This is a genomic window from Escherichia sp. UTM R2 (assembly GCF_048593455.1).
GTDB lineage: Bacteria > Pseudomonadota > Gammaproteobacteria > Enterobacterales > Enterobacteriaceae > Escherichia > Escherichia coli.
Genome location: NZ_JBFWDY010000002.1, coordinates 3,281,139 through 3,338,809, shown reverse-complemented (window position 1 = coordinate 3,338,809; position 57,671 = coordinate 3,281,139). Strand labels below are relative to the sequence as shown.

Genomic DNA, 57,671 nt, shown 5'->3' with positions numbered 1-57,671 from the left:
GTACAAAAAAGGTCGCGTAAGGCCAAAACATCGCTTCATCTCGTAGGCCGGATAAGGCGTTCACGCCGCATCCGGCATCCGAGCACCATTGCCTGATGCGACGCTTACCCGTCTTATCAGGCCTACAAACTTGTGCCTGAACCGTAGGCCGGATAAGGCGTTTACGCCGCATCCGGCATCCGAGCACCATTGCCTGATGCGACGCTTACGCGTCTTATCAGGCCTACAAACCTGTGCCTGAACCGTAGGCCGGATAAGGCGTTTACGCCGCATCCGGCATCCGAGCACCATTGCCTGATGCGACGCTTACGCGTCTTATCAGGCCTACAAACCTGTGCCTGAACCGTAGGCCGGATAAGGCGTTTACGCCGCATCCGGCAGTCATGCGTCGATGCCAAATGCGCCACCCTAAAGCAGCGCATCCGCAATGATGTACTTATTCCTTCGGTTTAAACCGCAGCAACCGGTTGGCGTTACTCACTACGGTAATCGACGAGAGCGCCATTGCCGCTCCGGCAACTACCGGGTTAAGCAGTGTTCCAGTGAACGGCCACAAAATACCGGCGGCGACCGGAATACCGATACTGTTGTAGATAAACGCACCGAGCAGGTTCTGCTTCATGTTGTGCAGCGTTGCGCGGGAAATAGCGAGCGCATCCGCAACGCCCATCAGGCTATGGCGCATCAGGGTAATCGCCGCGGTTTCAATGGCAACATCACTGCCGCCACCCATCGCAATGCCGACATCCGCCTGAGCCAGCGCTGGCGCGTCGTTAATGCCGTCGCCCACCATTGCCACCTGACGTCCTTCACTTTGCAGATGTTTGATCGCTTCGGCTTTACCGTCCGGCAGCACCCCGGCGATCACCTCATCAATCCCTGCTTCTTTGGCGATCGCATTGGCGGTGGTTGGGTTATCCCCGGTCAACATCACCAGACGATATCCCGCTTTATGCAGGCGTTGCAGCGCTGCCACGCTATCACTACGCAACGGATCGCGTACTGCCAGCAGGGCTACCGCTTTCCCGTCAACCGCCAGCAGCACAGGCGTTGCCCCTTGCGATGCCTGAGCAGTAATCTCCGCTTCGATAGCTTTGGTACCAACCTGTTGCTCATTTAACAGCGCCTGATTGCCCAGCAATAACGCATGACCTTCAGCTTCACCGCTCACGCCCAGCCCGCGCAATGTGCGGAAACCGTTGACCTGCGGTAGCTGCATATCACCTGCTTTATCGAGGATCGCTCGTGCCAGCGGATGGCTGGAACCTTGCTCCAGTGCCGCCGCCAGACGCAATGCCTGCGCTTCATCAACATCAGCAAATGTTTTCACTGCGACAACCTGCGGCTTCCCTTCAGTCAGCGTCCCGGTTTTATCGAACACTACAGTGTCGAGTGTACTGGCGCGTTGCAGCGCGTCAGCGTCCCGCACCAGCACGCCAAACTCAGCCGCCCGCCCGACGCCGGAAATAATCGACATCGGCGTCGCCAGCCCCAGCGCACACGGACAGGCAATAATCAGTACCGTGGTGGCAATCACCAGGGTATAGACAATCTGCGGTGCCGGACCAAAGAAATACCAGATTGCCGCACTGACAAGCGCAATAACCACCACTACCGGCACAAATACGGCTGAGATTTTATCCGCCAGCTGACCGATTTCTGGCTTGCTGCTCTGGGCCTGGCGCACCATGCGAATGATTCGTGACAGCGTAGTATGGCTGCCAACCGCACTGGCACGAAACAGCACACTGCCGTCCTGTACCACTGTCCCGGCATGGACGCTATCGCCTTCGCCTTTTTGCTGCGGGATTGGTTCGCCCGTCAGCATCGCTTCATCCAGCCATGCTTCGCCCTGGGTAATCTCGCCATCTACCGGCACGCGATCGCCGGTCGTCAGGCGCAGCAACATACCTGGCTGCACTTCTGCCAGAGGCACGCTTTTTTCACCTTCGTCAGTAACCAGGCGTGCCGTCGGCGGGGTTAAATCGAGTAACTTTTCCAGCGCCTTAGAAGAACGCTGGCGTGCGCGCGCTTCCAGCATATGGCCGAGATTGATCAGACCGATAATCATCGCGCTGGCTTCGTAATAAAGATGTCGCGCTTCCATCGGGAACCACTGCGGCCACAGGTTGACGCTCATCGAATAGAGCCACGCCACGCCAGTACCCAGCGCCACCAGCGTATCCATCGTCGCCGCACCGTTCAGCAGGCTTTTCCATGCACTGCGGTAAAAATGGCCGCCGGCGAAAACCATCACTGCCAGGGTTATCAGGCCGATAACCAACCACAGGCTGCGGTTGTCAGCGGTGACCATCATGTTATCGCCGATCATCCCCCAGACCATCACCGGGATACCCACCGCCAGTGCGACAATTGCCTGCCAGCGGAAGCGCTTCATCGTAGCGACGGCGGTTTCTTGCTGGCGCTCGCGGCGTTTAGCGTCATCTTCAATCGCTTCCGCGCCGTAGCCCGCTTTTTCCACCGCCTGCACTAAATCTTGTGGGGAGGCACTGCCCATCACCAGCGCAGTACGCTCCGCCAGGTTTACCCGTGCCTGAGTGACGCCCGGTACGCTTTGCAGCGCATTTTGCACGCGGGTGACACAGCTGGCGCAGCTCATGCCGCTCAGCAGCAACTGCTGGCTGTCATCGTCATCGGCGGTCGCTGCCGGAAGCGCCTCAGAAACCGCTGTCAGTGCTTCCGACGGGATTGATGACTCCGCCAGCGGTTTAGCCTTTGGGTGGCTTACAGATGCGTCATAACCCGCTTGTTTGATGGTTTCGATCAGCTGTTCTGCACTGGCAGTCCCGGTAACGTGCGCTTCAGTGATAGACACATCCGCCTGCTCAACATCCGGACGCTGTTCAAGACTTTCTTTCACGCGTTTAACGCAGTGACCGCAGGACAGGCCGTCCAGGGTCAGGTCGATAGTTTGTGACATAAAACACTCCTTTAAGACAGTTTTGACTGGCTGTGATAAAGGTTAAACCTTCCAGCAAGGGGAAGGTCAAGAAATTAATAAACCAGGCGGGTAAAAGTCCGTAAAGATTAAAAAATCGGCTCGATTTGCATCAGGATTAGACATTTATCTCTTTGTTTTCCTGTAGTTAAGTTGCGGGTGCTAAGTTAAATCAGGATGCCTGAAAATCGGCACCGGGGTGAGGAATTACCTCCCGCATCTATAAAAAGGAGTTAACAAAAGATGTTAGATGCAAACAAATTACAGCAGGCAGTGGATCAGGCTTACACCCAATTTCACTCACTTAACGGCGGACAAAATGCCGATTACATTCCCTTTCTGGCGAATGTACCAGGTCAACTGGCGGCAGTGGCTATCGTGACCTGCGATGGCAACGTCTATAGTGCGGGTGACAGTGATTACCGCTTTGCACTGGAATCCATCTCGAAAGTCTGTACGTTAGCCCTTGCGTTAGAAGATGTCGGCCCGCAGGCGGTACAGGACAAAATTGGCGCTGACCCGACCGGATTGCCCTTTAACTCAGTTATCGCCTTAGAGTTGCATGGCGGCAAACCGCTTTCGCCACTGGTAAATGCTGGCGCTATTGCCACCACCAGCCTGATTAACGCTGAAAATGTTGAACAACGCTGGCAGCGAATTTTACATATCCAACAGCAACTGGCTGGCGAGCAGGTAGCGCTCTCTGACGAAGTCAACCAGTCGGAACAAACAACCAACTTCCATAACCGGGCCATAGCCTGGCTGCTGTACTCCGCCGGATATCTCTATTGTGATGCAATGGAAGCCTGTGACGTGTATACCCGTCAGTGCTCCACGCTCCTCAATACTATTGAACTGGCAACGCTTGGCGCGACGCTGGCGGCAGGTGGTGTGAATCCGTTGACGCATAAACGCGTTCTTCAGGCCGACAACGTGCCGTACATTCTGGCCGAAATGATGATGGAAGGGCTGTATGGTCGCTCCGGTGACTGGGCGTATCGTGTTGGTTTACCGGGCAAAAGCGGTGTAGGTGGCGGTATTCTGGCGGTCGTCCCTGGCGTGATGGGAATTGCCGCGTTCTCACCACCGCTGGACGAAGATGGCAACAGTGTTCGCGGTCAAAAAATGGTGGCATCGGTCGCTAAGCAACTCGGCTATAACGTGTTTAAGGGCTGATCATGATGAACACGGAAGGTAATAACGGTAACAAACCTCTCGGTCTATGGAACGTCGTTTCCATCGGCATTGGGGCAATGGTGGGGGCGGGGATCTTCGCGCTGCTGGGGCAGGCTGCATTGCTAATGGAAGCCTCGACCTGGGTCGCCTTTGCTTTTGGCGGTATTGTGGCGATGTTTTCCGGTTATGCCTATGCGCGTCTGGGGGCGAGCTATCCCAGCAATGGCGGCATTATCGACTTCTTTCGTCGCGGATTAGGCAACGGCGTCTTTTCGCTGGCGCTCTCGTTACTGTACCTGTTGACGCTGGCGGTGAGCATCGCCATGGTCGCCCGTGCTTTTGGCGCTTATGCCGTGCAGTTTTTGCATGAAGGCAGCCAGGAGGAGCACCTTATTTTGCTCTACGCGTTGGGGATCATTGCGGTGATGACGCTTTTCAACTCCTTAAGCAACCATGCGGTAGGGCGGCTGGAAGTGATCCTCGTCGGCATTAAAATGATGATCCTGTTATTGCTGATTATTGCCGGTGTCTGGTCGCTGCAACCGGCGCATATTTCCGTCTCTGCGCCCCCCAGCTCCGGTGCGTTCTTCTCCTGTATTGGGATAACTTTCCTTGCCTATGCGGGCTTTGGCATGATGGCGAACGCGGCGGATAAAGTGAAAGATCCGCAGGTCATTATGCCACGGGCGTTTCTGGTGGCGATTGGCGTTACCACGTTGCTTTATATCTCGCTGGCACTGGTTTTGCTTAGCGATGTATCGGCATTAGAGTTAGAAAAATATGCCGATACCGCCGTAGCGCAGGCTGCTTCTCCGCTGCTCGGGCATGTGGGTTATGTGATCGTCGTCATCGGCGCTTTACTGGCGACGGCTTCAGCCATTAACGCGAACCTGTTCGCCGTGTTTAACATCATGGACAACATGGGCAGCGAACGCGAACTGCCGAAGCTAATGAATAAATCCCTGTGGCGGCAGAGTACCTGGGGCAACATTATTGTCGTGGTGTTGATTATGCTGATGACGGCGGCACTGAATTTAGGCTCACTCGCCAGCGTTGCCAGCGCCACCTTTTTGATTTGCTACCTGGCGGTGTTTGTGGTGGCGATCCGCCTGCGTCATGATATTCACGCCTCGTTGCCGATTCTTATCGTTGGTACGTTGGTGATGTTGTTGGTGATCGTTGGCTTTATCTACAGTCTGTGGTCCCAGGGTAGCCGTGCGTTGATATGGATTATTGGCTCACTCTTACTCAGCCTTATTGTGGCAATGGTCATGAAGCGCAATAAAACCGTATAACATCTCTCTGTGCGCAGTACTTCCTGTATTATTGTGGTGGCGGTCGATATTCGCACTGGCAAAAAAACGTGCTTGAATATCTGTTGAAACCCTTTAACAAAGCACAGGAGGCGTTGCGCGAACGATGAACATCAGCGATGTAGCAAAAATTACCGGCCTGACCAGCAAAGCCATTCGCTTCTATGAAGAGAAGGGGCTGGTGACGCCGCCGATGCGCAGCGAAAACGGTTATCGCACCTACACGCAGCAGCATCTCAACGAACTGACCTTACTGCGCCAGGCACGGCAGGTGGGCTTTAACCTGGAAGAGAGCGGCGAGCTGGTGAATCTGTTTAACGACCCGCAGCGGCACAGCGCCGACGTCAAACGGCGCACGCTGGAGAAGGTGGCGGAGATCGAACGACACATTGAGGAGCTGCAATCCATGCGCGACCAGCTGCTGGCACTGGCGAATGCCTGCCCTGGCGATGACAGCGCCGACTGCCCGATTATCGAAAATCTCTCCGGCTGCTGTCATCATCGGGCAGGGTGATTAAGACGAGACGGCTCGGATATGTAGGGTTATCCCTTCTATCGCAATGACTTCAACATGCGTACCTGCACCGAGATCCTCGCTGGCGCTGACAGGCCATGAACTGTCACCGACGCGCATATGACCGCGCCCGTTGACCAGCGGAGATTCCAGCACAAAACGTCGGCCAATCAGCTGCTGCCCGCGCTGGTTTAAATGACTATCGCTGTGCTTTTGTTCGCGCACCCGCCGCGACAACCATTTCCACCACAGCCAGGCGGCGAGCAGCGTCAGGATGGCAAACATTACCCCTTGCCACTCCCAACCCAGCGGCACCAGCCAGACCACCAGGCCGGTAATCACCGCTGCCACGCCGCTCCACAACAAATAACCATTTCCGCCCAGCATCTCGGCTGCCAGCAGCAAACCGCCGAGACTGAGCCAGAAAATATGTGGATGAACGACCATTAACTCCATCATGGCTGAGTCCGTTTGTTGGCGCTGTCTTTCACCAGCTCGGCAATCCCGGCAATCGACCCCATCAGGCTGCTGGCCTCTAATGGCATCATCACTACTTTGCTGTTACTGGAGGAACCGATCTGCTGTAACGCTTCGGTGTATTTCTGCGCTACGAAGTAGTTCACCGCCTGAATATCACCGGAGGCGATAGCTTCAGACACCATTTTGGTGGCGCGGGCTTCTGCTTCGGCGGAACGTTCACGCGCTTCAGCCTGTAAAAACGCCGACTGACGTTCGCCTTCCGCTTTCAGGATTTGCGACTGTTTTTCACCTTCGGCTTTGAGGATTTCCGCCTGACGGATCCCTTCCGCTTCAAGAATGTAAGCGCGTTTGGTACGTTCCGCTTTCATCTGCGCGTTCATTGAAGAGATAAGCTCTGCCGGTGGGCGCACGTCGCGAATTTCAATACGGGTGACTTTAATCCCCCACGGGTTGGTGGCTTCATCGACAATACGCAGCAGGCGTGAGTTGATGCTGTCGCGCTGAGAGAGCATTTCGTCAAGTTCCATTGAACCCAGCACGGTACGGATGTTAGTCATGGTCAGGTTGATGATCGCCAGCTCCAGATTGCTGACTTCATAAGCCGCGCGCGGCGCGTCAATCACCTGAATAAAGCACACGGCGTCGATGGTAACGTTGGCGTTATCTTTCGAGATAACTTCCTGGGAAGGGATATCGAGCACTTGCTCCATCATATTGATCTTGCGACCAATGCGATCCATAAACGGCACCACCAGACTGAGCCCCGGCTGTAACGTTTTGGTATAGCGACCAAAGCGTTCTACTGTCCACTGATAGCCCTGCGGTACGATTTTGACACCCGCGCCGACAATGACCAGCGCGACAAAAATGAGAATCGGGATAAAGATAAGCATCGGAAAAACCTCCTGTTGTACCGTCCATAATCAGCAAAATTGCTGCTTGATTAAACAAATTATACCTGATTACTGAAAGAGAGTTCCCCCTTATTCCTGCGAAGGATAAACTGTTTTTAGTAAAAATCAGAAAAAGGGAACAGCGATGCAGGAAAATAGTCCTTTGCTTCAGCTACAAAACGTAGGATATCTGGCGGGTGATGCGAAGATTCTTAATAACATCAATTTTTCGCTGCGTGCTGGCGAATTTAAGTTAATTACCGGTCCTTCTGGTTGTGGCAAAAGTACGCTGCTAAAAATAGTTGCTTCATTGATCAGCCCAACCAGCGGAACGTTACTGTTTGAAGGTGAGGATGTCAGCACACTAAAGCCAGAAATCTACCGCCAACAAGTCTCTTACTGCGCCCAGACACCGACGCTGTTTGGCGATACGGTATACGATAATCTGATCTTTCCCTGGCAGATCCGTAACCGGCAGCCTGACCCAGCCATTTTTCTCGATTTTCTCGAACGCTTCGCCTTGCCGGACAGCATTTTGACGAAGAATATCGCCGAGCTATCTGGTGGTGAAAAACAACGCATCTCATTGATTCGTAACCTGCAATTTATGCCGAAGGTTTTATTGCTGGATGAAATAACCAGTGCGCTGGATGAAAGTAATAAACATAACGTCAATGAGATGATCCATCGTTATGTGCGCGAGCAAAATATTGCCGTGCTGTGGGTGACACACGATAAAGACGAAATTAATCATGCGGATAAAGTGATTACACTGCAACCGCATGCCGGAGAAATGCAGGAAGCACGCTATGAACTCGCATAATATTACTAACGAATCATTAGCACTGGCATTAATGCTGGTGGTGGTGGCAATCTTAATTAGCCATAAAGAAAAACTGGCGCTGGAGAAAGATATTCTCTGGAGCGTCGGGCGAGCGATAATTCAGCTGATTATTGTCGGCTATGTGCTGAAGTATATTTTCAGCGTGGATGATGCCAGCCTGACATTATTGATGGTGTTATTTATCTGCTTTAATGCGGCGTGGAACGCGCAAAAACGCAGTAAATATATTGCTAAAGCTTTTATCTCATCGTTTATTGCCATTACGGTCGGGGCGGGAATTACCCTGGCGGTGCTGATTCTCTCAGGGTCGATTGAATTTATCCCGATGCAGGTGATCCCTATCGCCGGGATGATTGCCGGTAACGCCATGGTAGCGGTGGGGTTGTGTTACAACAATTTAGGGCAACGGGTCATTAGCGAACAGCAACAGATTCAGGAGAAACTGAGTCTTGGTGCGACGCCGAAGCAGGCTTCAGCGATATTGATTCGCGACAGTATTCGCGCGGCTTTAATTCCGACGGTCGATTCAGCAAAAACGGTTGGCTTAGTGAGTTTACCAGGAATGATGTCCGGGCTGATATTTGCCGGGATTGATCCGGTGAAGGCGATTAAATATCAGATTATGGTGACCTTTATGCTGCTCTCAACCGCCAGCTTGTCGACCATTATTGCCTGCTATTTAACCTATCGTAAGTTTTATAATTCGCGCCACCAGTTGGTGGTGACGCAATTGAAGAAGAAATGATGCGATGCCGGATGCGCAGCATCGCATCCGGCGTTGTGGTTCATGTGCCGATCAACGGAATATCAATACAACAATGCATACAGCTGGCGGCGATACTTCGACGCCAGTGCATCACCCGTACCCAGCGCAGCGAGGATCTCCTGGAACGTTTTACGCGTCTGACCGTCTGCGGCGGTGAGATCTTTACGCAGATGCCCGAACAGCAACTCCAGCGCCTCTTCATTGCGCCCAACCTGATGCAGTTGCAGCGCCAGTTGCGTCGCCAGTGCGGCATCTTCTGGATTCTCCGCCACCTGCTGTTGCAACTGTTGAATTTCCGGCGTATCAGCCGCCTGCTTCAGCAGTTCGATTTGCGCCACCAGCCCCTGGTAGCGGGTGTCCTGATCCTGCAACGGAATGGTTTTCAGCACCGCTTCCGCATCTTCAGAACGGTTCAGCGCAATCAGCGTTTCTGCCAGCAGCAGGCCGATCTCCCCGTTCTGATTCGACAACTGCCAGGCGTCTTTCAGCAATGGCAGGGCATCGGTGTAATTGCTTTCCTGCATCAGTTGCATCGCCTGCTGCGCTTTCAGCTCTTCTTCGCGCGGCAGCACTTTATCCAGCAGGGCGCGGATCGCCTCTTCCGGTTGCGGCCCCTGGAAGCCATCTACCGGTTGCCCGTTCTGGAACAGATACACGGTCGGAATCGCACGCAGACCAAACTGCGCGGCAATCATCTGCTCCGCGTCGCAGTCCAGCTTCGCCAGAATAAATTGCCCGTTGTACTGCGCCGCGAGGCTTTCCAGAATTGGGGTTAACTGCAAACAGTGCTGGCTACGTTCAGACCAAAAATAGAACAGCACCGGAGTGGTCATCGACTGTTCAAGAACCTGTTGCAGGTTAGATTCGTTAATGTTGACAATATTTTCTACGGACATGGAGTCGCTCTCTGTTGTCGATATTTTCTTTGACATGGGGGCTTAAGCGCGCGCTTCAACTCACCCCTGCAATATTTTGTCCATCACGCGCCCCGGCAGCAGGCGCTTAAGCACCATTACCGCCCAGGTCACCAGCGTCACCGGATAGCGCATCTTCGGCTTCTCGCTAATAAAAGCATGGCGTACTTTGTCCACCACCGCTTCCGGTCCCAACGTAAAGCGGGCGGCGATGCCGGGATTTTCGACTGGTTTATCACTTTGCGTCTGGTTGACGTTGTCGGTGAAGCGAGTACGAATGGGACCGGGTTCGATCAGGCTGACTTTAATTCCGCTGTGGCGCAGCTCCATGCGCAGTGCGTCTGACCACGCCTCCAGCGCATATTTACTGGCCGCGTAAGCGCCACGACCCGGCGTGGAGATTAATCCCATCACCGATGATGTCATCACAATACGCCCTTCACCGTGCGGTAACATCGCGGGTAACAGGCGCATGGTGAGCTGGTGTGCGCCGAAAAAGTTGGCGGAAAACTGCTGTTCCATCTGCGCACGGCTGATGGTGGAAAGGGGGCCATACATGCCGAATCCGGCATTGTTAAAGATCCCATACAGACAATTATCGGTCAGGGCGATCACCTCGTCGGCTGCGCGATCAACACTTTCTGGTGAATCCAGATCGATCAACACGCCGGTAAATCCCATGCTGTTCATGCGCTCAACATCATCCGGTTTCCGGCAACCTGCCAGCACATGAAAACCCTGGCGTTTTAATTCGAGCGCGCTTTCCAGGCCAATTCCACTGGAACATCCGGTAATTAAGACCGATTTTTGCATAACTTTACCTGTCAGGATCTCCGTTGCTTTATGAGTCATGATTTACTAAAGGCTGCAACTGCTTCGCCATCCAGTCGGCAATAAACGGCTGGGCGTCGCGGTTGGGATGAATACCGTCATCCTGCATCCATTGTGGCTTGAGGTAGACCTCTTCCATAAAAAAGGGCAGCAGCGGAACATCAAACTCTTTGGCGAGTTTGGGGTAAATGGCGCTAAAGGCTTCATTATAACGGCGACCATAGTTTGCAGGCAGACGTATTTGCATTAACAATGGTTCAGCGTTGGCGGCTTTGACATCCTGCAAAATCTGGCGCAGCGTTTGCTCGGTTTGCTGTGGCTGAAAACCACGCAAACCGTCATTGCCGCCCAGTTCAACCAGCACCCAACGCGGCTGATGCTGTTTCAGCAGAGCCGGAAGGCGCGCCAGTCCTTGTTGCGAGGTGTCGCCGCTGATGCTGGCATTAACTACCGACGTTTTACTCTGCCACTTATCATTCAACAAGGCAGGCCAGGCCGCGCTGGCAGACATTCGATACCCGGCGCTCAGGCTATCACCCAGAATCAATAACGTGTCCGCTGCGGCGGCACGGAAGGTTAACAGGACCAGGAACAGGAAGGGCAAATGCCAGCGGAAAACATTGTTGAAGTTCATCATCTTAAGAAGTCCGTCGGTCAGGGGGAGCATGAACTCTCCATCCTCACCGGAGTTGAGCTGGTTGTCAAACGTGGCGAGACCATCGCACTGGTGGGCGAGTCGGGATCGGGTAAGTCAACCTTGCTGGCGATCCTCGCCGGGCTTGATGACGGCAGCAGTGGCGAAGTGAGTCTGGTGGGACAACCGCTACATAATATGGACGAAGAAGCGCGGGCAAAGTTGCGCGCGAAGCACGTCGGCTTTGTTTTTCAGTCATTTATGTTAATTCCTACCCTTAACGCGCTGGAAAACGTCGAGCTTCCGGCTCTGCTGCGCGGTGAGAGTAGCGCGGAAAGTCGTAACGGGGCGAAAGCGTTGCTCGAACAGTTAGGGCTGGGTAAACGTCTGGATCATCTTCCGGCACAGCTTTCCGGCGGTGAACAGCAACGAGTGGCGCTGGCACGAGCCTTTAATGGTCGACCTGATGTGCTGTTTGCCGACGAACCCACCGGCAACCTTGACCGCCAGACGGGCGATAAAATTGCCGACCTGCTGTTTTCCCTCAACCGTGAACATGGCACCACGTTGATTATGGTGACCCACGACCTGCAACTGGCGGCACGCTGCGACCGCTGCTTACGGCTGGTGAACGGGCAGTTGCAGGAGGAAGCATGATTGCACGTTGGTTCTGGCGCGAATGGCGTTCGCCGTCGCTATTAATTGTCTGGCTGGCGCTAAGCCTGGCGGTGGCCTGCGTGCTGGCGCTGGGCAATATCAGCGATCGCATGGAGAAGGGCTTAAGCCAGCAAAGCCGTGAGTTTATGGCGGGCGATCGGGCGTTGCGCAGTTCACGCGAAGTGCCGCAAGCGTGGCTGGAGGAAGCGCAAAAGCGCGGCCTGAAAGTCGGCAAGCAGCTGACTTTCGCCACAATGACCTTTGCAGGCGACACACCGCAGCTGGCGAACGTCAAAGCGGTGGATGATATCTACCCGATGTATGGCGATCTGCAAACTAATCCCCCTGGCCTGAAACCGCAGGCGGGCAGCGTATTGCTGGCCCCACGCCTGATGGCACTGCTTAACCTGAAAACGGGCGACACCATTGACGTGGGCGATGCCACCTTGCGGATTGCCGGAGAAGTGATTCAGGAACCGGATTCCGGTTTTAACCCCTTCCAGATGGCTCCGCGTCTGATGATGAATCTGGCGGATGTCGATAAAACCGGAGCCGTGCAGCCGGGGAGTCGGGTCACCTGGCGTTATAAATTCGGCGGCAACGAGAACCAGCTCGACGGCTATGAGAAATGGTTGTTACCTCAGCTTAAACCCGAACAACGCTGGTACGGTCTGGAACAGGACGAAGGCGCGCTGGGGCGATCGATGGAACGCTCGCAACAGTTCCTGCTGCTTTCGGCGCTTCTGACCTTGCTGCTGGCAGTGGCAGCGGTGGCGGTAGCGATGAATCATTACTGTCGCAGTCGCTACGATCTGGTGGCGATCCTCAAAACGCTGGGGGCAGGGCGAGCGCAACTGCGTAAGCTAATCGTCGGTCAGTGGTTGATGGTGCTGACGCTTTCAGCCGTTACCGGTGGGGCCATAGGCCTGTTGTTCGAAAACGTGTTGATGGTGCTGCTCAAGCCCGTTCTGCCTGCTGCACTACCGCCAGCCAGCCTCTGGCCGTGGCTGTGGGCGCTTGGCACCATGACGGTCATCTCGCTGCTGGTGGGGCTACGACCATATCGCTTGTTGCTGGCAACGCAGCCTTTACGCGTATTACGTAATGATGTGGTAGCGAACGTCTGGCCGCTGAAGTTTTATCTGCCGATTGTCAGTGTGGTGGTTGTGCTGCTGCTCGCCGGATTAATGGGTGGCAGCATGCTGCTTTGGGCGGTGCTGGCGGGCGCGGTAGTACTGGCTTTGCTGTGCGGTGTGCTGGGCTGGATGCTGCTGAATGTACTTCGCCGCATGACGCTGAAATCGCTGCCTCTGCGCCTGGCGGTTAGCCGCCTGTTACGTCAGCCGTGGTCAACGTTAAGTCAGCTTTCGGCATTTTCGCTCTCCTTTATGCTGCTGGCGCTGTTGCTGGTATTGCGTGGCGATCTGCTCGACCGCTGGCAGCAGCAGCTACCGCCAGAAAGCCCGAACTACTTTTTAATTAACATCGCCACAGAACAGGTAGCACCGCTAAAAGCGTTCCTCGCGGAACATCATATAGTCCCGGAATCATTTTATCCGGTAGTGCGGGCGCGGCTGACGGCGATTAACGATAAGCCGACAGAAGGTAATGAAGATGAGGCGCTTAATCGCGAACTCAATCTTACCTGGCAAAATACGCGGCCCGATCATAATCCGATTGTCGCCGGTAACTGGCCGCCAAAAGCCGATGAAGTGTCGATGGAAGAGGGGCTGGCGAAACGCTTAAACGTTGCCCTCGGTGATACCGTGACTTTTATGGGCGATACCCAGGAGTTCCGCGCTAAAGTGACCAGCCTGCGCAAAGTGGACTGGGAAAGTCTGCGGCCTAATTTCTATTTTATTTTCCCTGAAGGGGCATTAGACGGGCAACCGCAGAGCTGGCTTACCAGTTTCCGCTGGGAGAATGGCAACGGCATGTTGACGCAACTCAACCGCCAGTTCCCGACCATTAGTCTGTTAGACATTGGCGCGATTTTAAAACAGGTCGGCCAGGTGCTGGAGCAGGTAAGTCGGGCGCTGGAGGTGATGGTAGTGCTGGTCACCGCCTGCGGTATGTTGCTGTTGCTGGCACAGGTGCAGGTGGGAATGCGTCAGCGTCATCAGGAGCTGGTGGTGTGGCGCACACTCGGTGCGGGGAAAAAACTGCTGCGTACCACGTTGTGGTGTGAGTTCGCCATGCTTGGGTTTGTTTCCGGCCTGGTGGCCGCAATTGGTGCGGAAACGGCACTGGCAGTGTTGCAGGCGAAAGTGTTTGATTTTCCGTGGGAGCCAGACTGGCGATTGTGGATTGTTCTGCCGTGCAGCGGAGCGCTGCTGCTGTCGCTTTTCGGCGGCTGGCTGGGTGCGCGACTGGTTAAGGGTAAGGCGCTGTTCAGGCAGTTTGCGGGGTGATGAGAGTAAATAAGGGGCGTTCTGGTTGAATGGAACGCCTTGTTTAAATTAATTCTACAATATGTTTCATTGATGATGTTATTGAATTGGTGATTTCCTATCTTTCTATTGCTGATATTAATCTGAATCGGTGGAGTTTATTGATTTTAAATATAGCCCTACAAAAATAACTCAGACTAATAAAATCATAAATCATATGCGTTGAATGGATATTATCCATATAGTGAATTTGTTGATGATGAATTCATCTGTGCTAAAAATGTTAGTTTAATAAAATATTGAAAGTGACCTGTAATAACAGTTGTTGTTGATTGAGAACAAATAAGTTTATGTGAAAAATATATAAATACATTAGCTGGTCTTGTGTGTCATTTTATTTTTTTTTGTTGCTAACACAGGGATATGAACAATAACTAAAAGGGCACTTTATATGAGCGGAAAACCAGCGGCGCGTCAGGGAGATATGACTCAGTATGGCGGTCCCATTGTCCAGGGTTCGGCAGGTGTAAGAATTGGCGCGCCCACCGGCGTGGCGTGCTCGGTGTGTCCGGGCGGGATGACTTCGGGCAACCCGGTAAATCCGCTGCTGGGGGCGAAGGTGCTGCCCGGCGAGACGGACCTTGCGCTGCCCGGCCCGCTGCCGTTCATTCTCTCCCGCACCTACAGCAGCTACCGGACGAAGACGCCTGCACCGGTGGGCGTTTTCGGCCCCGGCTGGAAAGCGCCTTCTGATATCCGCTTACAGCTACGTGATGACGGACTGATACTCAACGACAACGGCGGGCGGAGCATTCACTTTGAGCCGCTGCTGCCGGGGGAGGCGGTGTACAGCCGCAGTGAGTCAATGTGGCTGGTGCGCGGTGGTAAGGCAGCACAGCCGGACGGCCATACGCTGGCGCGGCTGTGGGGGGCGCTGCCGCCGGATATCCGGTTAAGCCCGCATCTTTACCTGGCGACCAACAGCGCACAGGGGCCGTGGTGGATACTGGGGTGGTCTGAGCGGGTGCCGGGTGCTGAGGACGTACTGCCAGCGCCGCTGCCGCCGTACCGGGTGCTTACCGGGCTGGCAGACCGTTTCGGGCGGACGCTGACGTACCGGCGTGAGGCCGCAGGCGACCTGGCCGGGGAAATCACCGGCGTGACGGACGGTGCCGGGCGGGAGTTCCGTCTGGTGCTGACCACGCAGGCGCAGCGTGCGGAAGAGGCCCGCACCTCTTCGCTATCTTCTTCTGACAGTTCCCGCCCTCTCTCAGCCTCAGCGTTCCCCGACACACTGCCCGGTACCGAATACGGCCCCGACAGGGGTATCCGCCTTTCGGCGGTGTGGCTGATGCACGACCCGGCATACCCGGAGAGCCTGCCCGCTGCGCCACTGGTGCGGTACACGTATACGGAAGCCGGTGAACTGCTGGCGGTATATGACCGCAGCAATACGCAGGTGCGCGCTTTCACGTATGACGCGCAGCACCCGGGCCGGATGGTGGCGCACCGTTACGCGGGAAGGCCGGAGATGCGCTACCGCTACGACGATACGGGGCGGGTGGTGGAGCAACTGAACCCGGCAGGGTTAAGCTACCGCTATCTTTATGAGCAGGACCGCATCACCGTCACCGACAGCCTGAACCGGCGTGAGGTGCTGCATACAGAAGGCGGGGCCGGGCTGAAACGGGTGGTGAAAAAAGAACTGGCGGACGGCAGCGTCACGCGCAGCGGGTATGACGCGGCAGGAAGGCTCACGGCGCAGACGGACGCGGCGGGACGGAGGACAGAGTACGGTCTGAATGTGGTGTCCGGCGATATCACGGACATCACCACACCGGACGGGCGGGAGACGAAATTTTACTATAACGACGGGAACCAGCTGACGGCGGTGGTATCCCCGGACGGGCTGGAGAGCCGCCGGGAATATGATGAACCGGGCAGGCTGGTATCGGAGACATCGCGCAGCGGGGAGACAGTACGCTACCGCTACGATGACGCGCACAGTGAGTTACCGGCGACGACAACGGATGCGACGGGCAGCACCCGGCAGATGACCTGGAGCCGCTACGGGCAGTCGCTGGCGTTCACCGACTGCTCGGGCTACCAGACCCGTTATGAATACGACCGCTTCGGCCAGATGACGGCGGTCCACCGCGAGGAAGGCATCAGCCTTTACCGCCGCTATGACAACCGTGGCCGGTTAACCTCGGTGAAAGACGCACAGGGCCGTGAAACGCGGTATGAATACAACGCCGCAGGCGACCTGACTGCCGTTATCACCCCGGACGGCAACCGGAGCGAGACACAGTACGATGCGTGGGGAAAGGCGGTCAGCACCACGCAGGGCGGGCTGACGCGCAGTATGGAGTACGATGCTGCCGGACGTGTCATCAGCCTGACCAACGAGAACGGCAGCCACAGCGTCTTCAGTTACGATGCGCTGGACCGGCTGGTACAGCAGGGCGGCTTTGACGGGCGGACGCAACGTTATCATTATGACCTGACCGGAAAACTCACACAGAGTGAGGATGAGGGACTTGTCATCCTCTGGTACTACGATGAATCGGACCGTATCACTCACCGCACGGTGAACGGCGAACCGGCAGAGCAGTGGCAGTATGATGGCCACGGCTGGCTGACAGACATCAGCCACCTGAGCGAAGGCCACCGTGTTGCCGTCCACTATGGCTATGACGATAAAGGCCGCCTGACCGGCGAATGCCAGACGGTGGAGAACCCGGAGACGGGGGAACTGCTGTGGCAGCATGAGACGAAACACGCATACAACGAGCAGGGGCTGGCAAACCGCGTCACGCCGGACAGCCTGCCGCCGGTGGAGTGGCTGACGTATGGCAGCGGTTACCTGGCGGGAATGAAGCTGGGCGGGACGCCGCTGGTCGAGTATACGCGGGACAGGCTGCACCGTGAGACGGTGCGCAGCTTCGGCAGCATGGCAGGCAGTAATGCCGCATACGAACTGACCAGCACATACACCCCCGCAGGCCAGTTACAGAGCCAGCACCTGAACAGCCTGGTATATGACCGTGACTACGGGTGGAGTGACAACGGCGACCTGGTGCGCATCAGCGGCCCGCGACAGACGCGGGAATACGGCTACAGCGCCACGGGCAGGCTGGAGAGTGTGCGCACCCTCGCACCAGACCTGGACATCCGCATCCCGTATGCCACGGACCCGGCGGGCAACCGGCTGCCGGACCCGGAGCTGCACCCGGACAGTACACTCACAGTGTGGCCGGATAACCGCATCGCGGAGGATGCGCACTATGTCTACCGCCACGATGAATACGGCAGGCTGACGGAGAAGACGGACCGCATCCCGGCGGGTGTGATACGGACGGACGACGAGCGGACCCACCACTACCACTACGACAGCCAGCACCGCCTGGTGTTCTACACGCGGATACAGCATGGCGAGCCACTGGTCGAGAGCCGCTACCTCTACGACCCGCTGGGACGGCGAATGGCAAAACGGGTCTGGCGGCGGGAGCGTGACCTGACGGGGTGGATGTCGCTGTCGCGTAAACCGGAGGTGACGTGGTATGGCTGGGACGGAGACAGGCTGACGACGGTGCAGACTGACACCACACGTATCCAGACGGTATACGAGCCGGGAAGCTTCACGCCGCTCATCCGGGTCGAGACAGAGAACGGCGAGCGGGAAAAAGCGCAGCGGCGCAGCCTGGCAGAGACGCTCCAGCAGGAAGGGAGTGAGAACGGCCACGGCGTGGTGTTCCCGGCTGAACTGGTGCGGCTGCTGGACAGGCTGGAGGAAGAAATCCGGGCAGACCGCGTGAGCAGTGAAAGCCGGGCGTGGCTTGCGCAGTGCGGGCTGACGGTGGAGCAACTGGCCAGACAGGTGGAGCCGGAATACACACCGGCGCGAAAAGCTCATCTTTATCACTGCGACCACCGGGGACTGCCGCTGGCGCTTATCAGCGAAGACGGCAATACGGCGTGGAGCGCGGAATATGATGAATGGGGCAACCAGCTTAATGAGGAGAACCCGCATCATGTGTATCAGCCGTACCGTCTGCCAGGGCAGCAGCATGATGAGGAATCAGGGCTGTACTATAACCGTCACCGGTACTACGATCCGTTGCAGGGGCGGTATATTACTCAGGACCCGATGGGGTTGAAAGGGGGATGGAATTTATATCAGTATCCTTTAAATCCACTACAACAAATTGACCCTATGGGATTATTGCAGACTTGGGATGATGCCAGATCTGGAGCATGTACGGGGGGAGTTTGTGGTGTTCTTTCACGTATAATAGGACCAAGTAAATTTGATAGTACTGCAGATGCTGCGTTAGATGCTTTGAAAGAAACGCAGAATAGATCTCTATGTAATGATATGGAATACTCTGGTATTGTCTGTAAAGATACTAATGGAAAATATTTTGCATCTAAGGCAGAAACTGATAATTTAAGAAAGGAGTCATATCCTCTGAAAAGAAAATGTCCCACAGGTACAGATAGAGTTGCTGCTTATCATACTCACGGTGCAGATAGTCATGGCGATTATGTTGATGAATTTTTTTCAAGTAGCGATAAAAATCTTGTAAGAAGTAAAGATAATAATCTTGAAGCATTTTATCTCGCAACACCTGATGGACGATTTGAGGCGCTTAATAATAAAGGAGAATATATTTTTATCAGAAATAGTGTCCCGGGATTGAGTTCAGTATGCATACCGTATCATGATTAATTTTAGTGCTTTTATTAGTGGGGCCTATAAGGAGATTCAATGAAATATAGTTCAATATTTTCGATGCTTTCATTTTTTATACTATTTGCCTGTAATGAGACAGCTGTTTACGGTTCTGATGAAAACATTATTTTTATGAGGTATGTGGAAAAATTACATTTAGATAAATACTCTGTTAAAAATACGGTAAAAACTGAAACAATGGCGATACAATTAGCTGAAATATATGTTAGGTATCGCTATGGCGAACGGATTGCAGAAGAAGAAAAACCATATTTAATTACGGAACTACCAGATAGTTGGGTTGTTGAGGGAGCAAAGTTACCTTATGAAGTTGCGGGTGGTGTATTTATTATAGAAATTAATAAGAAAAATGGATGTGTTTTGAATTTCCTACATAGTAAATAATGCTGGCGCTGATGGATGCGGATGGAAACATTGCGTGGAGCGGGGAGTATGATGAGTGGGGCAACCAGCTGAATGAAGAGAACCCGCATCACCTGCACCAGCCGTACCGGCTGCCGGGGCAGCAGTATGATAAGGAGTCGGGGCTGTACTACAACCGGAACCGGTACTACGATCCGTTGCAGGGGCGGTATATCACTCAGGACCCGATAGGGCTGGAGGGGGGATGGAGTCTGTATGCGTATCCGCTGAATCCGGTGAATGGTATTGATCCATTAGGGTTAAGTCCCGCAGATGTAGCGCTAATAAGAAGAAAAGATCAACTAAACCATCAAAGAGCATGGGATATATTATCTGATACTTATGAAGATATGAAGAGATTAAATTTAGGTGGGACTGATCAATTTTTCCATTGTATGGCATTTTGTCGAGTGTCTAAATTAAATGACGCTGGTGTTAGCCGATCGGCGAAAGGGCTGGGTTATGAAAAAGAGATTAGAGATTACGGGTTAAATCTGTTCGGTATGTACGGCAGAAAAGTAAAGCTATCCCATTCTGAAATGATTGAAGATAATAAAAAAGACTTGGCTGTAAATGACCATGGGTTGACATGTCCATCAACAACAGATTGCTCAGATAGATGTAGTGATTATATTAATCCAGAGCATAAAAAAACGATAAAGGCTTTACAAGATGCTGGCTATCTCAAGTAATCTATCAAAGATGATAATATTTATTTTTGCTATTATAATCATTGTTGTTTTATGCGTAATTACTTATCTTTATTTATACAAAGATGAATCTCTTGTAAGTAAACATTACATAAACTATATGGCAATACCAGAAAATGATGGAGTTTTTACATGGCTCCCAGATTTTTTTCCGCACGTAGCGGTGGATATATCAATATACACAAATGTAGAAGATGATTATTTTTTTCTTATTTTTCCCTAACAAATGATGATGGGGGTAGGTTTAAGAAAACATTGACAGTGAGGGCCAGGGAACAAGTGGCGAAAATCGTATCAAAGAATGATCCAGATACAAAAAAAGTGTGGTGTAAATATGGTAAGATACCAGGGCAAGGGGATGGTGTAAACCTTTTTTTTGTTGGTGAAATTAATGTTACGCATTATTTTATAACAAATATTGGAGCTGGATTGCCTGATGCTTGTGCAGAGTAATTGCTTGAATTAAGAGTCTATCCCATATCGAAGTCGTCAACTTCGTAGTGAGGAAAAGTAAAATTCCTGACTGAGAAAAGACATGTCGGCTATTGTGTAAAGCCATATAGCTCAGACGATGAATATCTACTCGTATTCAGTTGTTTATTGAGGGTGAGTTCCGACCCTGAAACAACAAATAAAATGAACAGTCAGAGAGTTTACATAGAATTGCACTGGTCTTTTACGATATCTGACATTGTGTAATACATATTCAGCCATGCATTAATTAAAATGTTACGTGTTTAATGTGAGTCCCTATCTGAAAATAAATAATCCTTCCGGATTAAAATAAATTCTTGCCGGGAAAGAAAGAGGAAATAAACCATTAGCGGAAAACCAGCGGCACGCCAGGGTGACATGCCCCAGTACGGCGGCCCGATAGTCCAGGGTTCAGCGGGGGTACTGATAGTCGCGTCGACTGCATCGAGAACTCCATACAACTTTTTACGGAACGTCACCTGATAAAATTTGTTCAGTATCGTCTTTTGAGATTCTCAAGGTTATGGAGTAACCAGACAGAACGGACACCACTGTCGGAGATAAAAACCCCCTGTTTACGCAGCTCGTTGCTGGCCTGGTGCTGACCATGTGTCGGGAAAGCGACGGCGTAATCAACAACAGCCTGTTCAGTTGCCTCATCGGTACGGTTCTTAAGGTTAGGAGCGCGGCGACTACGATTAATCTGCGCATCCACACCGCCTTCAGCGACCAGTTCGCGGTAACGATAAAACGTATCACGCGAAACGCCCATGATTTTACAGGCTTTTGATACGTTGCTGAGTTCTTCAGCCAGATTGAGCAAACCGGCTTTGTGTTTGATGACGGGATTGGCAGTATGAAGCATGAGAGTTACTTCTTGTTTTGGATAAGGATTCGACACTCATATCAAAACCGGTAACTCTCAACCTTTCAAGGCCATGTGTCAGATCAAGTCGCGACTAATATAAATACGTCCCTCATTACCGCGCCTTAACCCATTCCGCCACTTCCGCCCACTCACCGCGAAAGACAACTTTTTCCGCTTTTTTCTCAAGCTGATAGCGATACATCGGGTCGTAATATTCTTCAAGTAACGGCACCAGCCAGGCCAGATGACCGTCGGTGCTGCCGGTGGTGAGTTGCGTTGTCAGTGCTGCATCCAGCCTTGCAGCCAGTTCGTTATAGCGCTGTAGCCCCAGCCGACGCTTAATCGCCGAAAGTCCGTGATGCAGGTATTCGCAATACTCCTGCCAGCCCTGTTCGTCGCCGTACGCGTGGGTAAAATCATGATGCATACGCAAGAAATACTCTTCGTTCAGGCGCTCAAGACGGATCTCAAACGGATCTTCTACCACCGCAATCGCCGCCTGAGTCATTCGCTCGCGCAGGCATTCCGGCAGGTGATTCGAACCGATCATCCGGCTTTCGTCTTCCAGCACCCACAGGCGCAAATTCTGACGGGCGTCGGTTTTTAGCATTTCGGCAGCCAGCAGGTTTTCAAAACTCGCCTGGCTAAGTTGTGGTTGTAACGTGCGACCAAACGCCGAACCGCGATGACGCGCCAACCCTTCCAGATCAACACCGTTCGGCTGTTGCTGCACTAACAGCGTTTTACCGCTGCCGGTACAACCGCCAATCAGCACTATCGGTTTTTGTGCCAGTTCAATAGTCGCCTGAATCGCGGTCTGGCGCAGTGCCTTATAACCGCCTTCCACCAGCGGATAATCAATCCCCGCTGCATGCAACCAGCTTTGCACAATATGTGAGCGCTGACCGCCACGGGCGCAGCAGAGAATACCTTGCGGATTTTGCAGGCACGCTGCCCGCCAGGCGTCCATGCGCTGCTGACGAATTTCACCCGCCACCAGTTTATGTCCCAGCGCCAGCGCTGCGTCTGAGCCTTGCTGTTTATAGCAGGTGCCAACGGCGGCGCGTTCATCGTTATTCATTAACGGCAGATTGATAGCGGCGGGCATTGCGCCGTGCTCAAACTCGATAGGGGCGCGAACATCAATAATGGGCGTATCAGCAATCAGCAGGGCACGATAGTCCTGTTCCGTGTGTCTCTCTTGCATAGTTAAAAGTGAACCTCAAATCAGCTTGCGCGCTATTTTACGCGCCAACGCGCAAGGAAACTTGATTTTTAACTGCGTGGGTTGCCGAAAATTTCTAAAAATCCGCTGATTTCCGGCCTGCGCTGGGTAAACAAGGTCACAATATCTTCTACCGCTTTGCCGCTGCCAAATTTGCGCCATGCCAGACTCAATGGCGAAGGAGGGCGCATCGTTGGGATTACCCGGCTGACCAGTTGTTGATTATCGATCATTGACTGGCAAAGCGATTTTGGCAAAAAACCAATGCCAACGCCCGCCAGATGGGCGGCGATTTTCGTTTCCATATCGGGAACAATAATCTCTTTTTGCCCTGGCAATCGCCAGGCGACGCGTTTGGTTAAGGTGCGGGCGCTGTCTTCAATATTGACTGCCGGAAAGCGCCGCAACTGCGCTTCTGTTAGCGGCTCTTCAACGTTCGCCAGCGGATGATCCGCCGCCATGACAAAGCGCCATTGCACCGATCCTAAGGGATCAAGACTAAAGGTATTTGCCAGCGCCTCAGTTCCCGTGACGCCGATAGCCAGCGAAAAACCTTCGTACAATAGCGAGTCCCAGACGCCCATATAGATTTGTCGGGAGATGTGAAACTGGGTAAAGGGGTAACGCTCATTCAGCCACGCCAGCAACTGGGCGACGGCCTGGGGGTTGTAGAGCAGGTTGTTGATGACAATATTCACCTGGCGTTCCACGCCATCATTCACCTGTTGCAGCTCGCTTGGCATACTTTCCAGCCAGCTCAGCCAGTCTCTGGCCTGGGAAAGTAGATGCTCGCCAGCCGCTGTCAACGTCACGCTGCGAGTCGTACGGAAAAACAGCGCTACTCCGGTATTCTCTTCCAGAAGTTTAATGCGATAACTGATCGTCGCCGTGGTTTTACATAATCGTTCTGCCGCTTTTGAAAAACTTCCTGTTTCAGCAACCGCAATGAAAGTCCGCAAGGTTTCTGGATCGAACATCTTCAGGTATCCCCTTTTAAATCCGCAAGTTGCGTGATTTTCTTATCCTCTGATTTATCAGTATTTTTACATGATAACCCTGTTCAATTTGTGGACTAAATCTAGTTTTGGAAAAATATTCCAACTTTTGTATTGATGTTGTTCTCTTAAGGTTTTAGATTGCCTGTTATTGAAACCAAGCTGACCGGTCGGCGGTGGTTGAACGGAATTATGTTACAAGGACAAAAAGATGAAACTTCAGGTATTACCGTTAAGTCAGGAAGCCTTTAGTGCTTATGGCGACGTAATCGAAACGCAGCAACGGGATTTTTTCCATATTAACAATGGCCTGGTGGAGCGTTACCACGATTTGGCGCTGGTTGAGATTCTTGAGCAAGACCGTACGCTTATCAGCATTAACCGCGCGCAACCGGCGAATCTGCCGCTGACCATTCACGAACTCGAACGTCATCCGCTGGGTACTCAGGCCTTTATCCCGATGAAAGGTGAGGTGTTTGTGGTGGTCGTGGCGTTAGGTGACGACAAACCAGACCTGTCAACGCTGCGGGCGTTTATCACCAACGGCGAACAGGGAGTGAATTACCATCGTAACGTCTGGCATCACCCACTTTTCGCCTGGCAGCGCGTCACCGATTTTCTGACCATCGATCGCGGCGGCAGTGACAACTGTGATGTTGAAAGTATTCCTGAACAGGAACTCTGTTTTGCGTGACGCCTGCAACCGACTTGCATAAGATAAACTAATTGTTCATTGTTTATGCTCACTTGTAGGTCGGAGTTAACGTAGGTATGACGGAAGTTAGACGGCGCGGCAGGCCAGGACAGGCGGAGCCTGTGGCACAGAAGGGCGCACAGGCGTTAGAGCGGGGAATTGCGATTCTGCAATATTTGGAAAAAAGTGGGGGAAGTTCGTCGGTTAGCGATATTTCTCTCAATCTGGATTTGCCGCTCTCCACGACCTTTCGCTTGCTGAAGGTTTTACAGGCAGCGGATTTTGTCTATCAGGACAGTCAATTAGGCTGGTGGCATATAGGATTAGGTGTCTTTAACGTCGGTGCGGCGTACATCCATAACCGCGATGTCCTCTCCGTCGCCGGGCCGTTTATGCGCCGCCTGATGTTACTTTCCGGCGAAACGGTCAATGTCGCGATCCGTAACGGCAATGAAGCGGTATTAATTGGTCAGTTAGAGTGTAAATCGATGGTCAGGATGTGTGCGCCACTGGGCAGTCGTCTGCCACTGCATGCTTCCGGTGCGGGCAAAGCGCTGCTTTATCCGCTGGCGGAAGAGGAGTTGATGAGCATCATTCTGCAAACCGGTTTGCAGCAGTTTACGCCAACTACGCTTGTGGATATGCCCACCTTGCTGAAGGACCTGGAACAAGCGCGTGAACTGGGCTATACCGTAGATAAAGAAGAGCATGTTGTAGGTCTGAATTGCATAGCTTCAGCAATTTACGATGATGTCGGTAGTGTTGTTGCCGCTATCTCCATCTCCGGGCCTTCATCAAGACTGACAGAAGATCGTTTTGTCAGTCAGGGTGAGCTGGTCAGAGACACCGCCCGCGATATCAGCACGGCGTTGGGACTGAAAGCACATCCATAATGTCTGTCGCATCCCGCTCTGCGGAGCGGGTTTTTTTGACAAAATTTGAAAGTTGGAAAAATTTTCCAATAAATAGAGGTAGGAATAAAATGGCAAAAATGAGAGCCGTTGACGCGGCAATGTATGTGCTGGAGAAAGAAGGTATCACTACCGCCTTCGGTGTTCCGGGAGCTGCAATCAATCCGTTCTACTCAGCGATGCGTAAGCACGGCGGTATTCGTCACATTCTGGCGCGTCATGTGGAAGGTGCTTCGCACATGGCGGAAGGTTATACCCGCGCAACGGCAGGGAATATCGGCGTATGTCTGGGGACTTCCGGTCCTGCGGGCACGGACATGATCACCGCGCTCTATTCCGCTTCTGCTGATTCCATTCCTATTCTGTGCATTACCGGCCAGGCACCGCGCGCCCGTCTGCATAAAGAAGATTTTCAGGCCGTAGATATTGAAGCAATTGCTAAACCGGTCAGCAAAATGGCGGTTACAGTTCGTGAAGCGGCGCTGGTGCCTCGCGTGCTGCAACAGGCATTTCACCTGATGCGTTCTGGTCGTCCGGGTCCGGTACTGGTGGATTTACCGTTCGACGTTCAGGTTGCGGAAATCGAGTTTGATCCTGACATGTACGAACCGCTGCCGGTCTACAAACCTGCTGCCAGCCGTATGCAGATCGAAAAAGCTGTAGAAATGTTAATCCAGGCCGAACGTCCGGTGATTGTTGCCGGGGGCGGGGTAATTAATGCTGACGCAGCTGCACTGTTACAACAGTTTGCTGAACTGACCAGCGTTCCGGTGATCCCAACGCTAATGGGCTGGGGCTGTATCCCGGACGATCATGAACTGATGGCCGGGATGGTGGGTCTGCAAACCGCGCATCGTTACGGTAACGCAACGCTGCTGGCGTCTGACATGGTGTTTGGTATCGGTAACCGTTTTGCTAACCGTCATACCGGCTCGGTAGAGAAATACACCGAAGGGCGCAAAATCGTTCATATTGATATTGAGCCGACGCAAATTGGTCGCGTGCTGTGTCCGGATCTCGGTATTGTCTCTGATGCTAAAGCGGCGCTGACACTGCTGGTTGAAGTGGCGCAGGAGATGCAAAAAGCGGGTCGTCTGCCGTGTCGTAAAGAATGGGTCGCCGACTGCCAGCAGCGTAAACGCACTTTGCTGCGCAAAACCCACTTCGACAACGTGCCGGTGAAACCGCAGCGCGTGTATGAAGAGATGAACAAAGCCTTTGGTCGCGATGTTTGTTATGTCACCACCATTGGTCTGTCACAAATCGCTGCGGCACAAATGCTGCATGTCTTTAAAGACCGCCACTGGATCAACTGTGGTCAGGCTGGTCCGTTAGGCTGGACGATTCCGGCTGCGCTAGGGGTTTGTGCCGCTGATCCGAAACGCAATGTGGTGGCGATTTCTGGCGACTTTGACTTCCAGTTCCTGATTGAAGAGTTAGCTGTTGGCGCGCAGTTCAACATTCCGTACATCCATGTGCTGGTCAACAACGCTTATCTGGGGCTGATTCGTCAGTCACAACGCGCTTTTGACATGGACTACTGCGTGCAACTCGCTTTCGAGAATATCAACTCCAGTGAAGTGAATGGCTACGGTGTTGACCACGTAAAAGTAGCGGAAGGTTTAGGTTGTAAAGCTATTCGGGTCTTCAAACCGGAAGATATTGCGCCAGCCTTTGAACAGGCGAAAGCCTTAATGGCGCAATATCGGGTACCGGTAGTCGTGGAAGTTATTCTCGAGCGTGTGACCAATATTTCGATGGGCAGCGAACTGGATAACGTCATGGAATTTGAAGATATCGCCGATAACGCAGCGGACGCACCGACTGAAACCTGCTTCATGCACTATGAATAAGGGAGATAAATAATGTTACGTTTCTCTGCTAATTTATCGATGTTATTTGGAGAATATGATTTTCTCGCCCGTTTTGAGAAAGCTGCGCAGTGTGGTTTTCGCGGCGTTGAATTTATGTTTCCTTATGACTACGACATTGAAGAATTAAAACATGTGCTGGCGAGTAATAAACTCGAACATACGCTGCACAATTTACCGGCGGGTGACTGGGCGGCGGGGGAGCGCGGTATTGCCTGTATTCCTGGCCGTGAAGAAGAGTTTCGGGATGGCGTAGCAGCAGCGATTCGTTATGCCCGTGCGCTGGGTAATAAAAAAATTAACTGTCTGGTCGGTAAAACGCCGGCTGGTTTCAGCAGTGAACAGATTCACGCAACGCTTGTAGAAAACCTGCGTTATGCCGCGAATATGCTGATGAAAGAAGATATTTTATTACTGATTGAACCTATTAACCATTTTGATATTCCTGGTTTCCATCTCACCGGAACTCGGCAGGCGCTGAAATTGATTGATGATGTTGGTTGCTGCAATTTGAAAATTCAGTATGACATTTATCATATGCAGCGGATGGAAGGTGAATTAACCAACACCATGACTCAGTGGGCTGATAAAATTGGTCACCTGCAAATTGCCGATAATCCGCATCGCGGCGAACCGGGAACCGGAGAAATTAATTATGATTATCTCTTTAAGGTAATCGAAAATTCTGACTACAACGGTTGGGTTGGGTGTGAATATAAACCCCAAACCACCACGGAAGCCGGTTTACGCTGGATGGATCCGTACCGTTAAAACGTAACGCTATTCAGACAATGCTTTTTTAGGCCGCTAAGTTGGCAGGGGATCGTGTTGTCTGAATTCAGGAAAAGCGAAATTTAAAAGAGGTTAATTATGAAACTGGGATTTATTGGCTTAGGCATTATGGGTACACCGATGGCCATTAATCTGGCGCGTGCCGGTCATCAATTACATGTCACGACCATTGGACCGGTTGCTGATGAATTACTGTCACTGGGTGCCGTCAGTGTTGAAACTGCTCGCCAGGTAACGGAAGCATCGGACATCATTTTTATTATGGTGCCGGACACACCTCAGGTTGAAGAAGTTCTGTTCGGTGAAAATGGTTGTACCAAAGCCTCGCTGAAGGGCAAAACCATTGTTGATATGAGCTCCATTTCCCCGATTGAAACTAAGCGTTTCGCTCGTCAGGTGAATGAACTGGGCGGCGATTATCTCGATGCGCCAGTCTCCGGCGGTGAAATCGGTGCGCGTGAAGGGACGTTGTCGATTATGGTTGGCGGTGATGAAGCGGTATTTGAACGTGTTAAACCGCTGTTTGAACTGCTCGGTAAAAATATCACCCTCGTGGGCGGTAACGGCGATGGTCAAACCTGCAAAGTGGCAAATCAGATTATCGTGGCGCTCAATATTGAAGCGGTTTCTGAAGCCCTGCTATTTGCTTCAAAAGCCGGTGCGGACCCGGTACGTGTGCGCCAGGCGCTGATGGGCGGCTTTGCTTCCTCACGTATTCTGGAAGTTCATGGCGAGCGTATGATTAAACGCACCTTTAATCCGGGCTTCAAAATCGCTCTGCACCAGAAAGATCTCAACCTGGCACTGCAAAGTGCGAAAGCACTTGCGCTGAACCTGCCAAACACTGCGACCTGCCAGGAGTTATTTAATACCTGTGCGGCAAACGGTGGCAGCCAGTTGGATCACTCTGCGTTAGTGCAGGCGCTGGAATTAATGGCTAACCATAAACTGGCCTGATACCCGCAATAAAAATGGCCGATATCAGAAAATGAATCGGCCAGCAATATTAAAAAAGAAAGCAGCCAAAGATGTTGCTTCAGTATTAAAAATAATATTTTTATTTTATTTGTTCCTCATAGCTAGATTAAAACAACGTTATTCGATACGTGAAATTAAGAGGGATTTATGGAACATCAGAGAAAACTATTCCAGCAACGCGGCTATAGCGAAGATCTATTGCCGAAAACGCAAAGCCAGCGGACCTGGAAAACATTTAACTATTTTACCTTATGGATGGGTTCGGTTCATAACGTTCCCAATTATGTGATGGTCGGCGGCTTTTTTATTCTCGGCTTGTCTACCTTTAGTATTATGCTGGCAATTATCCTCAGCGCCTTTTTCATTGCCGCGGTAATGGTATTAAACGGTGCTGCGGGCAGTAAATACGGTGTGCCTTTTGCCATGATCCTGCGTGCTTCTTACGGTGTACGTGGTGCACTGTTTCCCGGATTATTAAGGGGCGGAATTGCCGCCATCATGTGGTTTGGTTTGCAATGTTACGCGGGGTCACTGGCCTGCTTGATTCTGATTGGCAAAATCTGGCCGGGATTTTTAACTCTCGGTGGTGATTTCACTCTGTTAGGCCTTTCTCTACCGGGCTTAATTACTTTCTTAATCTTCTGGCTGGTCAACGTTGGTATAGGTTTTGGCGGTGGCAAAGTTTTAAATAAATTCACTGCCATTCTTAACCCGTGCATCTATATCGTTTTCGGCGGTATGGCGATTTGGGCGATTTCACTGGTCGGGATCGGTCCAATCTTTGACTACATTCCGAGCGGTATTCAGAAAGCAGAAAACGGTGGCTTCCTGTTCCTGGTGGTGATTAACGCGGTAGTTGCGGTCTGGGCGGCACCGGCGGTGAGCGCATCCGACTTTACGCAAAACGCCCACTCGTTTCGTGAGCAGGCGCTGGGGCAAACGCTGGGTTTAGTTGTGGCCTATATTCTGTTTGCGGTCGCCGGGGTATGTATTATTGCCGGAGCCAGTATTCACTACGGCGCTGATACCTGGAACGTGCTGGATATTGTTCAGCGTTGGGACAGCCTGTTCGCCTCGTTCTTTGCGGTACTGGTTATTCTGATGACAACTATCTCCACTAACGCGACCGGTAATATTATTCCAGCCGGTTATCAGATTGCCGCCATTGCACCGACAAAACTGACCTATAAAAACGGCGTACTGATTGCCAGTATTATCAGCTTGCTGATCTGCCCGTGGAAATTAATGGAAAATCAGGACAGCATTTATCTTTTCCTCGATATTATCGGCGGAATGCTTGGTCCGGTAATTGGTGTCATGATGGCGCATTATTTTGTGGTGATGCGCGGACAAATTAATCTTGATGAACTGTATACCGCACCTGGCGATTATAAATATTACGATAACGGTTTTAACCTCACTGCGTTTTCAGTAACTCTGGTGGCCGTTATTTTATCTCTTGGCGGTAAGTTTATTCACTTTATGGAACCGTTATCGCGTGTTTCATGGTTTGTCGGCGTCATCGTCGCCTTTGCGGCCTACGCCTTATTAAAGAAACGTACAACAGCAGAAAAAACAGGAGAGCAAAAAACCATAGGTTAATTAATCCCGATATTGAACATTGAGTTAAAAACCAATCTGTATTTTACAAGGAGTTTGTTATGTCTTTTGATTTAATCATTAAAAACGGCACCGTTATTTTAGAAAACGAAGCTCGCGTTGTAGATATCGCCGTTAAAGGCGGAAAAATTGCTGCTATCGGTCAGGATCTGGGCGATGCAAAAGAAGTTATGGATGCGTCTGGTCTGGTGGTTTCGCCGGGCATGGTTGATGCGCACACCCATATTTCTGAACCGGGTCGTAGCCACTGGGAAGGTTATGAAACCGGTACTCGCGCAGCGGCAAAAGGTGGTATCACCACCATGATCGAAATGCCGCTCAACCAGCTGCCTGCAACGGTTGACCGCGCTTCAATTGAACTGAAGTTCGATGCCGCTAAAGGCAAGCTGACTATTGATGCGGCACAACTCGGTGGCCTGGTGTCTTACAACATCGACCGTCTGCATGAGCTGGATGAAGTGGGCGTTGTCGGCTTCAAATGCTTCGTTGCGACCTGTGGCGATCGCGGTATCGACAACGACTTCCGTGATGTAAACGACTGGCAGTTCTTCAAAGGTGCGCAGAAGCTGGGCGAACTGGGTCAGCCGGTGCTGGTGCACTGCGAAAACGCGCTGATTTGTGACGAACTGGGCGAAGAAGCGAAGCGTGAAGGTCGCGTAACCGCTCATGACTATGTGGCTTCGCGTCCGGTATTTACCGAAGTGGAAGCAATTCGCCGCGTACTGTATCTGGCGAAAGTTGCTGGTTGCCGTCTGCACGTTTGCCACGTCAGCAGCCCGGAAGGTGTTGAGGAAGTGACTCGTGCACGTCAGGAAGGTCAGGACGTTACTTGTGAATCCTGCCCGCATTACTTTGTACTGGATACCGATCAGTTCGAAGAAATCGGTACTCTGGCGAAGTGTTCACCGCCGATCCGCGATCTGGAAAACCAGAAAGGCATGTGGGAAAAACTGTTTAACGGTGAAATCGACTGCCTGGTTTCCGACCACTCTCCATGCCCGCCGGAAATGAAAGCCGGTAACATCATGAAAGCATGGGGCGGTATCGCCGGTCTGCAAAGCTGCATGGACGTGATGTTCGATGAAGCGGTACAGAAACGCGGTATGTCTCTGCCAATGTTCGGCAAATTAATGGCGACTAACGCAGCAGATATTTTCGGTCTGCAGCAAAAAGGCCGTATCGCCCCAGGAAAAGATGCCGACTTCGTCTTCATTCAGCCGAATAGCAGCTATGTTCTTACCAATGACGATCTGGAATATCGCCACAAAGTCAGCCCGTATGTTGGCCGTACCATTGGCGCGCGTATCACGAAAACCATCTTACGTGGTGATGTGATTTACGACATTGAACAGGGCTTCCCTGTTGCGCCGAAAGGTCAATTTATCCTTAAACATCAGCAGTAATCTGGCCCCTGCAATGCCCGTCCTTGCGGCGGGCATTCTCCGGTTAAGGTGTGTTTATGTTCAATTTTGCAGTCAGCCGCGAAAGCCTGTTATCAGGATTTCAGTGGTTTTTCTTTATTTTTTGCAACACGGTTGTGGTTCCTCCTACGCTACTTTCTGCTTTTCAGTTGCCGCAAAGTAGCCTGCTTACGCTCACGCAATATGCTTTTCTTGCTACCGCACTGGCCTGCTTCGCTCAGGCGTTTTGCGGTCATCGTCGCGCTATTATGGAAGGGCCAGGTGGCCTGTGGTGGGGAACCATCCTTACTATCACCCTTGGTGAAGCATCGCGCGGGACACCGATCAACGATATCGCCACCAGCCTGGCAGTGGGGATTGCACTCTCCGGCGTGCTGACGATGTTGATTGGTTTTAGCGGATTAGGCCATCGCCTGGCACGGTTATTTACGCCGTCGGTGATGGTCTTGTTTATGTTGATGCTGGGCGCGCAGCTGACCACTATCTTTTTCAAAGGTATGCTCGGGCTGCCGTTTGGCATAGCCGACCCGAATTTTAAAATTCAGTTACCGCCGTTCGCGCTCTCGGTGGCGGTGATGTGCCTGGTACTGGCGATGATTATCTTCCTGCCGCAACGTTTTGCCCGTTATGGCCTGCTGGTCGGCACCATAACCGGCTGGTTGTTGTGGTACTTTTGCTTTCCTTCTTCGCACTCGCTCTCCGGTGAGTTGCACTGGCAGTGGTTCCCGCTCGGCAGTGGCGGTGCTTTGTCGCCGGGAATTATTCTGACGGCGGTGATTACAGGTCTGGTAAATATCAGCAATACCTACGGTGCGATTCGGGGCACGGATGTTTTTTATCCGCAGCAGGGCGCAGGGAATACGCGTTATCGTCGTAGCTTTGTGGCGACCGGATTTATGACGCTGATAACCGTACCGCTGGCGGTAATTCCATTTTCACCGTTTGTTTCATCCATTGGTTTATTAACCCAGACTGGCGATTACACGCGGCGTTCGTTTATTTATGGCAGCGTTATTTGCCTGCTGGTGGCGCTGGTTCCTGCACTCACGCGACTGTTTTGCAGTATCCCTTTACCCGTGAGTAGTGCGGTCATGCTGGTTTCTTATCTGCCTTTACTCTTTTCCGCGCTGGTGTTTAGCCAGCAAATAACGTTTACCGCTCGCAATATTTATCGACTCGCATTGCCGTTATTTGTCGGCATATTTTTAATGGCATTACCGCCTGTGTATCTGCAAGACCTTCCATTAACGCTTCGTCCTCTGCTCAGTAACGGCTTATTGGTCGGGATTTTACTGGCTGTTCTTATGGATAACCTTATTCCGTGGGAACGCATCGAATAATTTGTTGAAAAAGGATTGATAATGAAGATTGTCATTGCGCCAGACTCTTTTAAAGAGAGCTTAAGTGCAGAAAAATGTTGTCAGGCAATTAAAGCCGGGTTTTCGACCCTCTTTCCCGATGCGAACTATATCTGTTTGCCGATAGCGGATGGCGGCGAAGGGACGGTGGATGCGATGGTCGCCGCGACGGGCGGCAACATCGTGACGCTTGAAGTCTGCGGGCCGATGGGCGAAAAAGTGAATGCTTTTTATGGCCTTACCGGCGACGGGAAAACGGCGGTGATTGAGATGGCGGCAGCAAGTGGCCTGATGCTGGTCGCGCCTGAAAAGCGTAATCCGTTGCTGGCCTCCAGTTTTGGTACGGGGGAGTTAATTCGTCATGCGCTGGATAACGGCATTCGCCATATTATTCTCGGCATTGGCGGCAGTGCGACGGTCGACGGCGGTATGGGCATGGCGCAGGCGCTCGGTGTGCGTTTCCTTGATGCCGACGGTCAGGTGCTGGTGGCTAACGGCGGTAATTTAGCGCGCGTGGCAAGCATTGAGATGGATGAATGCGATCCGCGTCTGGCGAATTGCCATATTGAAGTAGCATGTGACGTTGATAACCCGCTGGTAGGGGCACGCGGCGCGGCGGCGGTGTTTGGCCCGCAAAAAGGGGCAACGCCGGAAATGGTCGAAGAGCTGGAACAGGGGCTGCAAAATTACGCCCGTGTTTTACAACAGCAAACTGAAATCAACGTCTGCCAGATTGCGGGCGGCGGCGCTGCGGGCGGTATGGGTATTGCGGCGGCGGTATTTCTCAATGCGGATATTAAACCAGGTATTGAGATTGTGTTGAATGCGGTCAATCTTGCGCAGGCAGTGCAGGGCGCAGCACTGGTGATTACCGGGGAAGGGCGCATCGACTCGCAAACGGCAGGCGGTAAAGCGCCGCTGGGTGTGGCGTCGGTGGCGAAGCAGTTTAATGTACCGGTGATTGGGATTGCTGGCGTATTGGGTGATGGCGTGGAAGTGGTGCACCAGTACGGCATTGACGCGGTATTCAGCATTTTGCCTCGTCTGGCACCTTTAGCCGAAGTGCTCGCCAGCGGTGAAACCAATCTCTTCAACAGCGCGCGAAATATTGCCTGCGCCATTAAAATAGGTCAGGGAATTAAAAACTGACCCTTACCTTTAAAGCGGATGCGATTTATATCGCATAAGAGTGCAGTACTCATGCCGGATGCGGCATGAGTACCATATCCTTCCTGAAAATCGCGCAAATTCTATATATTGCAGAGATCATGTAGGCCTGATAAGCGAAGCGCATCAGGCAATGTTACAAAAAAAGCCACGGTATAAACCGTGGCAAAATCCAACATAGCTAAAAATAATCAGGCGAGTGGTATGACTTAAATCTCTACGTCGCGGTTACAATCTTTCGAGTAAATATAGCTGAACGCTTCACCACGCCCTACACCATAACCAGCCTGTAAAGAATAAGCGCCCATAAAGATGTAATCGCCTTTTTTCACCGGGATCCAGTTATTGTCGAGGTTATAAACCCCCTGACCGGAAAGAATATAGGCACCGTGTTCCTGAACGTGTGTTTCGATATAACCGTGGCTGGCACCTGGTGCAAAAGAGAGGATATGCATGTTCATATCAAAACCTAACTCTTTGGGCAGAAAATCCAGCAGAATAACATCGTCCATGCCTTCATAATGAATGCGTTCCAGTTCGCTGGCATTGCCAGAAACCAGCCACGGTGCATGGCCTTCTATTGGAACATAGCGGCGCTTATATAAAAAGATTTGGCTGTCTTCGGCATGGGCGTTAACAAACGTCATTAAGGAGCCTGGCGGGCAATAAAGATAGCCACCTTCGCTTAAGGCAAATGTTTTGCCTTCGGCTTTGGCAGTGATATTTCCAGAGATCACATACAGGAACGTTTCAATGCCTTCGCCACCGAAGCCCTGTTGGTTGCCACCGTTTTGATGCAGTGTGACCAGATAATCAACAAAAGAGGCACCCAGCTTTGGCGTGGAGAGGATTGTCGCGTCACAATTTTCAAAGCCCGGAATAATATTTTTTACCAGACCGTCTGGTGTTAACAGTGCGAAATTACCGTGTTTAACAATCGCACGGTTAGCCAGTAAATCATCGCGGTAACCGGTGACGTTATTTAAATATCCCATTTATGACTCCTTATTTCTGCCAGGCAAGTTGATAAAGCATGAGTGCCAACGTTTTGACCCCTTCGGCAAGGTCGGTAATATTGGTGCGTTCCGCCGGGTTATGGCTGATCCCATTGATGCTGGGAATGAAAATCATGCAGGTTGGTACGCGAGGCGCGAAAATTTGCGCGTCGTGCCCGGCACCACTGTGCATCACCCGGTAATTCAGTTTTTCGCTTTCACACAATTCTGTCAGGGTGGCGACCAGGTCCTTATTCATCGGCACGGGTTCTTCGTCCATCCATAAATCGATATCAATACCAATGTCCATTTCATCGCAAATCGCCCGCATGTCGTTTTCTAACTGCTGAGTGAAATCGCGCAGCACGGCGGCGTCGGTATGACGACAATCAATGGTGAATGTGGTTTTACCCGGCACCACATTCACCGTATTCGGGCGCGGCTCCACCTTACCAAAGGTCAGCACCAGCGGGTCGCCCATCTTTTTCGCTTTTTCGATCGACTGATGGCAAATGCGACTGAAAGCGTAAACTGTATCACGACGGTAACCCATCGGCGTGGTGCCTGCATGGTTTGATTCGCCGTTCAGCGTCACCGTATAGCGACGTTGCCCGACAATTGCATTCACCACGCCAATTGATTGCCCATTACTTTCCAGCACACAGCCCTGTTCGATATGCAGTTCGACAAAGGCTTTAATATCCTGACGCGGAGTTAGCGGGGCGTCCGGCAGAGTAAATCCGCAAGCCTTCATCGCATCGACAAAACTATTTCCTTTGGCATCACAGATATTCCGCACGTCGTCAGGATTCGCCAGCCCAAAGATATTTTTACTGCCCCAGAAAACATACGGGAAGCGGCTGCCTTCTTCTTCCGCCATCGCCACCACTTCAACCGTACGTAACGGCGCGCCGTATTGCCTTTTCAACCAGTCAATTGCCAGCCACGCCGCCAGCGCGCCGAATTGCCCGTCGAGGTTACCGCCGTTAACCACGGTATCGATATGCGAACCGCTCAGAACCACTTCCTGTGGATATTCGGTGCCACTCAGGCGACCGTATAAATTCCCCACTTCATCGAAACGTGTTTCCAGCCCGCTTGCTGCCATTCTTTTTTTAAATTGCTGCTGGGTTTCCAGCCATTCCGGCGAATAAAGTAAACGGGTCATCCCACCCGTTGGGTCAGCGCCAAAAGAGGAAAGCCAGGGCAGCGTTTCTTCTATGGCTTGACGGAAATGTGTAATCATAAGAAAGTCCTGTCTCAATAATTATTGCGCAAAGGGATTTTTCGTTTCGTATGACGTGTTATAAAGCGCGTCGGAAATTAAATACTGGTAAATATCATCAACAATTTCGATGCCTTCGACGGCGGCTTTGCGTTGTTTAATATCCTGATCCTGTCCGGGATAATAAACCTGGTTAAAACCGGGCGCGGGGGTTATGGCATTTAATTCGCGCATGGTCTGGCTAAGATGTTGACGGAATAGTTCGCTGGAGGAGAAAAAGTTCGGATTAATAACGATATGTAATTGCCCCAAATTACGCCCGGCGTGTAAATCGTCATACATCGAACTAACCTGTCGCCCGAACGGTAAGCCGAGTAAGACGCCTGAGAGGACGTCAATCATCATCATCAGGCCATACCCTTTCGGTCCGGCGGCAGGGAGCAGGGCGTTAACTGCAAATGGATCGGTTGTTGGTGCTCCGTTTTTATCGACCGCCCAGGTATCCGGGATAGACATATTACGCGAGCGGGCGTCGAGCACTTTTCCCCATGCCTGTACGGTAGTCGCCATATCAAAGGTAAGGATCTCGTCGCCTTCTCCCGGCGCGGCAAAGGCCAGTGGGTTAGTACCGTAGTAAATTTCCGCGCCGCCAAACGGCACCACCATTGGATCGGACTGGCACATCGAAATGCCAATTAATCCGGCGCGGGCTGCCTGCTGCACAAAATAAGAGATTGCGCCGCTGTGACCCATCCGGCTGATACCGACCACCGCAACGCCATTTTGCTGGGCGGTTTTGATGGCATGTTCCATACCCATTTTCGCCGCGACCTGTCCGGCGGCATTGTCGGCATGTAAAATTGCCGAGCACGGCCCGGTTTCCTCAAGACGAAACTCCGGTTCGCGGTTGGTGCCGCCTTTTGAAATGCGTTCTGCGTAGTATTCAACACGCACCGCGCCATGAGAGTGGATCCCTCTGGCATCGGCGTAAACCAATACTTCAGCCACGGTTGCAGCGTGCTCACGTTTTAACCCAGCCTGGCAGAGTTTATTCTCAATTAGCTGGTGGAGTGTTTCCCGACTGATTTTCATCTGTCTTCCTTTTTAACGACGGTGTGAAGCATGACTGCAATTAACATACAGGGAAAATATCTGGATTATGTGATCCAGACAGGCAAAAAAATATAGTTAGAATTTATTTGATAATCCGCTCACTTTTAACCTGATTTTTAAAACAACCACGCTTATTAAAAAATAATGAGTAATAGCCTGGCGGTTATTTGAATTCTTTTGTTAATAATTCCTGTATGATATTCATCACCTTATTTACTCGTTGTCATCGATACCGTAATCGCCACATTAACACTGCTCGTGCAATTGCCATGGGTGCAATTTTTAAGGAGTTGTTATGATCCACGCCTTTATTAAAAAAGGGTGTTTTCAGGATTCGGTCAGTTTAATGATTATTTCACGAAAACTCAGCGAATCAGAAAATGTTGATGATGTTTCCGTAATGATGGGTACGCCCGCCAATAAAGCGTTATTAGATACCACAGGTTTCTGGCATGACGATTTTAATAACGCCACGCCGAACGATATTTGCGTGGCAATTCGTAGCGAAGCGGCGGATGCGGGGATCGCGCAGGCGATTATGCAGCAGCTTGAAGAGGCGCTAAAACAACTGGCGCAGGGGTCAGGCAGCAGCCAGGCGTTGACGCAGGTGCGTCGCTGGGACAGTGCTTGTCAGAAATTACCCGATGCCAATCTGGCGCTGATTTCAGTGGCTGGCGAGTATGCGGCGGAGCTGGCAAACCAGGCGCTGGATCGCAACCTCAACGTGATGATGTTCTCCGATAACGTCACGCTGGAAGATGAAATCCAACTTAAAACCCGCGCGCGGGAAAAAGGCTTGCTGGTGATGGGGCCGGACTGCGGTACGTCGATGATTGCCGGCACACCGCTGGCTTTTGCTAACGTGATGCCGGAAGGCAATATTGGCGTCATTGGCGCTTCCGGTACCGGGATTCAGGAGCTGTGTTCGCAGATTGCGCTGGCAGGGGAGGGAATTACTCACGCGATTGGCCTTGGCGGGCGCGACCTCAGCCGTGAAGTGGGCGGCATCAGTGCGCTAACAGCGCTGGAAATGCTCAGTGCAGACGAGAAAAGCGAAGTGCTGGCATTTGTTTCAAAACCACCTGCCGAAGCTGTGCGTCTGAAAATTGTTAATGCCATGAAAGCAACCGGCAAACCGACGGTGGCGCTGTTTTTAGGTTATACCCCGGCGGTGGCCCGCGACGAGAATGTCTGGTTTGCCTCCTCGCTGGATGAGGCCGCACGCCTGGCTTGCCTGCTTTCACGCGTCACGGCGCGACGTAACGCAATAGCGCCTGTCAGCAGCGGATTTATTTGCGGTTTGTATACCGGCGGTACGCTGGCTGCCGAAGCGGCGGGATTACTTGCCGGACACCTTGGCGTGGAAGCCGACGATACCCATCAACATGGCATGATGCTGGACGCCGATAGCCACCAGATTATTGACCTCGGCGATGATTTCTACACCGTCGGGCGTCCCCATCCGATGATCGACCCAACCTTACGCAACCAGTTAATTGCCGATCTCGGCGCTAAACCGCAAGTGCGCGTGTTGCTGCTTGATGTCGTGATTGGCTTCGGTGCGACCGCCGATCCTGCCGCCTCGCTGGTGAGCGCCTGGCAAAAAGCCTGTGCCGCGCGTTTAGATAATCAACCACTGTATGCCATTGCCACGGTGACAGGCACTGAACGTGACCCGCAATGCCGCTCGCAGCAAATCGCCACGCTGGAAGATGCGGGGATTGCGGTCGTGAGTTCGCTACCGGAAGCCACCTTGCTGGCGGCAGCGTTAATTCGTCCGCTTTCGCCTGCCACTCAGCAACACACACCGTCATTACTGGAAAACGTCGCCGTGATTAACATCGGATTACGCAGCTTTGCGCTGGAGCTACAAAGCGCCAGCAAACCGGTTGTGCATTACCAATGGTCGCCAGTCGCCGGCGGCAATAAAAAACTGGCTCGTTTATTAGAACGTTTGCAATAAGGGGTTCCCATGTTTACATCAGTGGCGCAAGCCAATGCTGCGGTTATCGAACAAATTCGTCGCGCTCGTCCACACTGGCTGGATGTGCAACCGGCTTCTTCACTTATCAGCGAACTAAACGAGGGCAAAACACTGCTTCACGCCGGGCCGCCAATGCGCTGGCAGGAGATGACCGGACCCATGAAAGGGGCGTGCGTGGGCGCATGTCTGTTCGAAGGCTGGGCGAAAGATGAAGCGCAGGCGCTGGCAATACTGGAGCAGGGGGAAGTGAACTTCATTCCTTGTCACCATGTGAATGCCGTCGGTCCAATGGGCGGTATTACTTCTGCCAGTATGCCGATGCTGGTGGTTGAGAACGTGACCGACGGCAACCGGGCGTACTGCAACCTCAACGAAGGTATCGGCAAAGTGATGCGTTTTGGCGCTTACGGCGAAGATGTCCTGACTCGCCATCGCTGGATGCGCGATGTGTTAATGCCAGTATTAAGCGCGGCGCTGGGGCGCATGGAGCGCGGTATCGATCTCACGGCGATGATGGCGCAGGGCATTACGATGGGCGATGAGTTCCATCAACGCAATATTGCTTCCTCTGCACTGTTAATGCGTGCGCTGGCCCCACAAATTGCTCGCCTCGATCATGATAAACAGCACATCGCCGAAGTGATGGATTTCCTCAGCGTGACCGATCAGTTCTTCCTCAACCTCGCGATGGCTTACTGCAAGGCGGCGATGGATGCTGGCGCGATGATCCGCGCAGGCAGCATCGTCACGGCAATGACCCGCAACGGCAATATGTTCGGGATTCGGGTAAGCGGGCTGGGCGAACGCTGGTTTACTGCGCCTGTAAACACTCCGCAAGGTCTGTTTTTCACCGGCTTCTCGCAGGAGCAGGCGAACCCGGATATGGGCGATAGCGCGATTACCGAAACCTTTGGTATCGGAGGTGCGGCAATGATCGCAGCGCCTGGCGTAACGCGCTTTGTCGGTGCGGGTGGCATGGAAGCGGCCAGAGCGGTATCTGAAGAGATGGCGGAAATTTACCTTGAGCGCAATATGCAGTTGCAGATCCCAGGCTGGGATTTTCAGGGCGCGTGCCTGGGACTGGACATTCGTCGCGTGGTAGAAACCGGCATTACGCCACTCATCAATACCGGTATCGCCCATAAAGAGGCGGGGATCGGGCAGATTGGCGCAGGCACTGTGCGGGCACCGCTGGCGTGTTTTGAACAGGCGCTGGAAGCACTGGCTGAAAGCATGGGGATTGGTTGAGGAACGCGCAATGACGATCATCCATCCTCTGCTTGCCAGCCGTAGTGCACCGAATTATCGCCAGTCCTGGCGGTTAGCGGGAGTGTGGCGACGGGCGATTAACCTGATGACGGAAAGCGGCGAACTGTTAACGCTGCATCGTCAGGGTAGTGGTTTCGGCCCCGGAGGATGGATGCTTCGCCGTGCGCAATTCGATGCGTTATGCGGTGGATTATGCGGCAATGAACGACCACAGGTTGTGGCTCAAGGGATTCGCCTCGGGCGTTTCACGGTTAAACAGCCACAGCGTTATTGTTTGCTGCGTATTACGCCGCCTGCGCATCCTCAACCACTTGCAGCTGCATGGATGCAACGCGCGGAGGAAACCGGGCTTTTCGGGCCACTGGCGTTGGCGGCAAGCGATCCGCTGCCTGCTGAGTTACGCCAGTTTCGTCACTGTTTTCAGGCCGCGCTCAATGGCGTTAAGACCGACTGGCGGCACTGGCTGGGTAAAGGCCCCGGATTAACGCCGAGTCATGATGACACGCTGAGCGGAATGCTGCTGGCGGCCTGGTATTATGGCGCTTTAGATGCGCGCTCCGGTCGCCAGTTTTTTGCCTGTTCCGACAATCTGCAACTCGTTACCACAGCGGTGAGCGTCAGTTATTTACGTTATGCCGCGCAAGGATATTTCGCCTCGCCACTCCTGCACTTTGTTCATGCTCTGAGTTGCCCGAAACGTACCGCTGTTGCGATTGATTCGCTGCTGGCGCTGGGGCATACGTCAGGGGCAGATACACTGCTGGGGTTCTGGCTTGGTCAACAATTATTACAAGGAAAACCATGAAAACACTGGTTGTAGCTCTTGGGGGCAACGCCTTACTCCAGCGCGGTGAGGCGCTGACGGCGGAAAATCAATATCGCAATATCGCCAGTGCTGTACCCGCGCTGGCACGCCTGGCCCGTTCTTATCGGCTGGCGATTGTTCACGGCAACGGGCCGCAGGTGGGGCTGCTGGCATTGCAGAATCTGGCGTGGAAAGAGGTAGAACCGTATCCGCTGGATGTGCTGGTGGCAGAAAGTCAGGGGATGATTGGCTATATGCTGGCGCAGAGTTTGAGCGCACAGCCGCAGATGCCGCCCGTGACGACGGTGCTGACGCGCATTGAGGTTTCGCCTGATGATCCGGCGTTTTTGCAGCCAGAGAAATTTATTGGTCCGGTTTATCAGCCAGAAGAACAAGAGGCACTGGAAGCGGCTTACGGCTGGCAGATGAAACGTGATGGTAAATATTTGCGCCGGGTGGTGGCGTCTCCGCAACCGCGTAAAATTCTCGACAGCGAAGCCATCGAGTTGTTGCTCAAAGAGGGGCATGTGGTGATTTGCAGTGGCGGCGGCGGTGTGCCTGTGACGGATGACGGAGCAGGGAGTGAAGCAGTGATTGATAAAGATCTCGCCGCTGCGTTGCTCGCCGAGCAGATTAATGCAGATGGACTGGTGATCCTCACCGATGCTGATGCGGTATATGAAAACTGGGGAACGCCGCAGCAACGTGCCATTCGCCATGCCACACCGGATGAGTTAGCGCCATTTGCCAAAGCCGATGGTTCGATGGGGCCGAAGGTAACGGCGGTGAGTGGTTATGTCAGAAGCCGTGGTAAACCCGCGTGGATTGGGGCGTTATCGCGAATTGAAGAGACGCTGGCGGGCGAAGCGGGGACCTGTATTTCGCTGTAGTGATGAGAGCATCCAGCAATCGGTGCACCATGCCTGATGCGACGCTTGACGCGTCTTATCAGGCCTACAATGGGTACCGGATCGGTGTAGGCCGGATAAGGCGTTCACGCCGCATCCGGCAATCAAATGAGCACCTGCTTAACTGAACTTACTCTGTGCCCACATCACGCCGCTGGCATATTCCGGCGGCAGCAGCGGGATTAAGGCTTCCAGCGTCGCGGACAGACGCGATGTGTCGCTGTCGGTCAAATTCAGATGCCCCACTTTACGGCCCGGACGGACTTCTTTGTCGTACCAGTGCAGATGCACCAGCGGCAGTTTCAGCCAGTCATAATTCACATCGCTACCAATCAGATTGATCATCACCGACGGATTATTCACCACTGGTTGCGGTAACGGCAGATCGGTAATCGCCCGCAGATGCAGCTCAAACTGGCTGATGCTGGCACCGTTTTGTGTCCAGTGACCGCTGTTATGCACACGCGGAGCCAGTTCGTTGATCAGCAGACCTTGCGGGGTGACAAAACACTCCATCGCCATCACGCCCACATAGCCCAGCTCCTGCATAATCGCCGACAGCATCTCTTCGGCTTGCGCCTGCTGCTGTGCGTTGGCCTGCGGAAAAGCGACGCTGGTGCGCAAAATACCGTCCTGATGCAGGTTATGCGTCAGCGGATAAAACACGGTGCTGCCATCAAAGCCGCGCGCGCCAACCAGCGACACTTCACCAGAGAAGTTAATGCCCTGCTCGACAATACATTCGCCGTAGCATTCAGCCGGTAACTGCTCGGTTTCATCGGCGCGTAAACGCCATTGACCGCGACCGTCATAGCCACCAGTGCGACGCTTAACAATCGCCAGCTCACCTAAACGATCAAACACCGCAGGCCACTCGCTGCGTTCGGCAAGTAACTGCCACGGTGCAGTCGGCAGGTGGAGCTTATCGAAAAGCTGCTTCTGAGTCAGACGGTCAGCAATAATCGGGAACACATCGCGGTTCACAAAGGCCGGATGGCGCGCCAGCTCGCGGGTTAATGCGGTTTCCGGCCAGCGTTCGATCTCAGCGGTAATCACGCTTTGTTGAAAAGGCACCGCCGCCGGTTCAGCGTCCAGCCCGACTGGCCAGACAGCAATGCCTAACGGTTCGCCTGCCTGACGCAGCATACGGCCTAACTGCCCGTTACCGAGGACGCAAACCTGTTTCATGCCGCACCTCGCGGGTCCGGGTTTTCCAGCACTTCGTCGGTCTGGGCTTTGCGCCAGTCATTCAGACGCTGGTGCAGTTCTTTATCATGAGTCGCAAGAATTTGTGCTGCCAGTAACGCCGCGTTTGCCGCGCCAGCTTTACCAATCGCCAGCGTACCCACCGGAATGCCGCGCGGCATTTGTACGATGGAGTAGAGGCTATCGACACCGCTCAGTGCGGCGCTCTGTACTGGCACGCCCAGCACCGGCACCAGCGTTTTGGCGGCAATCATGCCTGGCAGATGCGCTGCGCCGCCTGCGCCCGCAATAATCACCTGATAACCGTTCTCTTCGGCGCTTTCGGCGAAGCTGAACAGTTTATCGGGGGTGCGGTGAGCAGAAACCACTTCAACGTGGTGCGGGACATTCAGGATTTCGAAGATTTCGGCGGCGAACTGCATGGTAGCCCAGTCGCTTTTGGACCCCATCACGATGGCGACACGCGCCGGATTATTGCGGGAAGACATGCGTCTTAAAACTCCTGTGGTGCACAACTCTCGGCTTTAGAGGGCACAGAGAATAGCACGGAAAGAGAGCAAGGAAAACGGTTGCGTGGCTGTGAAATCAGCAAAGTTGCGGGTTTTTTAAAACGGAAAATGAATCAGCTCAACGTCATCCGCCGTGACTTTCACCATCGAACCTTCTGTATGCCAGGCACCGAGTACCACGCGAAAAGCAGGTTGCTGGTTGGCGATAAGTTCATGTACCGCCGGGCGATGGGTATGCCCGTGGATCAGCCATTGCACCTGATGTTTTTCCATCGCACTGACTACCGCGTTTTGGTTAACGTCCATGATCGCCAGCGATTTACTGCTGTTGGCTTCTTTACTGTTCGCTCGCATTCGCGCGGCAATGCGTTTGCGCACAAACAACGGCAGGGCGAGGAATAGCGTTTGCAGCCAGGGTTTGTGGACTTTGGCGCGAAAAGCCTGATAACCCGCGTCATCGGTGCACAGCGTGTCGCCATGCATAATCAACACCCGGCGACCATAAAGTTCGAGCACCTTTTCTTCCGGCAATAATGTCATGCCGCTTTCACGGGCAAAGCGTTTGCCGAGCAGAAAATCACGGTTGCCATGAATGAAATAACAGGGAACGCCGGAATCGGACACCGCTTTGATCGCTGCCGCCATCTGGCGATGGAGTGGGTTGGGATCGTCGTCGCCAATCCATGCTTCAAACAGATCGCCAAGAATATACAGCGCGTCGGCCTTGCGGGCTTCCCCCGCTAAAAAACGCAGAAAACCGGCGGTGATCGCCGGTTCTTCCACGCAGAGATGAAGATCTGCAATAAAGAGTGTCGCCACGATTACTCGCTAACGGTCACGCTTTCAATGATAACGTCTTCTTTTGGCACGTCCTGGTGCATACCGCTACGACCGGTTGCAACACCTTTGATTTTGTCTACCACGTCCATGCCGTCAACCACTTCAGCAAACACGCAGTAGCCCCAACCTTGCAGGCTTTCGCCAGAGAAGTTCAGGAAGTCGTTATCAACCACGTTGATGAAGAACTGTGCAGTTGCAGAGTGCGGAGCCTGAGTACGTGCCATTGCCAGCGTACCACGGGTATTTTTCAGGCCGTTGTTGGCTTCGTTTTTGATCGGTTCTTTGGTGGCTTTTTGTTTCATGCCCGGTTCAAAACCGCCGCCCTGAATCATAAAGCCGTTGATAACACGGTGGAAAATGGTGTTGTTGTAAAAACCTTCGCGGCAGTAGTCCAGGAAGTTTTTAACTGTTTCAGGTGCTTTATCGTCAAAAGTTTTGATGACAATATCGCCGTGATTGGTGTGGAAAGTAACCATTTTTGCATCCTGTTCCGTTTGATTGGTGCTTCAACCCAGTTCGGGTCATATATAGGGTGGTGTTATAGCATAACCGCACGATCGGATCATCACGCAATGTATGCTGATTCGCGCGGGAAATATGGGTATTATACGCAACTCAATTACCCACACATGTCTAAACGGAATCTTCGATGCTAAAAATCTTCAATACTCTGACACGCCAAAAAGAGGAATTTAAGCCTATTCACGCCGGGGAAGTCGGCATGTACGTGTGTGGAATCACCGTTTACGATCTCTGTCATATCGGTCACGGGCGTACCTTTGTTGCTTTTGACGTGGTTGCGCGCTATCTGCGTTTCCTCGGCTATAAGCTGAAGTATGTGCGCAACATTACCGATATCGACGACAAAATCATCAAACGCGCCAATGAAAATGGCGAAAGCTTTGTGGCGCTGGTGGATCGCATGATCGCCGAAATGCACAAAGATTTTGATGCGTTGAACATTCTGCGCCCGGATATGGAGCCGCGCGCGACGCACCATATCGCAGAAATTATTGAACTCACTGAACAACTGATCGCCAAAGGTCACGCTTATGTGGCGGACAACGGCGACGTGATGTTCGACGTCCCGACCGATCCAACTTATGGCGTGCTGTCGCGTCAGGATCTCGACCAGCTGCAGGCAGGCGCGCGCGTTGACGTGGTCGACGACAAACGCAACCCAATGGACTTCGTTCTGTGGAAGATGTCGAAAGAGGGCGAACCGAGCTGGCCGTCTCCGTGGGGCGCGGGTCGTCCTGGCTGGCACATTGAATGTTCGGCAATGAACTGCAAGCAGCTGGGTAACCACTTTGATATCCACGGCGGCGGTTCAGACCTGATGTTCCCGCACCACGAAAACGAAATCGCGCAGTCCACCTGTGCCCATGATGGTCAGTATGTGAACTACTGGATGCACTCGGGGATGGTGATGGTTGACCGCGAGAAGATGTCCAAATCGCTGGGTAACTTCTTTACCGTGCGCGATGTGCTGAAATACTACGACGCGGAAACCGTGCGTTACTTCCTGATGTCGGGCCACTATCGCAGCCAGCTGAACTATAGCGAAGAGAACCTGAAGCAGGCGCGTGCGGCGCTGGAGCGTCTCTACACTGCGCTGCGCGGCACAGATAAAACCGTTGCGCCTGCCGGTGGCGAAGCGTTTGAAGCGCGCTTTATTGAAGCGATGGACGACGATTTCAACACCCCGGAAGCCTATTCCGTGCTGTTTGATATGGCGCGTGAAGTAAACCGTCTGAAAGCAGAAGATATGGCAGCGGCGAATGCAATGGCATCTCACCTGCGTAAACTTTCCGCCGTATTGGGCCTGCTGGAGCAAGAACCGGAAGCGTTCCTGCAAAGCGGCGCGCAGGCAGACGACAGCGAAGTGGCTGAGATTGAAGCGTTAATTCAACAGCGTCTGGATGCCCGTAAAGCGAAAGACTGGGCGGCGGCAGATGCGGCGCGTGACCGTCTTAATGAGATGGGGATCGTGCTGGAAGATGGCCCGCAAGGGACCACCTGGCGTCGTAAGTAATTGCGCTATTGCCGGATGCGAGTTTTCGCATCCGGTTATCGTCTGCGCCACCACAACATTCCCATCAGTAGCATCCCCGGCAACCACACCCACATCAATTCAGAAATAATCACCTGATGCCCGTACGCTGTGGTGTAACGAGACAATGCAAACGGCGCGACTTTAATCACCTGCCAGGGAGCGAAAAAGCGTTCATCTGACCACGGCCACAGCCAGCCAACCCCTTTACCGCCAGTGGTTACCGAATCCAGCAAGCTGTGCGATAGCAACGAGACGGTTAAAAACAGCCAGCAGCGAATCAGCCCAGCCCTGAACCATCGACGTCCAATCAGCACACATAACAGCGGGACAACAAACGCAAACACCAGCGAATGGGTAAACCCGCGATGACCAAAAACATTGCCGTAAGCAACGCCAAAATTAAACGACAAGACGTCGGCATCGGGCAGCATCGCCAGGATGATTCCGGCAAATAACAGGCGCGGAGGGATGACTTTCGAACCCAACCCTAAACCAATGCATAGGGGAACGGCGGCGTGCGTAATAACGGTTGGCATGATGGTCGCTTCGGCAAAATGTCGATGCTATCAGCATGGATGAACGGGGCGTAGAGGGCAAAAGTCTGAAAAGAGAACCGGCCTGTTGATACAGGCCGGGAAAGGGATCAGGCAACAACCTGTACGCTGTGACCTGCAAAACTCACTGTCTGACCGGCGACGATTTTGCAGCGTTTGCGCGTTTCAACCGTACCGTCGACTTTCACCTGGCCTTCGGCAATCGCGATTTTCGCCTGCGCGCCGCTTTCGCTCCAGCCTTCCAGTTTCAGCAAGTCGCACAGCTCAACGTGCGGATGTTTACCTAAAGAAAATGTCGCCATGTTACTCATCCTGTGGATCATGATATTCAACGCACGCCTGTAGCGTGTTTTCAATCAGCGTGGCAACCGTCATCGGGCCAACGCCGCCGGGAACAGGCGTAATGTATGAGGCGCGTTTAGCCGCGTCTTCAAACACGACGTCGCCCACAACTTTGCCATTTTCCAGACGGTTGATGCCGACATCAATCACAATTGCGCCTTCTTTGATCCAGTCACCGGGAATAAAGCCTGGCTTGCCAACGGCAACGATCAATAGATCGGCATTTTCTACGTGATGACGCAGATTTTTAGTGAAGCGGTGAGTCACTGTAGTGGTGCAACCTGCCAGCAGCAGTTCCATGCTCATCGGGCGGCCAACGATATTCGATGCGCCAATCACCACGGCGTTGAGGCCGAAGGTATCAATGTTGTAACGCTCAAGCAGCGTGACGATACCGCGCGGGGTGCAGGGACGCAGACGCGGCGCGCGCTGGCACAGACGACCGACGTTGTAAGGATGGAAACCGTCCACGTCTTTGTCCGGATGAATACGTTCCAGCACTTTGACGTTATCAATACCCGCCGGTAACGGCAGTTGAACCAGAATGCCATCGATGGTGTTGTCGGCATTCAGCGTATCGATAAGCTCCAGCAGCTCCGCTTCGCTGGTGGTTTCCGGGAGGTCATAAGAGCGGGAGACGAACCCGACTTCTTCACAAGCCTTGCGTTTGCTTGCGACATAAATTTGCGATGCAGGGTTACTACCCACCAGCACAACGGCCAGTCCTGGTGCCCGCAGTCCGGCTGCAATACGCGCCTGAACTTTTTGAGCAACTTCAGAGCGCACCTGCTGCGCAATCGTTTTACCGTCAATAATCTTTGCTGCCATCAGAGAGAGGATTCCATCTGTTACGTAGGTCGAAGGGGATGCGCCTATTTTGTCAGAAGCGGGGCGCGCTGTCAGGTTTCGTTTCAGATTTATCGCGTGAAGCGACCTCTTGCGAAGGTGAGGCGCACCGTCGCTGAGACTGAAAGCTTCATTTTTCGTCCATGATGGCGTTGTAAATCTGGAACTGATTTATTTCCTTGTCTAAGGATTAAGATAATTTAAGAAATACCTGACAATATAAAAAGAATTTTCAGCCTGGTAATTTACCGCTTCAGGTCTATATTTGTGTTGAATATATTATGCGCGGAAGTATTCATCTAACGGGGCTCTCTATTTTTTAGAATAGAGTGCATATTTTCAATTAAGACATTCTTAGAGGATAAAAAGGAATTTACTACTATCAGTGTCTTAAATAAAGTAATCGGTTATATACGGATGTGGAGTCGATAAATGAGATTGAAGGAATATATATGAAATTAAGATTTATTTCGTCTGCGCTGGCTGCCGCACTATTCGCCGCTACGGGTAGTTATGCTGCCGTTGTAGATGGCGGTACAATTCACTTTGAAGGCGAACTGGTGAATGCTGCCTGTTCAGTGAATACTGACTCGGCAGACCAGGTTGTCACACTCGGTCAATATCGTACCGATATTTTCAATGCTGTTGGTAATACCTCTGCATTAATTCCATTCACCATTCAGTTGAACGACTGCGATCCTGTTGTTGCCGCTAATGCTGCCGTTGCATTTTCTGGTCAGGCTGATGCAATCAATGATAATTTATTGGCCATTGCATCCAGTACCAATACAACAACAGCAACGGGTGTCGGTATTGAAATACTTGATAATACATCCGCAATTCTCAAACCTGATGGGAATAGCTTCTCAACCAACCAGAACTTGATCCCCGGGACCAACGTTCTTCATTTTTCTGCACGTTATAAAGGCACCGGTACAAGTGCATCAGCAGGGCAAGCAAATGCTGACGCGACTTTTATTATGAGATATGAATAATCAAAACCACGTTGTTTTGAATTATATATCACGTCTTATAACAAAGTAATGTACCGGTTGTCTGAAGCGGTATGGTGGCAATGTAAATCGAAATCATGTTCACTTTGTATCATGCCGCTTTATTAAATGAAAAGGGAATGATGTGTTGTAAGAAACCAAAGCAATCATTTCTTTATATTCCTTATTTTTGCCGTCAGGAATACACAAGGCGTATTAACTATGATGACTAAAATAAAGTTATTGATGCTCATTATATTTTATTTAATCATTTCGGCCAGCGCCCATGCTGCCGGAGGGATCGCATTAGGTGCCACGCGTATTATTTATCCCGCTGATGCTAAACAGACTGCGGAATGGATTAGAAATAGCCATACCAATGAGCGCTTTCTGGTCAATTCGTGGATTGAAAACAGCAGCGGTGTAAAAGAAAAGTCATTCATCATTACACCGCCACTGTTTGTTAGTGAACCCAAAAGCGAAAATACTTTGCGTATTATTTACACCGGTCCACCGCTGGCAGCAGATCGTGAGTCTCTGTTCTGGATGAATGTTAAGACGATCCCTTCGGTAGATAAAAATGCATTGAACGGCAAGAATGTTTTGCAACTGGCGATTTTATCGCGCATGAAATTATTTCTCCGTCCAATTCAATTACAAGAATTACCCGCAGAAGCGCCGGACACACTCAAGTTTTCGCGATCCGGTAACTATATCAATGTTCATAATCAATCACCTTTTTATGTCACCCTGGTTAACTTACAAGTGGGCAGCCAAAAGTTGGGGAATGCTATGGCTGCACCCAGAGTTAATTCACAAATTCCCTTACCCTCAGGAGTGCAGGGAAAGCTGAAATTTCAGACCGTTAATGATTATGGTTCAGTAACTCCGGTCAGAGAAGTGAACTTAAACTAACCGAATCATCTGACAATATCAGAGCTAATTATGAAAATACCCACTACTACGGATATTCCGCAGAGGTATACCTGGTGTCTGGCCGGAATTTGTTATTCATCTCTTGCCATTTTACCCTCCTTTTTAAGCTATGCGGAAAGTTATTTCAACCCGGCATTTTTATTAGAGAATGGCACATCCGTTGCTGATTTATCGCGCTTTGAGAGAGGTAATCATCAACCTGCGGGCGTGTATCGGGTGGATCTCTGGCGTAATGATGAGTTCATTGGTTCGCAGGATATCGTATTTGAATCGACAACAGAAAATACAGGTGATAAATCAGGTGGGTTAATGCCCTGTTTTAACCAGGTACTTCTTGAACGAATTGGCCTTAATAGCAGTGCATTTCCCGAGTTAGCCCAGCAGCAAAACAATAAATGCATCAATTTACTGAAAGCTGTACCTGATGCCACAATTAACTTTGATTTTGCAGCGATGCGCCTGAACATCACTATTCCTCAGATAGCGTTGTTGAGTAGCGCTCACGGTTACATTCCGCCTGAAGAGTGGGATGAAGGTATTCCTGCTTTACTCCTGAATTATAATTTCACCGGTAACAGAGGTAATGGTAACGATAGCTATTTTTTTAGTGAGCTCAGCGGGATTAATATTGGCCCGTGGCGTTTACGCAACAATGGTTCCTGGAACTATTTTCGCGGAAATGGATATCATTCAGAACAGTGGAATAATATTGGCACCTGGGTACAGCGCGCCATTATTCCGCTGAAAAGTGAACTGGTAATGGGAGACGGCAATACAGGAAGTGATATTTTCGATGGCGTTGGATTTCGTGGTGTACGGCTTTATTCTTCTGATAATATGTATCCTGATAGCCAGCAAGGGTTTGCCCCAACGGTACGTGGGATTGCCCGTACGGCGGCCCAGCTAACGATTCGGCAAAATGGTTTTATTATCTATCAAAGCTATGTTTCCCCCGGCGCTTTTGAAATTACAGATTTGCACCCGACATCTTCAAATGGCGATCTGGACGTCACCATCGACGAGCGCGATGGCAATCAGCAGAATTACACAATTCCGTATTCAACAGTGCCAATTTTACAACGCGAAGGGCGTTTCAAATTTGATCTGACGGCGGGCGATTTTCGTAGCGGTAATAGTCAGCAATCATCACCTTTCTTTTTTCAGGGCACGGCACTCGGTGGTTTACCACAGGAATTTACTGCCTACGGCGGGACGCAATTATCTGCCAATTACACCGCCTTTTTGTTAGGGCTGGGGCGCAACCTCGGGAACTGGGGCGCAGTGTCGCTGGATGTAACGCATGCGCGCAGTCAGTTAGCCGACGACAGTCGTCATGAGGGGGATTCCATTCGCTTCCTCTATGCGAAATCAATGAACACCTTCGGCACCAATTTTCAGTTAATGGGTTACCGCTATTCGACACAAGGTTTTTATACCCTTGATGATGTTGCGTATCGTCGAATGGAGGGGTACGAATATGATTACGATTACGACGGTGAGCATCGCGATGAACCGATAATCGTGAATTACCACAATTTACGCTTTAGCCGTAAAGACCGTTTGCAGTTAAATATTTCACAATCACTTAATGACTTTGGCTCGCTTTATATCTCTGGTACCCATCAAAAATACTGGAATACTTCGGATTCAGATACGTGGTATCAGGTGGGGTATACCAGCAGCTGGGTTGGCATCAGTTATTCGCTCTCATTTTCGTGGAATGAATCTGTAGGGATCCCCGATAACGAACGTATTGTCGGACTTAATGTTTCAGTGCCTTTCAATGTTTTGACCAAACGTCGCTACACCCGGGAAAATGCGCTCGACCGCGCTTATGCCTCCTTTAACGCCAACCGTAACAGCAACGGGCAAAATAGCTGGCTGGCAGGTGTAGGTGGGACCTTACTGGAAGGCCACAACCTGAGTTATCACGTAAGCCAGGGTGATACCTCGAATAATGGGTACACGGGCAGCGCCACGGCAAACTGGCAGGCCGCTTACGGTACGCTGGGGGTCGGGTATAACTACGACCGCGATCAACATGACGTTAACTGGCAGCTGTCTGGCGGTGTGGTCGGGCATGAAAATGGCATAACGCTGAGCCAGCCTTTAGGGGATACCAATGTTTTGATTAAAGCACCTGGCGCAGGCGGTGTACGCATTGAAAATCAAACTGGCATTTTAACCGACTGGCGCGGCTATGCGGTGATGCCGTATGCCACGGTTTATCGGTATAACCGTATCGCGCTTGATACCAATACGATGGGGAATTCCATCGATGTTGAAAAAAATATTAGCAGCGTTGTGCCGACGCAAGGCGCGTTGGTTCGTGCCAATTTTGATACCCGCATAGGCGTGCGGGCGCTCATTACCGTTACCCAGGGCGGAAAACCGGTGCCGTTTGGATCACTGGTACGGGAAAACAGTACCGGAATAACCAGTATGGTGGGTGATGACGGGCAAGTTTATTTAAGTGGTGCGCCATTGTCTGGTGAATTACTGGTTCAGTGGGGAGACGGCGCGAACTCACGCTGCATTGCGCACTATGTATTGCCGAAGCAAAGCTTACAGCAAGCCGTCACTGTTATTTCGGCAGTTTGCACACATCCTGGCTCATAAAGGAAATTATCAATAAGATAATCTGCAGATTATTATTGGCGATGGCATGTTTGTGTCTGGCAAACATATCCTGGGCTACTGTTTGTGCAAATAGTACTGGCGTAGCAGAAGATGAACACTATGATCTCTCAAATATCTTTAATAGCACCAATAACCAGCCAGGGCAGATTGTTGTTTTACCGGAAAAATCCGGCTGGGTAGGTGTCTCAGCAATTTGTCCACCCGGTACGCTGGTGAATTATACATACCGTAGTTATGTCACCAACTTTATTGTTCAGGAAACTATCGATAATTATAAATATATGCAATTACATGATTATCTATTAGGTGCGATGAGTCTGGTTGATAGTGTGATGGATATTCAGTTTCCCCCGCAAAATTATATTCGGATGGGAACAGATCCTAACGTTTCGCAAAACCTTCCATTCGGGGTGATGGATTCTCGTTTAATATTTCGTTTAAAGGTTATTCGTCCCTTTATTAACATGGTGGAGATCCCCAGACAGGTGATGTTTACCGTGTATGTGACATCAACGCCTTACGATCCGTTGGTTACACCTGTTTGTACCATTAGTTTTGGTGGCCGGGTTGAAGTGCCGCAAAACTGCGAATTAAATGCCGGGCAGATTGTTGAATTTGATTTTGGTGATATCGGCGCATCGTTATTTAGTGCGGCAGGGCCGGGGAATCGACCAGCTGGCGTCATGCCGCAAACCAAGAGCATTGCGGTCAAATGTACGAATGTTGCTGCGCAGGCTTATTTAACAATGCGTCTGGAAGCCAGTGCCGTTTCTGGTCAGGCGATGGTGTCGGACAATCAGGATTTAGGTTTTATTGTCGCCGATCAGAACGATACGCCGATTACGCCTAACGATCTCAATAGCGTTATTCCTTTCCGTCTGGATGCAGCTGCGGCAGCCAATGTCACACTTCGCGCCTGGCCTATCAGTATTACCGGTCAAAAACCGACCGAGGGGCCGTTTAGCGCGCTGGGGTATTTACGCGTCGATTATCAATGAGGTACGGAGAATGAGAAGAGTACTCTTTAGCTGTTTCTGCGGGTTACTGTGGAGTTCCAGTGGATGGGCAGCTGACCCTTTAGGAACGATTAATATCAATTTGCACGGTAACGTTGTTGATTTCTCCTGTACCGTAAACACAGCGGATATTGATAAGACGGTAGATTTAGGCAGATGGCCTACGACACAATTACTGAACGCTGGCGATACCACGGCACTCGTCCCTTTTAGCCTGCGGCTGGAGGGATGTCCTCCGGGTTCAGTTGCGATTTTATTTACGGGAACGCCGGCATCCGATACCAACCTGCTGGCTCTGGATGATCCCGCAATGGCACAAACCGTCGCCATCGAATTACGTAATAGCGATCGCTCCCGGCTCGCACTGGGGGAGGCGAGCCCGACTGAGGAAGTAGATGCAAATGGCAATGTCACACTAAACTTTTTTGCCAATTATCGAGCGTTAGCCAGCGGTGTTTGGCCAGGTGTGGCGAAAGCGGATGCGATATTTATGATCAATTATAATTAATATTATATTAATTCGTATAATTTGGCGTAGTCGATAAGCTCTACAATTGAATGCAAACCTAGCTTGCCATAAATATTAGATTTATGCGCACTAACTGTTTTATTGCTAAGTAATAACTTATCGGCAATTTCTTTATTAGATAATCCGCTAACCAGATAACGTAATATGGTCACTTCACGATTAGATAGCACAGTGATCGTTGAACTATTCGTACTACATTTATTGCTTTTTATATAGTTAAGCGTTTCGCTAGGAAAAAACGTGTATCCGGAGAGGATCATCTGAACGGCATGAAAAATATCATTCTGATCATTGCATTTACTGACAAAACCGTTAGCACCAGCTTGTATCGCTCTGCCAGCATAAAAGCATTCTGATTTCGATGATAAAAATAACACTTTCACTGTGCTCTGGATTTGTTTGATCCTTTTCAGGAAGGTAAAACCGTCTGTTCCGGGCAAGTCTATATCCATAATGATTAAATCAACAGGACGGGTTCGGAGATAATCGATGGTTATGCGGTAATCATCCGTTTTCAGGACAATCTGCAATTCACTGTTTTTTTGCAACAGAACTTCAATAGACATTCTGATGATAGGATGAGTATCCATAATGATCACCGACGTTGGTTTCATAGTTACCAGTCTCATAGGAGCGGACAATTTTCCGTTAGGGCGGTAAATTGTACTTTGATACATGAAAATACGGGTTTTCTTGATTCAGACGCGCAGCGGTGTGCGTTTGTTTGCCACTATAGCGAAATAAATCAGAAAATCAGACGCGGTCGTTCACTTGTTCAGCAACCAGATCAAAAGCCATTGACTCAGCAAGGGTTGACCGTATAATTCACGCGATTACACCGCATTGCGGTATCAACGCGCCCTTAGCTCAGTTGGATAGAGCAACGACCTTCTAAGTCGTGGGCCGCAGGTTCGAATCCTGCAGGGCGCGCCATTACAATTCAATCAGTTACGCCTTCTTTATATCCTCCATAATTCCAGAGTGGGACATATTTGGGACATTATCACCAAAAATGTCGTCTATTTTCCTCGCATGCTCTGTCAAATGATTAGGCGCAAGGTGAGCATACCTACGAACCATTTCTATGGACTCCCATCCGCCCATTTCCTGAAGCACTGATAATGGGACGCCTGACTGAATCAGCCAGCTTGCCCAGGTGTGTCTGAGGTCATGGAAACGGAAATCTTCAATTCCTGCACGACGACAAGCTGATAGCCATGATGTCTTGCTGTCGATGCGCATCTTCCTGACCGCAGGCGTTGATGTTCCATCTGCTCGCTTAGCCGCCTTGGTATGTACAAACACCCATTTGTGATGCTTGCCTATTTGATCACGCAACACTTTACAGGCGGTATCGTTCAGCGCCACACCAATGGCGCGGTTTGATTTGCTCTCTTCTGGATTCACCCAGGCAACTCGTCGCTGCATGTCGATTTGTTGCCATTCCAGATTTATGATGTTCGACTTTCTCAGACCAGTTGCCAGCGCAAACTTGACGACAGATTTCAGTGGTTCGGGGCACTCATCAATAAGGCGTTTTGCTTCCTCCTTTTCCAGCCATCTGACTCGCTTGTTTCTGACCGCTGGTATCTTGATGACAGGCGCTTTTTCCAGCCACTTCCAGTCGCGTTCTGCAGCACGGAGAATAGCCTTTATCATGGCAAGATGCTTTGCCTTTGTCTGAGTTGATACTGGCTTTGGTTCATAAACAGGCAGTTCTTTACCTTTCCTGATGGCGGCCTGAACTTTCTGTTTCCATATTTCTTTCGTCTTTCTGTTATGCATTCTGCTTACAGCAGAGTAAATCTTTGCCTCCGAGATATCTTTAAGCCTTATACCCTCAAAATGTTCAAGCCAGAACTCAATCCGGCTTTTATCTGAATCGAGAGATTTTTTATCAGCTTTTTCCTCAAGCCATCTTAGGCAGGCCTCTTCAAAAGTGACATCAGGTAAATCCCCTAGCTTTTCTACTCGCCAGAGTTCTGCTTTTCGCTTGTCGTGCAACTCCTGAGCTTGCCGCTTGTCCTTTGTGCCAAGAGATTCCTTAATTCGTTTCCCGCCCGGGAGCGAATACGAGGCATACCATATTTCATTTCTGCGGAAGAGTGACATTTTCTTTCCTCTGTTATGCCATCACCCGCGCTCACCTGGACAGTTGATCTTACCCAGCAATAGTGGACACGCGGCTAAGTGAGTAAACTCTCAGTCAGAGGTGACTCACATGACAAAAACAGTATCAACCAGTAAAAAACCCCGTAAACAGCATTCGCCTGAATTTCGCAGTGAAGCCCTG

The 57,671-nt window shown here is 51.6% G+C and carries 52 protein-coding genes, 1 tRNA gene and 4 pseudogenes (2 of these 57 cut by a window edge); 36 read left to right on the top strand and 21 right to left on the bottom strand.

Going from position 1 to position 57,671, the window contains the following annotated elements:
- Positions 1-20, top strand: partial view of a HigA family addiction module antitoxin gene (locus tag AB4H76_RS17030; protein ID WP_001338329.1) — the end only. Its footprint begins 322 nt before the window's first position; 20 of the gene's 342 nt are visible here — the last part of the coding sequence; its start codon lies beyond the left edge, outside the window; the stop codon is at positions 18-20.
- Between the two features lie 416 nt (positions 21-436).
- On the opposite strand, the gene copA is transcribed toward AB4H76_RS17030, so the two are convergent.
- A complete protein-coding gene (gene copA, locus AB4H76_RS17025) occupies positions 437-2,941 on the bottom strand; it encodes a copper-exporting P-type ATPase CopA (RefSeq protein WP_000083955.1) in 2,505 nt (834 codons plus the stop codon).
- 261 nt (positions 2,942-3,202) lie between these two features.
- Here copA and glsA point away from each other — a divergent pair, with 261 nt between their 5' ends.
- The 4 genes and pseudogenes from glsA to cueR all read left to right on the top strand — a co-directional run bounded on the left by glsA (position 3,203) and on the right by cueR (position 5,962).
- Positions 3,203-4,135, top strand: a complete 933-nt coding sequence (gene glsA, locus AB4H76_RS17020) for a glutaminase A (protein ID WP_000883034.1) — start codon at positions 3,203-3,205, stop codon at positions 4,133-4,135.
- A gap of 2 nt (positions 4,136-4,137) precedes the next feature.
- On the top strand, positions 4,138-5,430 hold the full coding sequence (locus tag AB4H76_RS17015) for an APC family permease (protein WP_000982172.1): 1,293 nt from the start codon (positions 4,138-4,140) through the stop codon (positions 5,428-5,430).
- Between the two features lie 30 nt (positions 5,431-5,460).
- Positions 5,461-5,558 (top strand): annotated as a pseudogene (locus tag AB4H76_RS17010) (hypothetical protein); the annotation flags it as partial.
- Entirely contained in the window at positions 5,555-5,962 is a 408-nt protein-coding gene (gene cueR, locus AB4H76_RS17005; RefSeq protein ID WP_001026747.1) for a Cu(I)-responsive transcriptional regulator, read from the top strand. The pseudogene AB4H76_RS17010 and the gene cueR, both read left to right, overlap by 4 nt.
- On the opposite strand, the gene AB4H76_RS17000 is transcribed toward cueR, so the two are convergent.
- Together AB4H76_RS17000 and AB4H76_RS16995 are read right to left on the bottom strand one after the other, a co-directional pair.
- Entirely contained in the window at positions 5,963-6,421 is a 459-nt protein-coding gene (locus AB4H76_RS17000; RefSeq protein ID WP_000970323.1) for an NfeD family protein, read from the bottom strand. It abuts the gene before it with no gap.
- The gene (locus AB4H76_RS16995) at positions 6,418-7,335 is read right to left on the bottom strand and encodes an SPFH domain-containing protein (RefSeq protein WP_000904502.1); all 918 of its coding nucleotides are present in this window, start codon (positions 7,333-7,335) and stop codon (positions 6,418-6,420) included. The genes AB4H76_RS17000 and AB4H76_RS16995 overlap by 4 nt, the downstream gene beginning before the upstream one ends.
- A gap of 145 nt (positions 7,336-7,480) precedes the next feature.
- On the opposite strand from AB4H76_RS16995, the gene fetA reads away from it, so the two are divergent.
- Entirely contained in the window at positions 7,481-8,158 is a 678-nt protein-coding gene (fetA, locus tag AB4H76_RS16990; protein ID WP_001157540.1) for an iron efflux ABC transporter ATP-binding subunit FetA, read from the top strand.
- Positions 8,145-8,924 (top strand): iron efflux ABC transporter permease subunit FetB, encoded by a 780-nt coding sequence (gene fetB, locus AB4H76_RS16985; RefSeq protein WP_001295323.1) that lies wholly within the window; start codon positions 8,145-8,147, stop codon positions 8,922-8,924. Before fetA ends, fetB begins: the two co-directional genes overlap by 14 nt.
- 62 nt (positions 8,925-8,986) lie before the next feature.
- Here fetB and cnoX read toward each other — a convergent pair whose 3' ends face one another.
- The 3 genes from cnoX to tesA are packed head-to-tail and all read right to left on the bottom strand — an operon-like array spanning position 8,987 to position 11,324.
- Positions 8,987-9,841, bottom strand: coding sequence for a chaperedoxin (gene cnoX / locus AB4H76_RS16980; RefSeq protein ID WP_001300573.1), 855 nt, complete (start codon positions 9,839-9,841; stop codon positions 8,987-8,989).
- Positions 9,842-9,901: 60 nt separating this feature from the next.
- Positions 9,902-10,711, bottom strand: coding sequence for an NADP(+)-dependent aldehyde reductase (ybbO, locus tag AB4H76_RS16975; RefSeq protein WP_000148959.1), 810 nt, complete (start codon positions 10,709-10,711; stop codon positions 9,902-9,904).
- Complete coding sequence (gene tesA / locus AB4H76_RS16970; RefSeq protein WP_001295836.1) at positions 10,701-11,324, bottom strand: multifunctional acyl-CoA thioesterase I/protease I/lysophospholipase L1; 624 nt, start codon at positions 11,322-11,324, stop codon at positions 10,701-10,703. Before tesA ends, ybbO begins: the two co-directional genes overlap by 11 nt.
- Here tesA and ybbA point away from each other — a divergent pair.
- From ybbA to AB4H76_RS16930, 8 genes and pseudogenes are all read left to right on the top strand, one after another.
- A complete protein-coding gene (ybbA, locus tag AB4H76_RS16965; protein ID WP_001110573.1) occupies positions 11,295-11,981 on the top strand; it encodes a putative ABC transporter ATP-binding protein YbbA in 687 nt (228 codons plus the stop codon). The genes tesA and ybbA overlap by 30 nt on opposite strands.
- Positions 11,978-14,392 (top strand): putative ABC transporter permease subunit YbbP, encoded by a 2,415-nt coding sequence (ybbP, locus tag AB4H76_RS16960; RefSeq protein WP_000561866.1) that lies wholly within the window; start codon positions 11,978-11,980, stop codon positions 14,390-14,392. The genes ybbA and ybbP overlap by 4 nt, the downstream gene beginning before the upstream one ends.
- A gap of 430 nt (positions 14,393-14,822) precedes the next feature.
- A complete protein-coding gene (gene rhsD, locus AB4H76_RS16955) occupies positions 14,823-19,103 on the top strand; it encodes a rhs element protein RhsD (RefSeq protein WP_088568441.1) in 4,281 nt (1,426 codons plus the stop codon).
- 39 nt (positions 19,104-19,142) lie between these two features.
- Positions 19,143-19,511: a YbbC/YhhH family protein gene (locus tag AB4H76_RS16950; RefSeq protein ID WP_000877768.1), complete on the top strand. Its 369-nt coding sequence runs from the start codon at positions 19,143-19,145 to the stop codon at positions 19,509-19,511.
- Positions 19,512-19,534: 23 nt separating this feature from the next.
- A pseudogene (locus AB4H76_RS16945) lies at positions 19,535-20,221 on the top strand (RHS repeat-associated core domain-containing protein); the annotation flags it as partial.
- Positions 20,202-20,462: a hypothetical protein gene (locus tag AB4H76_RS16940; RefSeq protein ID WP_001320180.1), complete on the top strand. Its 261-nt coding sequence runs from the start codon at positions 20,202-20,204 to the stop codon at positions 20,460-20,462. The pseudogene AB4H76_RS16945 and the gene AB4H76_RS16940, both read left to right, overlap by 20 nt.
- A gap of 56 nt (positions 20,463-20,518) precedes the next feature.
- Positions 20,519-20,692 (top strand): hypothetical protein, encoded by a 174-nt coding sequence (locus AB4H76_RS16935; RefSeq protein ID WP_001297301.1) that lies wholly within the window; start codon positions 20,519-20,521, stop codon positions 20,690-20,692.
- 366 nt (positions 20,693-21,058) lie between these two features.
- A pseudogene (locus AB4H76_RS16930) lies at positions 21,059-21,154 on the top strand (hypothetical protein); the annotation flags it as partial.
- Positions 21,155-21,212: 58 nt separating this feature from the next.
- On the opposite strand, the pseudogene AB4H76_RS16925 reads toward AB4H76_RS16930, so the two are convergent.
- The 3 genes and pseudogenes from AB4H76_RS16925 to allS form a co-directional block, all read right to left on the bottom strand.
- Positions 21,213-21,578: pseudogene (locus tag AB4H76_RS16925) on the bottom strand (helix-turn-helix domain-containing protein); the annotation flags it as partial.
- A gap of 115 nt (positions 21,579-21,693) precedes the next feature.
- On the bottom strand, positions 21,694-22,788 hold the full coding sequence (gene mnmH, locus AB4H76_RS16920) for a tRNA 2-selenouridine(34) synthase MnmH (protein ID WP_001157938.1): 1,095 nt from the start codon (positions 22,786-22,788) through the stop codon (positions 21,694-21,696).
- A 68-nt stretch (positions 22,789-22,856) separates the two neighbouring features.
- Positions 22,857-23,783 (bottom strand): HTH-type transcriptional activator AllS, encoded by a 927-nt coding sequence (gene allS, locus AB4H76_RS16915; RefSeq protein ID WP_000460145.1) that lies wholly within the window; start codon positions 23,781-23,783, stop codon positions 22,857-22,859.
- A gap of 229 nt (positions 23,784-24,012) precedes the next feature.
- Here allS and allA point away from each other — a divergent pair, with 229 nt between their 5' ends.
- The 9 genes from allA to glxK all read left to right on the top strand — a co-directional run bounded on the left by allA (position 24,013) and on the right by glxK (position 34,595).
- Positions 24,013-24,495, top strand: coding sequence for an ureidoglycolate lyase (gene allA / locus AB4H76_RS16910; RefSeq protein WP_000776388.1), 483 nt, complete (start codon positions 24,013-24,015; stop codon positions 24,493-24,495).
- Between the two features lie 77 nt (positions 24,496-24,572).
- A complete protein-coding gene (gene allR / locus AB4H76_RS16905) occupies positions 24,573-25,388 on the top strand; it encodes an HTH-type transcriptional repressor AllR (protein ID WP_000141275.1) in 816 nt (271 codons plus the stop codon).
- Between the two features lie 89 nt (positions 25,389-25,477).
- Entirely contained in the window at positions 25,478-27,259 is a 1,782-nt protein-coding gene (gene gcl / locus AB4H76_RS16900; RefSeq protein ID WP_001096881.1) for a glyoxylate carboligase, read from the top strand.
- Between the two features lie 12 nt (positions 27,260-27,271).
- Positions 27,272-28,048 (top strand): hydroxypyruvate isomerase, encoded by a 777-nt coding sequence (gene hyi, locus AB4H76_RS16895; protein WP_000943544.1) that lies wholly within the window; start codon positions 27,272-27,274, stop codon positions 28,046-28,048.
- A gap of 99 nt (positions 28,049-28,147) precedes the next feature.
- Positions 28,148-29,026 (top strand): 2-hydroxy-3-oxopropionate reductase, encoded by an 879-nt coding sequence (gene glxR / locus AB4H76_RS16890; protein ID WP_000765839.1) that lies wholly within the window; start codon positions 28,148-28,150, stop codon positions 29,024-29,026.
- A 168-nt stretch (positions 29,027-29,194) separates the two neighbouring features.
- The gene (locus tag AB4H76_RS16885; protein ID WP_000401100.1) at positions 29,195-30,649 is read left to right on the top strand and encodes an allantoin transporter; all 1,455 of its coding nucleotides are present in this window, start codon (positions 29,195-29,197) and stop codon (positions 30,647-30,649) included.
- Positions 30,650-30,708: 59 nt separating this feature from the next.
- Complete coding sequence (gene allB, locus AB4H76_RS16880) at positions 30,709-32,070, top strand: allantoinase AllB (protein WP_000006900.1); 1,362 nt, start codon at positions 30,709-30,711, stop codon at positions 32,068-32,070.
- Positions 32,071-32,126: 56 nt separating this feature from the next.
- Positions 32,127-33,428, top strand: a complete 1,302-nt coding sequence (locus AB4H76_RS16875; RefSeq protein WP_001302767.1) for a uracil/xanthine transporter — start codon at positions 32,127-32,129, stop codon at positions 33,426-33,428.
- A gap of 21 nt (positions 33,429-33,449) precedes the next feature.
- Positions 33,450-34,595: a glycerate 3-kinase gene (gene glxK / locus AB4H76_RS16870; protein ID WP_085452618.1), complete on the top strand. Its 1,146-nt coding sequence runs from the start codon at positions 33,450-33,452 to the stop codon at positions 34,593-34,595.
- Positions 34,596-34,822: 227 nt separating this feature from the next.
- Here glxK and allE read toward each other — a convergent pair whose 3' ends face one another.
- From allE to allD, 3 genes are read right to left on the bottom strand one after another with little or no spacing between them, the layout of a single operon-like run.
- Entirely contained in the window at positions 34,823-35,608 is a 786-nt protein-coding gene (gene allE, locus AB4H76_RS16865; protein WP_000540943.1) for a (S)-ureidoglycine aminohydrolase, read from the bottom strand.
- Between the two features lie 10 nt (positions 35,609-35,618).
- On the bottom strand, positions 35,619-36,854 hold the full coding sequence (gene allC / locus AB4H76_RS16860; protein WP_001468137.1) for an allantoate deiminase: 1,236 nt from the start codon (positions 36,852-36,854) through the stop codon (positions 35,619-35,621).
- Between the two features lie 21 nt (positions 36,855-36,875).
- Positions 36,876-37,925: an ureidoglycolate dehydrogenase gene (allD, locus tag AB4H76_RS16855; RefSeq protein WP_000703918.1), complete on the bottom strand. Its 1,050-nt coding sequence runs from the start codon at positions 37,923-37,925 to the stop codon at positions 36,876-36,878.
- Positions 37,926-38,241: 316 nt separating this feature from the next.
- On the opposite strand from allD, the gene AB4H76_RS16850 reads away from it, so the two are divergent.
- The 4 genes from AB4H76_RS16850 to AB4H76_RS16835 are packed head-to-tail and all read left to right on the top strand — an operon-like array spanning position 38,242 to position 42,894.
- Complete coding sequence (locus AB4H76_RS16850; RefSeq protein ID WP_000580830.1) at positions 38,242-39,909, top strand: acyl-CoA synthetase FdrA; 1,668 nt, start codon at positions 38,242-38,244, stop codon at positions 39,907-39,909.
- Between the two features lie 9 nt (positions 39,910-39,918).
- A complete protein-coding gene (locus AB4H76_RS16845) occupies positions 39,919-41,178 on the top strand; it encodes a DUF1116 domain-containing protein (protein WP_000495365.1) in 1,260 nt (419 codons plus the stop codon).
- A 10-nt stretch (positions 41,179-41,188) separates the two neighbouring features.
- Positions 41,189-42,004, top strand: coding sequence for a DUF2877 domain-containing protein (locus AB4H76_RS16840; protein WP_001306952.1), 816 nt, complete (start codon positions 41,189-41,191; stop codon positions 42,002-42,004).
- The gene (locus tag AB4H76_RS16835; RefSeq protein WP_000855378.1) at positions 42,001-42,894 is read left to right on the top strand and encodes a carbamate kinase; all 894 of its coding nucleotides are present in this window, start codon (positions 42,001-42,003) and stop codon (positions 42,892-42,894) included. The genes AB4H76_RS16840 and AB4H76_RS16835 overlap by 4 nt, the downstream gene beginning before the upstream one ends.
- Before the next feature lie 138 nt (positions 42,895-43,032).
- Here AB4H76_RS16835 and purK read toward each other — a convergent pair whose 3' ends face one another.
- From purK to ppiB, 4 genes are all read right to left on the bottom strand, one after another.
- Positions 43,033-44,100: a 5-(carboxyamino)imidazole ribonucleotide synthase gene (gene purK / locus AB4H76_RS16830; protein WP_021577110.1), complete on the bottom strand. Its 1,068-nt coding sequence runs from the start codon at positions 44,098-44,100 to the stop codon at positions 43,033-43,035.
- The gene (gene purE, locus AB4H76_RS16825) at positions 44,097-44,606 is read right to left on the bottom strand and encodes a 5-(carboxyamino)imidazole ribonucleotide mutase (protein ID WP_001295318.1); all 510 of its coding nucleotides are present in this window, start codon (positions 44,604-44,606) and stop codon (positions 44,097-44,099) included. Before purE ends, purK begins: the two co-directional genes overlap by 4 nt.
- A gap of 117 nt (positions 44,607-44,723) precedes the next feature.
- Positions 44,724-45,446: a UDP-2,3-diacylglucosamine diphosphatase gene (lpxH, locus tag AB4H76_RS16820; RefSeq protein WP_000212253.1), complete on the bottom strand. Its 723-nt coding sequence runs from the start codon at positions 45,444-45,446 to the stop codon at positions 44,724-44,726.
- 2 nt (positions 45,447-45,448) lie between these two features.
- Positions 45,449-45,943 (bottom strand): peptidylprolyl isomerase B, encoded by a 495-nt coding sequence (gene ppiB, locus AB4H76_RS16815; RefSeq protein ID WP_000255997.1) that lies wholly within the window; start codon positions 45,941-45,943, stop codon positions 45,449-45,451.
- 173 nt (positions 45,944-46,116) lie between these two features.
- On the opposite strand from ppiB, the gene cysS reads away from it, so the two are divergent.
- Positions 46,117-47,502 carry a cysteine--tRNA ligase gene (gene cysS / locus AB4H76_RS16810; protein ID WP_000912345.1) on the top strand — a complete coding sequence of 462 codons (1,386 nt, stop codon included), beginning with the start codon at positions 46,117-46,119 and terminating at the stop codon, positions 47,500-47,502.
- Positions 47,503-47,537: 35 nt separating this feature from the next.
- Here the strand turns inward: cysS and AB4H76_RS16805 are convergent, their stop codons facing one another.
- From AB4H76_RS16805 to folD, 3 genes are all read right to left on the bottom strand, one after another.
- Entirely contained in the window at positions 47,538-48,059 is a 522-nt protein-coding gene (locus AB4H76_RS16805; protein ID WP_001143558.1) for a metal-dependent hydrolase, read from the bottom strand.
- A gap of 107 nt (positions 48,060-48,166) precedes the next feature.
- A complete protein-coding gene (gene ybcJ, locus AB4H76_RS16800) occupies positions 48,167-48,379 on the bottom strand; it encodes a ribosome-associated protein YbcJ (RefSeq protein ID WP_000190292.1) in 213 nt (70 codons plus the stop codon).
- Between the two features lies 1 nt (position 48,380).
- Positions 48,381-49,247 (bottom strand): bifunctional methylenetetrahydrofolate dehydrogenase/methenyltetrahydrofolate cyclohydrolase FolD, encoded by an 867-nt coding sequence (gene folD, locus AB4H76_RS16795; RefSeq protein ID WP_000729160.1) that lies wholly within the window; start codon positions 49,245-49,247, stop codon positions 48,381-48,383.
- A gap of 470 nt (positions 49,248-49,717) precedes the next feature.
- Here folD and fimA point away from each other — a divergent pair, with 470 nt between their 5' ends.
- The 5 genes from fimA to sfmF all read left to right on the top strand — a co-directional run bounded on the left by fimA (position 49,718) and on the right by sfmF (position 55,357).
- Positions 49,718-50,260: a type 1 fimbrial major subunit FimA gene (gene fimA / locus AB4H76_RS16790; RefSeq protein ID WP_000776555.1), complete on the top strand. Its 543-nt coding sequence runs from the start codon at positions 49,718-49,720 to the stop codon at positions 50,258-50,260.
- 219 nt (positions 50,261-50,479) lie between these two features.
- Positions 50,480-51,172, top strand: coding sequence for a type 1 fimbria chaperone FimC (fimC, locus tag AB4H76_RS16785; protein WP_077491460.1), 693 nt, complete (start codon positions 50,480-50,482; stop codon positions 51,170-51,172).
- 30 nt (positions 51,173-51,202) lie between these two features.
- Complete coding sequence (locus tag AB4H76_RS16780; RefSeq protein ID WP_001358768.1) at positions 51,203-53,812, top strand: fimbrial biogenesis usher protein; 2,610 nt, start codon at positions 51,203-51,205, stop codon at positions 53,810-53,812.
- Between the two features lie 41 nt (positions 53,813-53,853).
- The gene (fimH, locus tag AB4H76_RS16775) at positions 53,854-54,831 is read left to right on the top strand and encodes a type 1 fimbria D-mannose specific adhesin FimH (protein WP_420062609.1); all 978 of its coding nucleotides are present in this window, start codon (positions 53,854-53,856) and stop codon (positions 54,829-54,831) included.
- Between the two features lie 10 nt (positions 54,832-54,841).
- Positions 54,842-55,357: a fimbria assembly protein gene (gene sfmF, locus AB4H76_RS16770; RefSeq protein WP_077491458.1), complete on the top strand. Its 516-nt coding sequence runs from the start codon at positions 54,842-54,844 to the stop codon at positions 55,355-55,357.
- A gap of 2 nt (positions 55,358-55,359) precedes the next feature.
- On the opposite strand, the gene fimZ is transcribed toward sfmF, so the two are convergent.
- A complete protein-coding gene (fimZ, locus tag AB4H76_RS16765; RefSeq protein WP_000805422.1) occupies positions 55,360-55,992 on the bottom strand; it encodes a fimbria biosynthesis transcriptional regulator FimZ in 633 nt (210 codons plus the stop codon).
- Between the two features lie 242 nt (positions 55,993-56,234).
- Here fimZ and AB4H76_RS16760 point away from each other — a divergent pair.
- Positions 56,235-56,311 (top strand) — tRNA-Arg (locus AB4H76_RS16760).
- Between the two features lie 15 nt (positions 56,312-56,326).
- Here AB4H76_RS16760 and AB4H76_RS16755 read toward each other — a convergent pair.
- Positions 56,327-57,490, bottom strand: coding sequence for an integrase (locus AB4H76_RS16755; protein ID WP_001299447.1), 1,164 nt, complete (start codon positions 57,488-57,490; stop codon positions 56,327-56,329).
- A gap of 109 nt (positions 57,491-57,599) precedes the next feature.
- On the opposite strand from AB4H76_RS16755, the gene AB4H76_RS16750 reads away from it, so the two are divergent.
- Positions 57,600-57,671, top strand: a protein-coding gene (locus AB4H76_RS16750; RefSeq protein ID WP_085947771.1) for an IS3-like element IS3 family transposase (it continues 1,091 nt past the right edge of the window). Within the gene, positions 57,600-57,671 belong to an annotated coding region that runs on past the window's edge; the region does not span the whole gene.

Excerpts from the sequence above, each read along its gene's own strand:
- AB4H76_RS17000 (WP_000970323.1), bottom strand. The coding sequence starts at position 6,421 with ATGATGGAGTTAATGGTCGTTCATCCACATATTTTCTGGCTCAGTCTC.
- AB4H76_RS16755 (WP_001299447.1), bottom strand. The coding sequence starts at position 57,490 with ATGTCACTCTTCCGCAGAAATGAAATATGGTATGCCTCGTATTCGCTC.
- ybbA (WP_001110573.1), top strand. The coding sequence starts at position 11,295 with ATGCCAGCGGAAAACATTGTTGAAGTTCATCATCTTAAGAAGTCCGTC.
- rhsD (WP_088568441.1), top strand. The coding sequence starts at position 14,823 with ATGAGCGGAAAACCAGCGGCGCGTCAGGGAGATATGACTCAGTATGGC.
- AB4H76_RS16850 (WP_000580830.1), top strand. The coding sequence starts at position 38,242 with ATGATCCACGCCTTTATTAAAAAAGGGTGTTTTCAGGATTCGGTCAGT.
- sfmF (WP_077491458.1), top strand. The coding sequence starts at position 54,842 with ATGAGAAGAGTACTCTTTAGCTGTTTCTGCGGGTTACTGTGGAGTTCC.
- allA (WP_000776388.1), top strand. The coding sequence starts at position 24,013 with ATGAAACTTCAGGTATTACCGTTAAGTCAGGAAGCCTTTAGTGCTTAT.
- AB4H76_RS16875 (WP_001302767.1), top strand. The coding sequence starts at position 32,127 with ATGTTCAATTTTGCAGTCAGCCGCGAAAGCCTGTTATCAGGATTTCAG.
- cueR (WP_001026747.1), top strand. The coding sequence starts at position 5,555 with ATGAACATCAGCGATGTAGCAAAAATTACCGGCCTGACCAGCAAAGCC.
- ybbO (WP_000148959.1), bottom strand. The coding sequence starts at position 10,711 with ATGACTCATAAAGCAACGGAGATCCTGACAGGTAAAGTTATGCAAAAA.
- allS (WP_000460145.1), bottom strand. The coding sequence starts at position 23,783 with ATGTTCGATCCAGAAACCTTGCGGACTTTCATTGCGGTTGCTGAAACA.
- purK (WP_021577110.1), bottom strand. The coding sequence starts at position 44,100 with ATGAAACAGGTTTGCGTCCTCGGTAACGGGCAGTTAGGCCGTATGCTG.
- allE (WP_000540943.1), bottom strand. The coding sequence starts at position 35,608 with ATGGGATATTTAAATAACGTCACCGGTTACCGCGATGATTTACTGGCT.
- fimA (WP_000776555.1), top strand. The coding sequence starts at position 49,718 with ATGAAATTAAGATTTATTTCGTCTGCGCTGGCTGCCGCACTATTCGCC.
- glxR (WP_000765839.1), top strand. The coding sequence starts at position 28,148 with ATGAAACTGGGATTTATTGGCTTAGGCATTATGGGTACACCGATGGCC.
- ybbP (WP_000561866.1), top strand. The coding sequence starts at position 11,978 with ATGATTGCACGTTGGTTCTGGCGCGAATGGCGTTCGCCGTCGCTATTA.
- AB4H76_RS16840 (WP_001306952.1), top strand. The coding sequence starts at position 41,189 with ATGACGATCATCCATCCTCTGCTTGCCAGCCGTAGTGCACCGAATTAT.
- AB4H76_RS16780 (WP_001358768.1), top strand. The coding sequence starts at position 51,203 with ATGAAAATACCCACTACTACGGATATTCCGCAGAGGTATACCTGGTGT.
- allB (WP_000006900.1), top strand. The coding sequence starts at position 30,709 with ATGTCTTTTGATTTAATCATTAAAAACGGCACCGTTATTTTAGAAAAC.
- purE (WP_001295318.1), bottom strand. The coding sequence starts at position 44,606 with ATGTCTTCCCGCAATAATCCGGCGCGTGTCGCCATCGTGATGGGGTCC.
- glxK (WP_085452618.1), top strand. The coding sequence starts at position 33,450 with ATGAAGATTGTCATTGCGCCAGACTCTTTTAAAGAGAGCTTAAGTGCA.
- allR (WP_000141275.1), top strand. The coding sequence starts at position 24,573 with ATGACGGAAGTTAGACGGCGCGGCAGGCCAGGACAGGCGGAGCCTGTG.
- allC (WP_001468137.1), bottom strand. The coding sequence starts at position 36,854 with ATGATTACACATTTCCGTCAAGCCATAGAAGAAACGCTGCCCTGGCTT.
- allD (WP_000703918.1), bottom strand. The coding sequence starts at position 37,925 with ATGAAAATCAGTCGGGAAACACTCCACCAGCTAATTGAGAATAAACTC.
- cnoX (WP_001300573.1), bottom strand. The coding sequence starts at position 9,841 with ATGTCCGTAGAAAATATTGTCAACATTAACGAATCTAACCTGCAACAG.
- cysS (WP_000912345.1), top strand. The coding sequence starts at position 46,117 with ATGCTAAAAATCTTCAATACTCTGACACGCCAAAAAGAGGAATTTAAG.
- AB4H76_RS16845 (WP_000495365.1), top strand. The coding sequence starts at position 39,919 with ATGTTTACATCAGTGGCGCAAGCCAATGCTGCGGTTATCGAACAAATT.
- ybcJ (WP_000190292.1), bottom strand. The coding sequence starts at position 48,379 with ATGGCGACATTTTCTTTAGGTAAACATCCGCACGTTGAGCTGTGCGAC.
- tesA (WP_001295836.1), bottom strand. The coding sequence starts at position 11,324 with ATGAACTTCAACAATGTTTTCCGCTGGCATTTGCCCTTCCTGTTCCTG.
- AB4H76_RS16995 (WP_000904502.1), bottom strand. The coding sequence starts at position 7,335 with ATGCTTATCTTTATCCCGATTCTCATTTTTGTCGCGCTGGTCATTGTC.
- AB4H76_RS16885 (WP_000401100.1), top strand. The coding sequence starts at position 29,195 with ATGGAACATCAGAGAAAACTATTCCAGCAACGCGGCTATAGCGAAGAT.
- gcl (WP_001096881.1), top strand. The coding sequence starts at position 25,478 with ATGGCAAAAATGAGAGCCGTTGACGCGGCAATGTATGTGCTGGAGAAA.
- fetB (WP_001295323.1), top strand. The coding sequence starts at position 8,145 with ATGAACTCGCATAATATTACTAACGAATCATTAGCACTGGCATTAATG.
- AB4H76_RS16940 (WP_001320180.1), top strand. The coding sequence starts at position 20,202 with ATGCTGGCTATCTCAAGTAATCTATCAAAGATGATAATATTTATTTTT.
- mnmH (WP_001157938.1), bottom strand. The coding sequence starts at position 22,788 with ATGCAAGAGAGACACACGGAACAGGACTATCGTGCCCTGCTGATTGCT.
- AB4H76_RS16805 (WP_001143558.1), bottom strand. The coding sequence starts at position 48,059 with ATGCCAACCGTTATTACGCACGCCGCCGTTCCCCTATGCATTGGTTTA.
- glsA (WP_000883034.1), top strand. The coding sequence starts at position 3,203 with ATGTTAGATGCAAACAAATTACAGCAGGCAGTGGATCAGGCTTACACC.
- AB4H76_RS16950 (WP_000877768.1), top strand. The coding sequence starts at position 19,143 with ATGAAATATAGTTCAATATTTTCGATGCTTTCATTTTTTATACTATTT.
- fimZ (WP_000805422.1), bottom strand. The coding sequence starts at position 55,992 with ATGAAACCAACGTCGGTGATCATTATGGATACTCATCCTATCATCAGA.
- fetA (WP_001157540.1), top strand. The coding sequence starts at position 7,481 with ATGCAGGAAAATAGTCCTTTGCTTCAGCTACAAAACGTAGGATATCTG.
- hyi (WP_000943544.1), top strand. The coding sequence starts at position 27,272 with ATGTTACGTTTCTCTGCTAATTTATCGATGTTATTTGGAGAATATGAT.
- folD (WP_000729160.1), bottom strand. The coding sequence starts at position 49,247 with ATGGCAGCAAAGATTATTGACGGTAAAACGATTGCGCAGCAGGTGCGC.
- ppiB (WP_000255997.1), bottom strand. The coding sequence starts at position 45,943 with ATGGTTACTTTCCACACCAATCACGGCGATATTGTCATCAAAACTTTT.
- copA (WP_000083955.1), bottom strand. The coding sequence starts at position 2,941 with ATGTCACAAACTATCGACCTGACCCTGGACGGCCTGTCCTGCGGTCAC.
- AB4H76_RS16835 (WP_000855378.1), top strand. The coding sequence starts at position 42,001 with ATGAAAACACTGGTTGTAGCTCTTGGGGGCAACGCCTTACTCCAGCGC.
- fimC (WP_077491460.1), top strand. The coding sequence starts at position 50,480 with ATGATGACTAAAATAAAGTTATTGATGCTCATTATATTTTATTTAATC.
- fimH (WP_420062609.1), top strand. The coding sequence starts at position 53,854 with ATGGCATGTTTGTGTCTGGCAAACATATCCTGGGCTACTGTTTGTGCA.
- AB4H76_RS17015 (WP_000982172.1), top strand. The coding sequence starts at position 4,138 with ATGATGAACACGGAAGGTAATAACGGTAACAAACCTCTCGGTCTATGG.